The 56,099-nt window shown below is 56.3% G+C and carries 58 protein-coding genes and 1 tRNA gene (2 of these 59 cut by a window edge); 39 read left to right on the forward strand and 20 right to left on the reverse strand.

Annotated elements, in window-relative coordinates; genetic code table 11:
* The 4 genes from ACN0WX_RS13720 to ACN0WX_RS13735 form a co-directional block, all read left to right on the forward strand.
* Positions 1-479 carry the 3' portion of a TspO/MBR family protein gene (locus tag ACN0WX_RS13720; protein ID WP_417622975.1) on the forward strand. It extends 70 nt beyond the left edge of the window, so 479 of the gene's 549 nt are visible here — the last part of the coding sequence; its start codon lies beyond the left edge, outside the window; it ends in the stop codon at positions 477-479.
* Between the two features lie 48 nt (positions 480-527).
* Complete coding sequence (locus ACN0WX_RS13725; protein WP_417622910.1) at positions 528-887, forward strand: accessory factor UbiK family protein; 360 nt, start codon at positions 528-530, stop codon at positions 885-887.
* Positions 888-1,055: 168 nt separating this feature from the next.
* Positions 1,056-1,562 carry a YbjN domain-containing protein gene (locus tag ACN0WX_RS13730; protein WP_417622911.1) on the forward strand — a complete coding sequence of 169 codons (507 nt, stop codon included), beginning with the start codon at positions 1,056-1,058 and terminating at the stop codon, positions 1,560-1,562.
* Positions 1,562-2,374, forward strand: coding sequence for a pyrroline-5-carboxylate reductase family protein (locus ACN0WX_RS13735; RefSeq protein WP_417622912.1), 813 nt, complete (start codon positions 1,562-1,564; stop codon positions 2,372-2,374). Before ACN0WX_RS13730 ends, ACN0WX_RS13735 begins: the two co-directional genes overlap by 1 nt.
* Here ACN0WX_RS13735 and ACN0WX_RS13740 read toward each other — a convergent pair.
* Positions 2,371-2,883, reverse strand: coding sequence for a MarR family winged helix-turn-helix transcriptional regulator (locus ACN0WX_RS13740; protein WP_417622913.1), 513 nt, complete (start codon positions 2,881-2,883; stop codon positions 2,371-2,373). The two genes, ACN0WX_RS13735 and ACN0WX_RS13740, sit on opposite strands and share 4 nt — an antisense overlap.
* 102 nt (positions 2,884-2,985) lie before the next feature.
* Here ACN0WX_RS13740 and ACN0WX_RS13745 point away from each other — a divergent pair, with 102 nt between their 5' ends.
* The 5 genes from ACN0WX_RS13745 (at position 2,986) to ACN0WX_RS13765 (ending at position 9,019) form a co-directional block, all read left to right on the forward strand.
* A complete protein-coding gene (locus tag ACN0WX_RS13745; RefSeq protein ID WP_417622914.1) occupies positions 2,986-4,089 on the forward strand; it encodes a branched-chain amino acid aminotransferase in 1,104 nt (367 codons plus the stop codon).
* Between the two features lie 87 nt (positions 4,090-4,176).
* Positions 4,177-4,251, forward strand: a tRNA-Gln gene (locus ACN0WX_RS13750).
* Positions 4,252-4,631: 380 nt separating this feature from the next.
* Positions 4,632-5,327, forward strand: a complete 696-nt coding sequence (locus ACN0WX_RS13755; RefSeq protein WP_417622915.1) for a response regulator transcription factor — start codon at positions 4,632-4,634, stop codon at positions 5,325-5,327.
* 2 nt (positions 5,328-5,329) lie between these two features.
* On the forward strand, positions 5,330-6,697 hold the full coding sequence (locus ACN0WX_RS13760; RefSeq protein WP_417622916.1) for a FecR family protein: 1,368 nt from the start codon (positions 5,330-5,332) through the stop codon (positions 6,695-6,697).
* Positions 6,698-6,745: 48 nt separating this feature from the next.
* Positions 6,746-9,019 carry a CHASE2 domain-containing protein gene (locus ACN0WX_RS13765; RefSeq protein WP_417622917.1) on the forward strand — a complete coding sequence of 758 codons (2,274 nt, stop codon included), beginning with the start codon at positions 6,746-6,748 and terminating at the stop codon, positions 9,017-9,019.
* A gap of 1 nt (position 9,020) precedes the next feature.
* Here the strand turns inward: ACN0WX_RS13765 and ACN0WX_RS13770 are convergent, their stop codons facing one another.
* From ACN0WX_RS13770 to ACN0WX_RS13790, 5 genes are all read right to left on the reverse strand, one after another.
* Complete coding sequence (locus tag ACN0WX_RS13770) at positions 9,021-9,572, reverse strand: hypothetical protein (protein ID WP_417622918.1); 552 nt, start codon at positions 9,570-9,572, stop codon at positions 9,021-9,023.
* A gap of 86 nt (positions 9,573-9,658) precedes the next feature.
* Positions 9,659-9,892, reverse strand: a complete 234-nt coding sequence (locus ACN0WX_RS13775) for a hypothetical protein (RefSeq protein WP_417622978.1) — start codon at positions 9,890-9,892, stop codon at positions 9,659-9,661.
* Between the two features lie 2 nt (positions 9,893-9,894).
* Positions 9,895-11,268: a class II 3-deoxy-7-phosphoheptulonate synthase gene (locus ACN0WX_RS13780; RefSeq protein ID WP_417622919.1), complete on the reverse strand. Its 1,374-nt coding sequence runs from the start codon at positions 11,266-11,268 to the stop codon at positions 9,895-9,897.
* A gap of 119 nt (positions 11,269-11,387) precedes the next feature.
* Positions 11,388-12,719: a cell wall hydrolase gene (locus tag ACN0WX_RS13785; protein WP_417622920.1), complete on the reverse strand. Its 1,332-nt coding sequence runs from the start codon at positions 12,717-12,719 to the stop codon at positions 11,388-11,390.
* Positions 12,720-12,830: 111 nt separating this feature from the next.
* A complete protein-coding gene (locus ACN0WX_RS13790; protein WP_417622921.1) occupies positions 12,831-13,163 on the reverse strand; it encodes a hypothetical protein in 333 nt (110 codons plus the stop codon).
* Between the two features lie 38 nt (positions 13,164-13,201).
* Between ACN0WX_RS13790 and ACN0WX_RS13795 the strand changes: the two genes are divergently transcribed.
* Genes ACN0WX_RS13795 through ACN0WX_RS13805 form a run of 3 tightly spaced genes read left to right on the forward strand, consistent with a single transcriptional unit; the run spans position 13,202 to position 16,334 of the window.
* Complete coding sequence (locus tag ACN0WX_RS13795) at positions 13,202-14,407, forward strand: DUF2891 domain-containing protein (protein ID WP_417622922.1); 1,206 nt, start codon at positions 13,202-13,204, stop codon at positions 14,405-14,407.
* Positions 14,404-15,573: a sensor histidine kinase gene (locus ACN0WX_RS13800; RefSeq protein ID WP_417622923.1), complete on the forward strand. Its 1,170-nt coding sequence runs from the start codon at positions 14,404-14,406 to the stop codon at positions 15,571-15,573. The genes ACN0WX_RS13795 and ACN0WX_RS13800 overlap by 4 nt, the downstream gene beginning before the upstream one ends.
* Positions 15,573-16,334 (forward strand): LytR/AlgR family response regulator transcription factor, encoded by a 762-nt coding sequence (locus ACN0WX_RS13805; RefSeq protein WP_417622924.1) that lies wholly within the window; start codon positions 15,573-15,575, stop codon positions 16,332-16,334. Before ACN0WX_RS13800 ends, ACN0WX_RS13805 begins: the two co-directional genes overlap by 1 nt.
* Here ACN0WX_RS13805 and ACN0WX_RS13810 read toward each other — a convergent pair.
* The 4 genes from ACN0WX_RS13810 to ACN0WX_RS13825 form a co-directional block, all read right to left on the reverse strand.
* Entirely contained in the window at positions 16,292-17,332 is a 1,041-nt protein-coding gene (locus ACN0WX_RS13810) for a CaiB/BaiF CoA transferase family protein (protein WP_417622925.1), read from the reverse strand. The two genes, ACN0WX_RS13805 and ACN0WX_RS13810, sit on opposite strands and share 43 nt — an antisense overlap.
* A gap of 87 nt (positions 17,333-17,419) precedes the next feature.
* The gene (locus ACN0WX_RS13815; RefSeq protein ID WP_417622926.1) at positions 17,420-17,830 is read right to left on the reverse strand and encodes a PilZ domain-containing protein; all 411 of its coding nucleotides are present in this window, start codon (positions 17,828-17,830) and stop codon (positions 17,420-17,422) included.
* 191 nt (positions 17,831-18,021) lie between these two features.
* On the reverse strand, positions 18,022-18,489 hold the full coding sequence (dksA, locus tag ACN0WX_RS13820; RefSeq protein WP_417622927.1) for an RNA polymerase-binding protein DksA: 468 nt from the start codon (positions 18,487-18,489) through the stop codon (positions 18,022-18,024).
* A 799-nt stretch (positions 18,490-19,288) separates the two neighbouring features.
* A complete protein-coding gene (locus ACN0WX_RS13825) occupies positions 19,289-19,663 on the reverse strand; it encodes a hypothetical protein (protein WP_417622928.1) in 375 nt (124 codons plus the stop codon).
* 230 nt (positions 19,664-19,893) lie between these two features.
* Between ACN0WX_RS13825 and serS the strand changes: the two genes are divergently transcribed.
* From serS to ACN0WX_RS13845, 4 genes are all read left to right on the forward strand, one after another.
* Positions 19,894-21,174, forward strand: a complete 1,281-nt coding sequence (gene serS, locus ACN0WX_RS13830) for a serine--tRNA ligase (protein WP_417622929.1) — start codon at positions 19,894-19,896, stop codon at positions 21,172-21,174.
* Positions 21,174-21,938 (forward strand): 5'/3'-nucleotidase SurE, encoded by a 765-nt coding sequence (gene surE / locus ACN0WX_RS13835; RefSeq protein ID WP_417622930.1) that lies wholly within the window; start codon positions 21,174-21,176, stop codon positions 21,936-21,938. The genes serS and surE overlap by 1 nt, the downstream gene beginning before the upstream one ends.
* 114 nt (positions 21,939-22,052) lie before the next feature.
* Entirely contained in the window at positions 22,053-23,102 is a 1,050-nt protein-coding gene (locus ACN0WX_RS13840; RefSeq protein WP_417622931.1) for a peptidoglycan DD-metalloendopeptidase family protein, read from the forward strand.
* A 7-nt stretch (positions 23,103-23,109) separates the two neighbouring features.
* Positions 23,110-24,183 (forward strand): potassium channel family protein, encoded by a 1,074-nt coding sequence (locus ACN0WX_RS13845; protein WP_417622932.1) that lies wholly within the window; start codon positions 23,110-23,112, stop codon positions 24,181-24,183.
* Between the two features lie 39 nt (positions 24,184-24,222).
* Here ACN0WX_RS13845 and ACN0WX_RS13850 read toward each other — a convergent pair whose 3' ends face one another.
* Both ACN0WX_RS13850 and ACN0WX_RS13855 read right to left on the reverse strand, forming a co-directional pair.
* The gene (locus ACN0WX_RS13850; RefSeq protein ID WP_417622933.1) at positions 24,223-24,483 is read right to left on the reverse strand and encodes a hypothetical protein; all 261 of its coding nucleotides are present in this window, start codon (positions 24,481-24,483) and stop codon (positions 24,223-24,225) included.
* Between the two features lie 91 nt (positions 24,484-24,574).
* Entirely contained in the window at positions 24,575-25,165 is a 591-nt protein-coding gene (locus ACN0WX_RS13855) for a DUF1761 domain-containing protein (protein ID WP_417622934.1), read from the reverse strand.
* Here ACN0WX_RS13855 and rimO point away from each other — a divergent pair, their 5' ends adjacent.
* Positions 25,166-26,551 carry a 30S ribosomal protein S12 methylthiotransferase RimO gene (gene rimO / locus ACN0WX_RS13860; RefSeq protein ID WP_417622935.1) on the forward strand — a complete coding sequence of 462 codons (1,386 nt, stop codon included), beginning with the start codon at positions 25,166-25,168 and terminating at the stop codon, positions 26,549-26,551.
* Between the two features lie 60 nt (positions 26,552-26,611).
* On the opposite strand, the gene ACN0WX_RS13865 is transcribed toward rimO, so the two are convergent.
* Entirely contained in the window at positions 26,612-27,577 is a 966-nt protein-coding gene (locus ACN0WX_RS13865) for a hypothetical protein (RefSeq protein ID WP_417622936.1), read from the reverse strand.
* Positions 27,578-27,800: 223 nt separating this feature from the next.
* On the opposite strand from ACN0WX_RS13865, the gene ACN0WX_RS13870 reads away from it, so the two are divergent.
* Positions 27,801-29,126 (forward strand): serine/threonine protein kinase, encoded by a 1,326-nt coding sequence (locus ACN0WX_RS13870; protein ID WP_417622937.1) that lies wholly within the window; start codon positions 27,801-27,803, stop codon positions 29,124-29,126.
* Positions 29,123-29,833, forward strand: coding sequence for a PP2C family protein-serine/threonine phosphatase (locus tag ACN0WX_RS13875; RefSeq protein WP_417622938.1), 711 nt, complete (start codon positions 29,123-29,125; stop codon positions 29,831-29,833). Before ACN0WX_RS13870 ends, ACN0WX_RS13875 begins: the two co-directional genes overlap by 4 nt.
* Positions 29,834-29,913: 80 nt before the next feature.
* On the opposite strand, the gene ACN0WX_RS13880 is transcribed toward ACN0WX_RS13875, so the two are convergent.
* Positions 29,914-30,282, reverse strand: coding sequence for a hypothetical protein (locus ACN0WX_RS13880; protein WP_417622939.1), 369 nt, complete (start codon positions 30,280-30,282; stop codon positions 29,914-29,916).
* A 338-nt stretch (positions 30,283-30,620) separates the two neighbouring features.
* Between ACN0WX_RS13880 and ACN0WX_RS13885 the strand changes: the two genes are divergently transcribed.
* Positions 30,621-31,061, forward strand: coding sequence for an ester cyclase (locus tag ACN0WX_RS13885; protein WP_417622940.1), 441 nt, complete (start codon positions 30,621-30,623; stop codon positions 31,059-31,061).
* A gap of 39 nt (positions 31,062-31,100) precedes the next feature.
* Here the strand turns inward: ACN0WX_RS13885 and ACN0WX_RS13890 are convergent, their stop codons facing one another.
* Positions 31,101-31,727 (reverse strand): GNAT family N-acetyltransferase, encoded by a 627-nt coding sequence (locus ACN0WX_RS13890; protein WP_417622941.1) that lies wholly within the window; start codon positions 31,725-31,727, stop codon positions 31,101-31,103.
* Between the two features lie 287 nt (positions 31,728-32,014).
* On the opposite strand from ACN0WX_RS13890, the gene ACN0WX_RS13895 reads away from it, so the two are divergent.
* The 6 genes from ACN0WX_RS13895 (at position 32,015) to ACN0WX_RS13920 (ending at position 41,580) form a co-directional block, all read left to right on the forward strand.
* Positions 32,015-35,032: a TonB-dependent receptor domain-containing protein gene (locus ACN0WX_RS13895; protein ID WP_417622942.1), complete on the forward strand. Its 3,018-nt coding sequence runs from the start codon at positions 32,015-32,017 to the stop codon at positions 35,030-35,032.
* 59 nt (positions 35,033-35,091) lie between these two features.
* Positions 35,092-36,312, forward strand: coding sequence for a M14-type cytosolic carboxypeptidase (locus tag ACN0WX_RS13900; RefSeq protein ID WP_417622943.1), 1,221 nt, complete (start codon positions 35,092-35,094; stop codon positions 36,310-36,312).
* A 248-nt stretch (positions 36,313-36,560) separates the two neighbouring features.
* Entirely contained in the window at positions 36,561-38,105 is a 1,545-nt protein-coding gene (locus ACN0WX_RS13905; protein ID WP_417622944.1) for a flavin-containing monooxygenase, read from the forward strand.
* A gap of 94 nt (positions 38,106-38,199) precedes the next feature.
* Entirely contained in the window at positions 38,200-38,532 is a 333-nt protein-coding gene (locus ACN0WX_RS13910; RefSeq protein WP_417622945.1) for a PilZ domain-containing protein, read from the forward strand.
* 78 nt (positions 38,533-38,610) lie between these two features.
* Complete coding sequence (locus ACN0WX_RS13915; RefSeq protein WP_417622946.1) at positions 38,611-40,125, forward strand: flavin-containing monooxygenase; 1,515 nt, start codon at positions 38,611-38,613, stop codon at positions 40,123-40,125.
* Positions 40,126-40,164: 39 nt separating this feature from the next.
* On the forward strand, positions 40,165-41,580 hold the full coding sequence (locus tag ACN0WX_RS13920) for a leucyl aminopeptidase family protein (RefSeq protein ID WP_417622947.1): 1,416 nt from the start codon (positions 40,165-40,167) through the stop codon (positions 41,578-41,580).
* 49 nt (positions 41,581-41,629) lie between these two features.
* Here ACN0WX_RS13920 and ACN0WX_RS13925 read toward each other — a convergent pair whose 3' ends face one another.
* Positions 41,630-42,052, reverse strand: coding sequence for a TonB family protein (locus tag ACN0WX_RS13925; RefSeq protein ID WP_417622948.1), 423 nt, complete (start codon positions 42,050-42,052; stop codon positions 41,630-41,632).
* Positions 42,053-42,471: 419 nt separating this feature from the next.
* On the opposite strand from ACN0WX_RS13925, the gene ACN0WX_RS13930 reads away from it, so the two are divergent.
* Both ACN0WX_RS13930 and argC read left to right on the forward strand, forming a co-directional pair.
* Positions 42,472-43,398 carry an NlpC/P60 family protein gene (locus ACN0WX_RS13930; protein ID WP_417622949.1) on the forward strand — a complete coding sequence of 309 codons (927 nt, stop codon included), beginning with the start codon at positions 42,472-42,474 and terminating at the stop codon, positions 43,396-43,398.
* Positions 43,399-43,406: 8 nt separating this feature from the next.
* Positions 43,407-44,336, forward strand: a complete 930-nt coding sequence (gene argC / locus ACN0WX_RS13935) for an N-acetyl-gamma-glutamyl-phosphate reductase (RefSeq protein ID WP_417622950.1) — start codon at positions 43,407-43,409, stop codon at positions 44,334-44,336.
* 6 nt (positions 44,337-44,342) lie between these two features.
* Here argC and lepB read toward each other — a convergent pair whose 3' ends face one another.
* From lepB to pyrE, 4 genes are read right to left on the reverse strand one after another with little or no spacing between them, the layout of a single operon-like run.
* Entirely contained in the window at positions 44,343-45,209 is an 867-nt protein-coding gene (gene lepB / locus ACN0WX_RS13940; protein ID WP_417622976.1) for a signal peptidase I, read from the reverse strand.
* Between the two features lie 40 nt (positions 45,210-45,249).
* A complete protein-coding gene (gene acpS / locus ACN0WX_RS13945) occupies positions 45,250-45,651 on the reverse strand; it encodes a holo-ACP synthase (RefSeq protein ID WP_417622951.1) in 402 nt (133 codons plus the stop codon).
* A complete protein-coding gene (locus ACN0WX_RS13950; RefSeq protein WP_417622952.1) occupies positions 45,648-46,382 on the reverse strand; it encodes a pyridoxine 5'-phosphate synthase in 735 nt (244 codons plus the stop codon). The genes acpS and ACN0WX_RS13950 overlap by 4 nt, the downstream gene beginning before the upstream one ends.
* Complete coding sequence (gene pyrE / locus ACN0WX_RS13955) at positions 46,379-46,972, reverse strand: orotate phosphoribosyltransferase (protein ID WP_417622977.1); 594 nt, start codon at positions 46,970-46,972, stop codon at positions 46,379-46,381. The genes ACN0WX_RS13950 and pyrE overlap by 4 nt, the downstream gene beginning before the upstream one ends.
* A 239-nt stretch (positions 46,973-47,211) precedes the next feature.
* Here pyrE and coxB point away from each other — a divergent pair, with 239 nt between their 5' ends.
* The 11 genes in view from coxB to ACN0WX_RS14010 are tightly spaced (at most 37 nt apart) and all read left to right on the forward strand, a layout consistent with a single transcriptional unit that may run on beyond the window.
* Positions 47,212-48,246 (forward strand): cytochrome c oxidase subunit II, encoded by a 1,035-nt coding sequence (gene coxB, locus ACN0WX_RS13960; RefSeq protein ID WP_417622953.1) that lies wholly within the window; start codon positions 47,212-47,214, stop codon positions 48,244-48,246.
* Between the two features lie 11 nt (positions 48,247-48,257).
* On the forward strand, positions 48,258-49,919 hold the full coding sequence (ctaD, locus tag ACN0WX_RS13965; protein WP_417622954.1) for a cytochrome c oxidase subunit I: 1,662 nt from the start codon (positions 48,258-48,260) through the stop codon (positions 49,917-49,919).
* 32 nt (positions 49,920-49,951) lie between these two features.
* Positions 49,952-50,857: a heme o synthase gene (locus tag ACN0WX_RS13970; RefSeq protein WP_417622955.1), complete on the forward strand. Its 906-nt coding sequence runs from the start codon at positions 49,952-49,954 to the stop codon at positions 50,855-50,857.
* The gene (locus ACN0WX_RS13975; protein ID WP_417622956.1) at positions 50,854-51,015 is read left to right on the forward strand and encodes a hypothetical protein; all 162 of its coding nucleotides are present in this window, start codon (positions 50,854-50,856) and stop codon (positions 51,013-51,015) included. Before ACN0WX_RS13970 ends, ACN0WX_RS13975 begins: the two co-directional genes overlap by 4 nt.
* Entirely contained in the window at positions 51,015-51,602 is a 588-nt protein-coding gene (locus ACN0WX_RS13980) for a cytochrome c oxidase assembly protein (RefSeq protein WP_417622957.1), read from the forward strand. The genes ACN0WX_RS13975 and ACN0WX_RS13980 overlap by 1 nt, the downstream gene beginning before the upstream one ends.
* A gap of 31 nt (positions 51,603-51,633) precedes the next feature.
* Positions 51,634-52,494 carry a cytochrome c oxidase subunit 3 gene (locus ACN0WX_RS13985; RefSeq protein WP_417622958.1) on the forward strand — a complete coding sequence of 287 codons (861 nt, stop codon included), beginning with the start codon at positions 51,634-51,636 and terminating at the stop codon, positions 52,492-52,494.
* A gap of 9 nt (positions 52,495-52,503) precedes the next feature.
* Positions 52,504-52,896, forward strand: coding sequence for a DUF983 domain-containing protein (locus ACN0WX_RS13990; protein WP_417622959.1), 393 nt, complete (start codon positions 52,504-52,506; stop codon positions 52,894-52,896).
* Positions 52,893-53,498 (forward strand): SURF1 family protein, encoded by a 606-nt coding sequence (locus tag ACN0WX_RS13995; RefSeq protein ID WP_417622960.1) that lies wholly within the window; start codon positions 52,893-52,895, stop codon positions 53,496-53,498. The genes ACN0WX_RS13990 and ACN0WX_RS13995 overlap by 4 nt, the downstream gene beginning before the upstream one ends.
* Positions 53,499-53,511: 13 nt before the next feature.
* Positions 53,512-54,915, forward strand: coding sequence for a threonine synthase (gene thrC, locus ACN0WX_RS14000; RefSeq protein ID WP_417622961.1), 1,404 nt, complete (start codon positions 53,512-53,514; stop codon positions 54,913-54,915).
* Positions 54,908-55,792, forward strand: a complete 885-nt coding sequence (locus ACN0WX_RS14005; RefSeq protein WP_417622962.1) for a class I SAM-dependent methyltransferase — start codon at positions 54,908-54,910, stop codon at positions 55,790-55,792. Before thrC ends, ACN0WX_RS14005 begins: the two co-directional genes overlap by 8 nt.
* A 37-nt stretch (positions 55,793-55,829) precedes the next feature.
* Positions 55,830-56,099 carry the 5' portion of a dihydroneopterin aldolase gene (locus ACN0WX_RS14010; protein WP_417622963.1) on the forward strand. The gene runs 102 nt beyond the window's last position, so only the first 270 of its 372 coding nucleotides appear in the window; its start codon is at positions 55,830-55,832; its stop codon lies beyond the right edge, outside the window.

The raw sequence follows: 56,099 nt of genomic DNA on the forward strand, positions 1-56,099 counted from the left end.
TGATCATCCTGCTGGGGTTTCTGTCGGGTCAGATCGCAGGTTCCGGGGAAGAAAATCGCTGGTTCAATGCACTGACCAAGCCAGAAGCACAGCCTCCCGGATGGATGTTCGGCGTGGCGTGGACGATTTTATATGCGATGATGGGCACGGCCTTCGCGATGGTCCTGCATGCACGGGGTGCACCTCTGCGCGGTATCGCGATCGTGCTTTTCCTGATCCAATATGTGCTCAATCTTTTCTGGTCGCCCTTGTTTTTTGGTATGCATCAGGTGTCGGCCGCATTCTGGCTGCTGATCACCATCTTGCTGTTCGCGCTGGCTACGACACTGGTTTTTGGCCGCGTGCGCAAGGCAGCGGCCTGGCTGATGGTACCCTATCTTGCATGGCTATGTTTTGCCGCAGTGCTCAATAAACAGATTGATTGGTTGAATCCCGGTGCGGAAACCCTTGTGGTTCCGGCAGCGAGAACCCAGATATAGAGCGATAATTTTCCCAGGCCGGATGGGCCAGCGACGGAGTATGATGAAATGCAAAGCCAGAATCGCTTTTTCGACGATCTTGCGAAAGTACTAAACGGTTTCGCCGGGACCGTGGCTGGCGTTGGCCGCGAAGCCGAAGCCAGCGCCAGGGAACGGGCCAAGGAATGGTTCGGTGGTATGGATTTCGTGTCCCGCGAGGAATTCGAAGCGGTCAAGGAAATGGCGGCCAAGGCGCGGGCGGAAGCCGATGCACTGAAGAAGCGTGTTGACGCGCTGGAAAAGAGCGGTGCCTCATCGGTCAGAAAACCGGCAGCGAAACGCCCGGCACCCACCAAAGCAGTGGCGCGCAAGCCGGCAGCAACCAAACCGGCGACGCGCAAGGCTTCACCGCCCAAAACCGGCGGTTGATTGCTGCCGCTGATCGGCGCCGCTTGTTGGCGCGTTCGATTGGCCAGCGCTAACCCTCCATTATCCACAGCGTTCCCACAAACAATGTGGCGACCAGCGCCTGCTCACCTTGCCCTGTTCCGGCGAGTGGGCCACTACGCTCTCAACTGCAAAGGATCTGGAACCGCGATGCTGGACGACCAATGGGACGAGCTTGATCAGGATGAGGCACCGCCGGTGGACATGCTGGCGGCTTTTTTTGAGGCGCGTGGGTGGTCGGTCGATCATGTGGGTGAAGACGAGCTGTCGGTCGAAATAAAGGGCAACTGGACGAGCTACCAGATGCGCGCCATCTGGCGGAACGAGGACCATGTTCTTCAAATCCTGCTGTTACCAGAAATCCGTGTTCCGGACGAAAAGAAGGCGGTTATCTACGAGACGCTCGGATTGATAAACGAACAGCTCTGGCTCGGTCATTTCGATCTTTGGTCGAACAATAATATTCTGCTCTTCCGCCATGCTACCCTGCTCGGTGGCAGCGGGATGCTGGGCCTTGATCAGGCCCAGACGATTGTCGATCTGGCGATTGAGGAATGGGAACGTTTTTATCCGGTCTTTCAGTTTGTCCTGTGGAGCGACAAGAGCCCACAGGATGCGATTGAGCATGCAATGGTCGATACTGTCGGCGAGGCCTGATGCGTTGGGCCGACCGTATCTGGATGATCGGTTGCGGCAATATGGGGGGAGCCGTCCTGCAGGCGTGGCTGAACAATGGCGCGCCCGCTGACAATATCACCGTTATTAAGCCCAATGAAACGCCATTGCCGGGCGGACTGCAGTCCCAGGCAGATTATCCAGATGGCCCGGCCCCGGATTTGGTCATACTCGCCATGAAGCCCTATCAGCTTGAGGATGTGGCGACGAAGCTTGCCCCGCTGGTCGGAGACAATACAAAGATCATATCCATATTGGCGGGCACTGAACTCGATATTTTGCGGCAGAATTTTCCGAAAGCCGGAAGAATGATTCGGCTTATGCCGAATATGGCCGTGACGGTTGGCAAATCTCCGATGATCTTCATTGCGGAAAATGACGATGATATATTGCGGGAGGAAATGGACGCGCTTTTTTCTCCTCTGGGCGCGCCTGAGTGGCTGGATGATGAAAGCCAGATGCATGTCGCAACGGCCCTGGCCGGTTCGGGCCCCGCTTTTCTGTTTCGCTTCATTGATGCATTGGCAGTGTCAGCGGCGGAACTTGGCATGAATCCCGATCAGGCCGCTCGACTGGCTCTGGCGATGGTCGACGGTGCGGCGACACTGGCGGCGGGCTCTGATCTTGACCCGGGCGCTTTGGCAAATCAGGTCGCCGGCCGGGGAGGCACAACCCGAAAAGGTCTCGATGTGATGGATAGAGATGGCCGGGCCAATGTCCTGCTATATGACGTGTTGAAGGCGGCCATGGAGCGCAATATCGAAATGGCCGAGGAAGCCAGGAGCAAGATTTAGCTTTGATCGTTGCGCAAGTCGAAAACCATCTTGCGATCGCTTTCCGGAACCAGACCTTCAAGAACATGCCAAAAACCGGTAACCGATTCCTGTCCGGCAGAAACATAGGCGGAAGACAGCCGTTCGCGCAGCTGACGAAATAATTCCGCTTCCAGTCCGCTACCCTTGTCGGTCAAGCGCAGCAATTTCTGGCGCCGGTCGATGACACCGGGCGATGTCAGAATGAAATCACGGTCCTGCAATTCCTTCAGTACTCGGCCGAGAGACTGTTTGGTGATCGCCAGCAATTTTAGCAATTCACCCACGGTTAAATCCGGCTGCCGCGCAATGAAATAGAGGGCCCGGTGATGCGCCCGTCCCAGCCCCTGTTTCGCCAGTTCCTGGTCAATGGCGTTGGTAAGCCGGGTATAGCCGAAATAGAGCAGTTCAATCCCGCGCCGGATTTCATCTTCGCGCAGAAAAAGCGGAGAGGCTCCCGGGGATATGGAGGTGCGAGATACGTCAGTCATGTTGACGTATCTTGACAGGCTGATTAGGGGATTGCAAGATAATTGAAACATGCTTCCAATTCTTCCAATTGGTGACGTGATTCACAGTGAAAGCGGCAGAATATGGCAGATGCAACAACCCTCCAATTCAATCTCGAACCCAGCACTGCGCCGGTGCACGCGAGCGAGAGGGAAAGGCTTCTGGAGAATCCGGGCTTCGGGACTTTGTTCACCGATCATATGGCGATGATCCGCTATACGGATACCGAGGGCTGGCACGACGCCAAAATCACCCGTCGGGAACCCATTTTGATGGATCCCGCATCTTCGGTGCTGCATTATGCCCAGGAAATATTCGAAGGTATGAAAGCCTATCGTCTGGCTGATGGTGCGATGGCTCTGTTTCGTCCCGAAGAAAACGCCAAGCGGTTTCAGGCATCGGCACGGCGGATGGCAATGCCGGAGCTGCCTCAGTCACTGTTTCTTGATTCTGTCGAGGCGCTGGTTGATATTGACCGGGAATGGTTTCCTTCGGTCGAGGGCGGCTCGCTTTATCTGCGTCCGTTCATGTTCGCCAGCGAAGTGTTCCTTGGCGTCCGCCCGGCAAAGGAATATCTCTATCTGGTGATCGCGTCCCCAGCTGGCGGCTATTTCAAGAGCGGGGCGTCGGCGATCAGTATATGGGTGTCGGAACAATATAGTCGTGCAGCGCCGGGCGGCACCGGTGCGGCCAAATGCGGCGGAAATTATGCTGCCAGCCTGGTGGCTCAGGCCGAAGCGATCGAAAAGAATTGTGACCAGGTCGTCTTTCTCGATGCCGCCGAGCATAAATGGGTCGAAGAACTGGGCGGTATGAATCTTTTCTTTGTTATGGATGATGGCCGGGTCATCACGCCGCCGTTGAGCGGAACAATCCTGCCGGGCATTACTCGTGATTCGATTATCACCCTGGCGAGAGAAGAAGGGCTGACTGTGTCAGAAGAGCCCTATGCGATGGACCAGTGGAAAGCTGATGCAGCGAGTGGCAAGCTGATCGAGACTTTTGCTTGCGGGACGGCCGCGGTTGTTACGGCGGTTGGCACCGTCCGGTCCCGTGACGGCGAATTCACCATTGGCAGCGGTGGGCCTGGCCAGTTGACAGAAAAATTGCGCCGTCGGCTGGTCGATATCCAGCGTGGGGTAGCGCCCGATGATCATGGATGGGTAAAAAAGCTGTTTGATGCCTAGATAACAACTGCCTCTTGCTCCTTGCAGGCAAACTGGATAATAGGCCCGTTCACCAGCGTGGCCCGGCAAAACAGGGCGCGAATTTATTGGGGTGTCGCCAAGTGGTAAGGCAGCGGCTTTTGATGCCGCCATGCGCAGGTTCGAATCCTGCCACCCCAACCAAATTTTTCTTAAAGTAGCCGACCGGGGCTTTATGGCCGGTGGCGCGTAGTTATCGGCGGCAAGAGTAATCCTATCAATGCTCAATTGCCGTACGCCGGTTCGTTAGTCGGCTGCATTGCCATCTTGTTAAAATATGTCGGGCCGTGGCGCTGCGGTTGAGGCGGGAGGCCACCCACAATCACCGACAATAATGCCGGTCTCAACCCGTTAACCAGTTTTGGCGGAGGCTTCAGCCGATAAGCCGAAATGTAAACGATTGTAAATCGAGATAAGTAATTCTGGTAAAGTTTATGTAAATCATAGTAAATCGTAAATCATGATATTAGGTAAAAAAGCAGTGTTTGGGTTAACAGGGCTTGAAGACTGCTAGGGGAGTTGAAATGCGAGTAGTGATTGCTGACGATGATTCGGAGATCGTCGATTTTTTGGGTAAAATAGTAGAAGGCTTGGGGCATGTTTATGTGGGCTACGGCGATGGTACGTCCCTCTCCAACGCCTTGTTGCGTGACACGTTTGACTTGGTAATCCTGGACTGGAATATGCCCGGCAAGACCGGCCTTCAAATCCTGGAATGGATGAAAAACGCCGTCGAAGACTGTCCGCCCGTGATAATGATGACGAGCCGCACCGCGAAACAAGACATAAGCGATGCGTTGAATGCCGGCGCCGATGATTATATCACCAAGCCTGAAGACAAGAATGTTATTGCTGCGCGGATCAATGCTCTGTTGCGCCGGAACAGTGGCGCGTCGGCAATGGAAACAACTGCGGAATATGGTGACTATCTGCTGGATCGCATCGAACAAACCGTAAAGCATGGTGACAAGGAAATCCCTCTCACCGCGAAAGAGTTTGAACTTACTGATTTGATGTTTCGAAATCGCGATCGGACGCTGTCCCGCCGGTATATTATGGAGACCGTCTGGCGCACCAATGCCCATCTTGCGACTCGGACTCTCGATATGCATGTCTCGCGGATTCGATCGAAGCTGGCGTTGAAGCCAGAAAACGGGTTTCGGATTTTTACGGTTTTCGGCTATGGCTATAGATTGGAGACGTTTGGCAACGGAGGATAATTGTGTCTGAAGACTTCAGGAATTTTGTTCCATCATGGGGCCTGCGCCTTTTGGCCTTTTTTTTGATCGTGACGCTGGCCATTGGGGCCACCGAAGCGTCAGCTCGAAAAAACCCCGATGCAGAGCAAATCACCTATGTCTTCAAGCGCGGCGACACGCTTTTCAATTTAGCGGAAAAATATCTGCGCAAAAGATCCGACTATGTCCTTGTCCAGCGTATCAATCGTATCGCTAATCCCAGAGAGATTGCGGTCGGAAAAGCCATCCGTATTCCGTTTTACTTGCTAAAATATCGTGCGAGCGAGGCTAGTTTGAGCGCATTTCGGGGAGATGTGGCAATTGCGGCTGCCGGTCGTAATCTGACACCGGCCCAGGGCATGGATATTGGTGAGGGCAGTCGAATTACGACAGCAGCGCGGAGTTTTCTGACGTTGCAATTGGAAGACGGATCACGAGTATCCCTGCCGTCCAACAGCCAAGTCAAAATTACTCGCTTGCGCCACATACTGCTGACGGACAGCGTTGATTACGAGATTGCAGTCGACAATGGACGTCTTCGGTCAAAAGTTGCGCCCTTCGATAAGGAAGCCGATCGTTACAGGGTGCGCACGCCAGTCGCAGTGTCTGCAGTTCGCGGTACGGACTATCGCACCAGAGTTGATGAGGGTTCAGGCACTGTCTTTTCTGAAACTGTGGAAGGCGAAGTGATTGTTGCTGCGGGCGAAAGTTTGGCCGGCAATAGTTATATTTCGATACCGGCAGGCACCGGCGCGGCGGCTGCGGTCACCGGCGCCCTTGATAAGGCGGAGCTCTTGAGCCCGCCGGAACTATTGGATCCAGGGAAGGTCCAGTCAGAGGCAGTGCTGCAATTTTCTATCGTACCGCGCAGCGTTGCGCTCGGTCATCGCATCATAATTGCATCTGATGCCGGTTTTGTAGATCTCGTCGCAGAAGCGCAGATGCAGGGAAGCGAACTGGAATTGCCGACAATCCCGAACGGGCGTTATTTCGCCAAAGTAACTGCGTTGGGGGCCGATGGTTTCGAGGGTATGCCCGCTACCTATTCTTTTAAACGTCAGCTTAGCACCTTGGCAGGCAGTGCCGACGCGGGCGATTTTGGCTATCGCTTCAAGTGGTTCGGTGAAGGCGAGGGAGAAAGATTCTACCGGTTGCAGATATTGAAGGGCAGCAAAACAGCCACTCCGATCCTTGATGAAACGGGACTATCACTCGACAATGTGACCCTGTCAGACCTGCCCGACGGAGAATATTACTGGCGCATCGGCGTCATCCAATTCTCCAGTGATCCAGATGATCAGGAAGCGATCGAAAAATGGACCGATTTTGAAAAATTGATTGTAGCCAATTAGCGGTAACGCACCGATCTTGATGGATTTTCTGCAGAAATATACTCGCCGATGAGACTGCGTCAGCGACTGGGGCTGGAATGGCTTGCCGTTGCTTTGCTGGCATCCTGTTTGGTTGCGGCGCTGGGCTATTGGGACAGTCTCGCCCGCTTCGATAATTTGATCTATGATACATTGTCCGGAATTGACCGTCCCGCACCGAACCCCGATATTCTGATTGTCGAGATTGAAGAAGATAGTCTTTCCGCATTCGGAAAATGGCCTTGGCCTCGGCAGCGGCACGCCGAATTATTTGAACAACTCGCCAAAAGCAATTCAAAAGCAATTGGCCTGGACGTCTTGCTCAGTGAACCCGGCGATGCTGATGGCGATGCCCAGCTAGCGCGGGCAATGAGAAAAAATTCAAATTTATTCTTGCCGCTGCATTTCATATTTCCCGGTAGCAATGGGGCAGAATATGACGTCAAGCAACCGATTGCCCCCTTCAGGGAAGCTGCAACCGGCCTGGGACACGTCAATCTGGTTTTTGATGCCGATGGCGTGGTTCGCCGGGGTCTCCTGTGTTTCGATGATACCGTATCAGGAATAGTGTGGCCGCATTTGATGGAAATGATCTATCGCTCGGTAAACGGCCATTCCTCAACCGCCTATGATCGTCTGAAAGATTGCGACCAGACCTTGCTGATTCCATATGCCCAGCGCGGCGGCCATACATCCATATCCTATACCGCTTTGGCCAGAGGGCAAGTTCCGGCGGCGTTCCTGCAGGACAAAATCATTCTGATCGGTGCGACTGCCAGCGGTCTGGGCGATAAATATCCGGTTCCACTCGGCGATGGCGGAACGCTTGCCGGGGTTGAAATCATGGCTAATCTCTATGGCGCAATCGTACGCGATGATTTTCTGCTGCCAATGCCTTTTGCGCAGCAATTGGTGCTTTCGCTTGTCCCGGTCTGGATTTTGCTTGCCGGTTTCTGGCGATGGCGTCCCAAGACCACGATCATTGTCTCGCTGACTCTGATATTCGCGATTTTGCTAAGCAGTGCGATCCTGACTAAAGCGGGGTTCTGGTTTGCACCGGGAACCGCTCTTCTGGGTGTGATTCTAGTCTATCCGATCTGGGGTTGGCGACGGCTCCAGGCAACCAGCGATTTCATGGATCGGGAATTGCAGAATTTCAGCTGGTCAAAAATAGATATTCCGATCATGCGTTCGGATCTCGGCCCCGTCGATGTCATCACGGGACAGGCTGAGCAGCTCACCCATGCGATTTCCCATGTCCGTGATCTGCGGCGGTTTATCAGCGACGCCCTCAGAAACCTTCCCGATCCAATGTTCATCACCGATCTTGATGACAAGGTGACATTCGTCAATCTATTGGCCCAGGCCGGGATGGAAGACGGTGCTCAGAATCTTGCGCTTGATGACATGCTCAACCGCTTTGTCTCCCAAAATGATCTGCAGGTGGTGAAGGACTATCTCGATTCGAAAAACGGATCGACAAAACATGATTATGTTGAATTCACTTCCCTCGACGGACAGATTTTCGCGATGCGTCGTGCACCAGTTCTGTCGGACGACGGATCGTTGAAGGGACATATCCATTATCTCGCAGATATCACGGAGGTTGCTCATGCTGCACAGCAACGGGAGGAGGTACTGCAGTTGCTATCCCATGACATGCGCGCACCCCAGGCGGCGATTCTGGCGCTGCTCGACGGCGGGGACCGGGATGATACTATTGACCGGATCGAAAGCCATGCTCGACGGACTTTGGCCCTGGCGGACAATTTCGTTGGTCTGGCGCGAATCGATTCCAGCGAGTTTTCGGGCGAGGATATATTGCTGGCAGAATTGGTTGAGGAAGCGAATGACAGTCTATGGCCCCTCTGCAAGGCAAGAGCCATTCGGTGCGAAGTCGATGATCAGTCAGAAGGTGCTTTTGTCCGAGGGGAGCCGTCGAGCCTCTATCGCTCGTTTGCCAATCTGATTGACAATGCCATAAAATACAGCCCGGAGGGCGGGGTCGTGACAATCGCAATTCGGGTGATCGATTTGGATGGTCAACCATTTGTTTCGGTCGCAATCGAAGATCAGGGTAAAGGGATTTCCGAAGAGATTCAGGGACAGTTGTTCGAGCGCTTTGCCAGCGATGACAGGCTGGCGCATTCAAAGATAAAAGGGACCGGCCTGGGGCTGAATTTCGTATCCAAGGTGATTGAACGGCACGGTGGTAACATCAGGGGCGAGAATCGCCGGGATGGAGGTGCCTGTTTTACCGTATTATTACCTCTGGCTCCCGAACTTGAAGAGCAGATGGAGTGATTTATTCAATGCCTTCGCGGGTGCGGATTGCATCCTGTGGTGCCTCGGTTGCCTCTCCCCCAAATCCAGACAATGCGGAGTCGATCAGAAAGGGCAAAGACTGGGCTATTGTGCCCTTGCAATGATATTCTGAAGCACTGCCTGTATATAGCTTGGTTCCGCTTGCCTGATCGAAAAGACTTACGGTTAGCCGGTGTTCTTGGTCCCGGCAGGATTGAAATCGTTTTTTCCGCTTGGCTGCGGCTATCGATTGCTCGGCCTCTTTGTCTTTCGCCGTGATCGCGATATCGGCTGGCCGTTCAGCGAGTGCGACGTGGACCACTATCGATGCATCGGGAGAGGGTTTGTAGCCTCTCTCGCCCAACGCCTTTGCAACCATCTCACGGGCAAGCTCAATGTCGCGGTTTATCACCGCATCTTTGGAGGAGATGGTGAAATTTTTCTGTTCAGGCGCCGCTATGACCTGATGGGTTCGGCCACGGGTTTCAATCGGTCCAGCACAACCCGAAACCATCGTAGCTCCAGCCAATATCATCGAGAGCGATCGGATCATCACGTTCTCCAGCCGATTTCATTCATGTTGTTTGGTTAGCCTGCCGGTCCAAAAAAGTCACGCTAATTGGTTCCGCGTGAACAGATCTAGCGCGTAAACGCGTAATAAATTACATAGACCCAGGAGAAAAAGCCGTGGATGATCGCCCATAGTATCGACTTGTGCGTGGTAAAGCTTATGGCAATGGCCAGAGCGCTGCCAAACCCCACGCCCTTGCTAACGATCTCTTTGCGGACATAAGTGGCTCTTCTGTGCATCGGCGATTCTCCGGGGGCGTAATCTTCCGGGCGCATGCGTTCTGGTCGTATCTTGTCGACCATGATCAGGCCGCTTCCCGTGCCCGGTCCGACAGTTCTTCATTGAGCATTTCCGCCAACAAGAATGCAAGCTCCAGCGACTGCGCTGCGTTGAGTCGCGGGTCGCAATGGGTGTGATAGCGGTCGCCGAGCCCCGCATCCGTGATCGCCACCGCTCCACCGGTGCATTCGGTAACATTCTGACCGGTCATCTCGCAGTGAATACCGCCAGCAAAAGTGCCTTCGGCCCTATGAACAGCGAAAAAGCCCCGGACTTCGGAAAGGATGCGTTCAAACGGTCGGGTCTTGTAGCCGCTATCCGCCTTGATGACATTGCCGTGCATCGGGTCGCAGGACCAGACAACCGGATGGCCTTCCTGTTTCACCGCGCGGACAAGCGGCGCCAGCCCGCTCTCGACCTTGTCATGTCCGAAACGCGAGATCAGCGTGATCCGGCCGGCTTCGCGCGCAGGGTTGAGCGTGTCGAGCATTTTCAAAAGTGCATCAGGTGTCAGTGACGGGCCGCATTTCATCCCGATCGGATTGCCAATGCCGCGCAGAAATTCGACATGGGCCGAACCTTCGAAACGAGTCCGGTCACCGATCCAGAGGAAGTGCGCGCTGGTGTCATACCAGTCGCCGGTCAGGCTGTCCTGACGCGTCAGGCTTTGCTCATAAGGCAGCAACAGCGCTTCATGACTGGTGTAGAATGATGTGGCCTTCAGTTGCGGCACGGTGTCAGGATTGATCCCGCAGGCTTCCATAAAGGCCAAGGCTTCGCTGATCCGGTCGGCCATTTCTTCAAATTTTTGGGCCCACGGGCTGCGCGCCATGAAATCATGAGTCCAGCCATGAACTTGTTTCAGGTTGGCATAGCCGCCGGTCGAAAACGCGCGCAGCAGATTGAGCGTCGCGGCGGCCTGATTATAGGCGCGAACCATCCGTTCGGGGTCAGGGTCGCGGCGGCTGCTGTCAAATTCAATGCCGTTGATGATATCCCCGCGATAGCTGGGCAGTTCGACGCCATCCTGGACCTCGACGTCGGAGGAGCGCGGCTTGGCAAACTGGCCCGCCATGCGGCCGACTTTGACAATCGGCAGCTTCGACGCATAGGTCAGCACGACAGCCATCTGAAGGATAACGCGGAAGGTGTCGCGAATATTATTGGGATGAAATTCCGCGAAGCTTTCGGCGCAATCGCCGCCCTGCAACAGGAAAGCCTTGCCTGCAGCTACTTCGGCCAGATCCGTTTTCAGGCTGCGTGCCTCGCCAGCAAAGACCAGCGGAGGATAGCTGCTGAGCAGTTCCTCAGTTTCCGCCAGTTTCGTGCTGTCTGGATATTGGGGCATGTGCAACCCTTCAAAATCCCGCCAGCTATTTGCCGTCCAATTCGTCGCCATCAGAGCGCTCCGCTTCGTTTCCAGTAAAATCGGGAGCCTTTAGGCGGGAGTCAAGAGGGATAGCAAGGAAAACCGATTGTTGGTTGCCAGCGAAACTATCAGAAAACTAGCATTTTAACCTAGCCTCCGGGATTTTTCTTCCAGCTGCCACTGTTGCGGAATTCTGGCTTGGCCAGGCTGACGTCGGGTAGCCTCTGGCCTGCATAGGCTTGATCGCCACCTTTGGCCAAAGCTTCGGCGCTATACTGGGGGGGCTTGTAGGATTGGGGCGCGCTGACATCGAGTATCGGCAAGGGCCGGTCGTTACGGCGGGAATTGTCGACGGCTAGCGTGGACCTTTTCTCCTCCTGAGCGGTCTCGGCTTTGCGTCGGCCCTCCTCATAGGCCCTTTCCAGCGCAATAGGGTCGAGCGAGGAAGCCGGACCGTTGCTCTGGGCGACACTATACCAGCGCGGCTTCGGCGCGGGGACGGGTTCGCCACCGTGATATGTCTGATTAAAGGCATCTGCCCTGCCCGCATTGCCTTTCCAGCTGTAGAAGCGATGTGCGCCGATCGTTCCGAGGAACCGCAGACTTGAAGCCCAATAGGGATAGACATAGGTGGCGTGATAATGGGTGGAAGTACCAATGGTTGTATAGCTTTTTCCGGCGAGCGCTTCGCTCGCCACTTTTTTGGCACGGTTCCAGTGATAAGCGGCAGGTTTCCGGCGCAGTGAGCCATCGCAAGTATAGGTAAACTGACAGCCTGTGCTTCGCTCGCTGCCTTGATAGATCACGCCGCATACTGTGCTTGGATAGCTAGGATGGCGGACACGGTTCAATATCACCTGGGCAACAGCCCGTTGACCGGCATCGGGCTCCATCCCGGCCTCGTAATAGACCGCCTGGGTGAGGCAATAGAGCGCCCTGCTATTGTCGATTGAGGAACCGCGAAAGGCGGTCGGCCGAATGAGATATGCGGGCGATAGCTGATTGCGATCATTCCCGATTATATCCGACGATATATCAGTTGTCCCGCTTCCGGGATTGCCGGACGAATCGATGCCGATCCCACTATAATTTTGTGGAATCGCGTAGTCGGGATCGATAAAATAGAAAGCCGAACCGGCGAAATTCTCTTCAGCACGTTCAATTGATTGTAATTGCAAATCGCCGAAATTCAATTGCTGTGCATCAAGGCTGGATTGCGGCATCGTAGCAGGAATGAGGGTAAGGCTTATCAGGAACAGGGCGGTTAATATGCGTTCCCGAACCGACAATTTCATGAAAAATCGCCACTTTTTGGGTGCCGGCGCAGGATTTGCCTCTGTCGGCAGAGGGGTCAATTTCGCGGCTGCCGACTCGCCGACGATGGTCAGAAGTTCGGCTCCCCCGGCGGCTTGCCCATAGTCGGGCATATGGCTGCTAAGGCGTGGGACATAAGGGGGCGGGACGCGCACGGTTTCTTGCATATACCTGATCTGGCCCAAACGGGCGGCTCAGGCCGGATATAGTCGATTTTGACACGGTCGGCGCTGGGCAAAAAAACATTGTTCCATCATGGGACGCGCTGTGCTGACAGGTTAATCGGTTAACGCGGTGCTTTGTTCCCGCATATTCACTGGATATTGCGCAATAAGATAGCCCGCCATACCGGAAATTATGCTGCCATATTGACCAAGGCAACCCGCAGCACGCCGGGCGATATGCGATAGATCGGCAAAATCGATCATGAACATGGTTAGCAGCCCGATGCCGACCATCAGGAATATTGTCGTATTATGCCTGAGCGGACTGCCAGACAGGAATATGGCGGGTTGTTTCGCGATACTATCTGTTCCACTGCAAATTGCCTGGCCGGAACTGCCAATGGCGGAAGAGAAAATTTGCCCTATAGCCTTTTGCCAAGGGCTCAAATCATCTCTATTAGAAAATGATCCTTGGGGGATGTTGGATGAACTATCGAAACGGACTGATCGTGCTGTTGATCGCGATCTTGGCGGGCTGTTCAGTGGCGAAGGAAGAGGACGAGCCATCTTCGCAGGAACGAGGCGTATTCGAGCGGCGAAATACCGCACCCGACCCGGCGGATAACAGTCTGACCGCGCGCAAGCCGGAACATGCCTATGCGCGGATTGCTCTCGACTGTATCAACAAGCAATATCCCAACAAGATCACCCATGTTTTAAACAGTGGGATCGACGTGGCGGAGCCGGCAAAGTTGACGCCCGTTTTCTATGGCTGTTTTGACTGGCATAGTTCAGTTCATGGTCATTGGTTGCTGACGCGTCTGTGGGGGCAGAATCTGGTTCCCGAAATGGATGAAGAGATCGCCGCAGCGCTTGCCGCGAATTTTACGGCGGAGAAAATTGCCGGTGAACTGGCCTATTTTAACGGCACTGATCGCAAGGCATTCGAACGCCCATACGGCATTGCGTGGTTCTTGCAGTTGACCACCGAATTGCGAGAAATTGCCAGTGGGACAGATGGCAAGGCTGAACAGGCAAAGGCTTGGCTCGCCAGGCTAGAGCCGCTGGAGGCAGTGATCGTAGGCAATATCAAGGACTGGCTGCCAAAACTGGCCTATCCCATCCGCTTGGGGACCCATAATCAGTCGGCTTTTGCCTTTGGACTGTTTCTCGACTGGGCTGCGCAAAGCGGAGACAGAGAAATGGCCACTATTGTGCGTGATAAGGCGATAAGCTTTCATCGTGATGACCGCGATTGTCCCATGGCTTATGAGCCCTCCGGGGAGGATTTCTTGTCTTCCTGCCTGATGGTTGCCGATCTGATGCGGCGCGTGATGGATGACCGTGAATATTCCAACTGGCTTTCCGGCTTTCTCCCCTCGATCCCGACGGATGGTCGTGACGATTGGCTGGATGTTGGTATTGTCAACGATCCGACCGACGGGAAGCTGGTGCATCTTGACGGTCTCAATCTTTCGCGAGCCTGGGCCCTTGAAGGCATTGCTTCGGCGCTGGCAACCGATGATCCGCGTCGCGCATCGCTCCTTGCTTCGGCGAATGTCCACGGGAAGTCAGGAGAGGAATCCGTTCGCACGCCCCATTATGCCGGCGGCCACTGGCTGGCCAGTTTCGCCACCTATTGGCGGACCCGCAGAGGGATTGACGCAAAAAGGAGTAATCCGGCTTCGTGAAGCCAGACTTTGCTCTTGTACCGATAGAGGCTCGAAGGCCTTCGCTGTTTGATCGATTGTTTCCCGTAAAACGGGATCTCGCGATAAAGTCTATCTTCGGCGTATGGGGTGTGTATTTCTTCTTTGCCGTCAGTCGCATCTTATATGGTACCCCAAGCAATGCCGACGCATTGATCGTCCAGCGGATTCTGATGACCAGCATCTGTATTACGCTGACTTGGTTCCTTTACCGACTGCTCGTTGCGGTGCGCGGCAGCGGTATGAGAGCAGCGATATTCATGCTGATCTTGCCGACCATGATTTTCGCCATTTACATCGCTGTTCTCGACCAGATCGTGGTCAATGATGAAGTTGCATTGTTCGATTTCACCTATCTGCTGGACCCGTCCGATTTTGCCTCGTTCGACTGGCCGTATATATGGGACGATGCATTTACCCGTTATTTCATTCTCGCTAGCTGGGGTGCCTTATATCTGGCTCTGTCCCACAGCCAGGACGTCCAACGTATGATGGTCCACAGCCGACAATTGGAACGGGTGAACCGGGAGAGCGAATTACGAGCCCTGCGTTACCAGTTAAACCCGCATTTTGTCTTTAACGCGCTCAATTCGGTGAGCAGCCTGATCATCGATCGCGAAAACAGGCAGGCCGAAAAACTGGTCGATGACTTGGCCGATTATATGCGTGCGGTGCTGACTGGCGGCGCTCAAGATATGATCGCGGTGGAACAAGAGATTGCACAACAGGTTCGCTATCTTGAGATTGAACGGATGCGTTTTCCGGATCGGTTGCGCTATTCTGTCGATATTGATCCTGCAGCAAATGGTTGGAATATACCGGCACTGATAATTCAGCCGCTGATTGAAAATGCCGTCAAATATGGTGTGTCAGGAACGGACCAGCCGGTCAATATCATCATCTCTGCGCAAACCGAGGGTGATCGACTGCGTATCAGCGTTGCCAATGACGGTCGGGTAAAAAGACCGGTAAACCGGACTGACGATCGCACCACCGGTACCGGCACCGGTCTTGCAAATATTGAAGATCGGTTGAAAGCATTTTATGGCGAAAATGCTTCGTTGCTTCTGGCCAACAACATGGATGGAATGGCTACTGCAACCATCATATTGCCCGATCCGTCCCTGATATTTCAGGACATCGGATAATGGCAATAAAGCCACCATCGGTATTAATTGTTGATGATGAGCCGCTCGCCCGTTCTCGCCTCAAGGCGCTGTGCGAACGAACCGGACTCTTTGGAGAAATGGAACTGGCCAATGGTGGCCGCCAGGCAGTGGACAAAATTGAGAAGAAGCAGCCCGATATTCTGCTGCTTGACGTGGACATGCCCGATTTCTCCGGACTGAAAGTGGCGGAACACTGTGAAGGTTTCTGCCGGATGCCGGAGATTATTTTTACAACGGCGCATAGTGCTTACGCGGTGCAGGCGTTTCGGCTGGAGGCGACTGACTATTTGCTAAAGCCGGTCAAGGAATCCCTTTTGCGAGAGGCGGTAGAGCGCGCGATTGCTAATATCGCACGCGATCGCCGCGGCGAGGATTCCGATATCACCCAGCGGCTCTGGGTGCAGGACGGGTCAGGATCATTGCAGTTGATGGTTGCCGACATTGAACGGGTTGAGGCGGAACGGGACTATATGCGTCTATATTTGCCGGGCCGCAGCTATCTGGTGCACCAGTCCATGCGCGCTATGGAAAGCCGATTGCCAGAGAGATTCTTTGTGCGCGTTCACCGATCGACCCTCGTCCGGCGTGATTGCATCGCGGAAGTACGCCGCAAGGGACGCAAACGATTTGTCATTCTGTACGACGGTAGCACGTTGCCTGTTGGTCCCCGCTATGCGGACAGGGTCAACGGCACGGGTCAAACCGGGGGTTTGGGGCGATCCGAAACGGTAACCGAATAGCGCGGTGCTGGTGCCGGTTGCATCAGTCCGCCGACATCAACAAAGGTTTGCCTTTCGACATTATGTGGATGTTCCTTTGCTTCCGTCAGCGACAGCACGGGTGCAAAGCAGATGTCCGTTCCTTCCATCAGGTCGCACCAATCGGACCGGGTTTTGGTTTTGAACAGCGCCGTCAGCTTTTCCTTTAACGCCGGCCATTGTCTTTGGTCCATTTGAGCATCGAAATCTGTATCTTCTGAGAGTCCGGCCACCTGTCTAAGCTCTGCGTAAAATTGCGGTTCAATTGAACCGATCGATACGAATTTTCCATCAGATGTCTCGTAGGTGTCGTAAAAATGTGCCCCGGTATCCAGCATGTTGACGCCCCGTTCGTCTTGCCATTGACCAATATTGTGAAAATCGTAAATCATGGCCATTAATGCTGCAGAACCGTCGGTCATCGCACAGTCGACAACCTGACCCGTGCCCCCGGTCTTGGCGTTTAGAAGAGCGGAAACCATACCGAGCGCCAGCATCATTCCGCCACCTCCAAAATCACCAACCATGTTGAGTGGCGGGGTTGGCTTGTCACCCGCTCGCCCGACAGCATGCAGGGCCCCGGATATCGAGATATAGTTTATATCATGTCCCGCAGCGTGAGCTAACGGACCATATTGCCCCCATCCGGTCATCCGGCCATAAATCAACTGGGGATTGTCTGCGAGCAAGGCATCCGGGCCGAGACCCAGCCGTTCCATTACGCCGGGGCGAAAGCCTTCGATCACCCCATCCGCATTTTTTACCAGATTTCGGGCCGTTTCAATTCCATCTGCCGACTTCAGGTCAACTTCGACCAACTTGCGAGAGCGGGAAAGAGCGAGACGCGGATCCGGAGCACCGCCCGGGCGATGGAGAACCGTAACTGTCGCTCCCTGGTCGGCAAGCATCATGCCGCAAAAGGGTCCGGGGCCGAGCCCGGCAAATTCAATGATGTTGATCCCGGCTAATGGTCCCGCCATATTCTACTCCCGTTAATCGATTGATTAACGGGTCCTATGCAGGGACGGAATTCTAATCAAGCTTAATGTTTATGTTCGACCCGGAGTTTAGCGTGGCCGCTGGCCGTGGCGCAAAGGGAAGGACTTTGCGGGCTGTTGGCGCAGATAGCGGGGCAATTCTGTTTTATTCTGTCCAACCGGCTTTCTCGCTAGCTTGGGATCAATCGGATGATCAAAAGCGACACCGAATCTGCCCTTGGCCACCCAAGCGACATGTCCGCTGACCAGCCCAATATTCCGCAGTTCCAATTGTACCTTGTCGCCTCGTTTGGCGAGTATCGGTGCTTCGGCCATGAGGCCTCCGGCTGAAAGGTTTCGGACTCGTACCTCACCGCAGTCATCACCGTCGATGAAGCGCAGCTCCGCTTTTAGAAACAGACTGTCCCGGCTAAGCTCCCGTTTCGAGTGCTCAATGGCCTGGCTGTTCATCTTCAGACTATCGTCAAATGTTTCTTTCATGAGCTTCCCGCAGTCGGTAAAATTATAGGCTTGTGTCGAAAAGCAAAGAATAAGACGTAATAGGTGCAAATTTGGTTAATATCTGGGGGTTTTTTAGGCTTCAAATTTGATCCTGCATGTCGTCGCCAGCGGGCGCCGCAATGATTAGGAATCGCGCAATACCCTTACTTGTTCCGGCGCCGCAGCATATTTCACTGATCCCGCGAAATTTTTTCGTTCCGTTCATGCGCTTCCTGCGCCTCGACGGTCATCGTCGCGATAGGCCTCGCTTTCAGGCGGTCGAGGGAAATCGGTTCACCGGTAACTTGGCAATAGCCATATTCCCCGTCGTCAATCCGACGCAGTGCCGCATCAATTTTTGATGTCAGCTTGCGTTGGCGATCGCGGGTCCGCAATTCCAGGCCCCAGTCGGTTTCGCTTGAAGCCCGGTCATTCAAGTCGGCTTCCTGAATCGGGCCGTCTTGCAAATGCGCGAGAGTCTCCTTGGATTCCTCGATGATTTCCTGTTTCCATTTTTTCAGGGCCAGCTGAAAATAAGCAAGTTGACGCTCGTTCATGAACGCCTCGTCCTCGCTCGGTTCGTAGCCGTCTGGCAGGACGGGGGCTACGCCGCTCGTACCATTTTTTGCGGATGCTTTTTTTACCGAGGATGCCAACATACTCTCCAAACATCTGCCCTACCCGAATCCGAGTAGGTGGGATCACCTATAGGGCGGGCCTATACCCAGCGCACTTATTGGAAACAAGGCGCAAAATGGCTGTTTGTTCAATAATTCAAAATTGGAAAAATTTTGACCGGCAATGGCTTGCTGCAGTGCATGTCTTCGCGGACGTGGACGAAATTGGGATTAATCCCAACCTGCGAAAAATCGACATATTTTCATTTTCGATAAAAATTCGATTCTAAACGGTTTCAATCTGGGACATTAACCCTCATTGCAAATAAACTATTAAGGTATTTTGCTGTTTTCGACGAAAAACAGTGCAAATGTAATTGTGATTAACGATTTCTTCTGTCTTTCTGTTGCATGATTTTACATCAGGAATGGTGTTCAGGAATAGAACCCGTTCTGACGGTTTGCTCCCACGGCGAAAAAGAGAAGATATCATGTCTGTACGAATGGCTTTAGCAAAATTATGCGCCTGTACTTGCGGTGGGGCACTGATCGGCGGCGGTGCCGTTCATGTCTCGGAGGCACCGACGGCACCCTATGTAAAAAAGCTCACAAAGAAGAAACCGGTTCGGGCCCGTTTGGTTAAAAAAGGCGCGCCCGCTCGTAAAGTGAAGCGGACTCGGCGTACAGTCACAAAAACGGTCACGGCTTGTCAGCCAACAGTGGTGACTGTCGCCCAGGCACCTCAGCCGGTTCCCGTGCCCCTCCCGCCTTATATCCCGCCTCCTCCGCCGAGCCTGGAAGGCGGTGGCTCGGTACCCATCGTCATTGGCGGTAGTGGCGGCTATGGCGGTGGCTTTTTCGGCGGATTTTTTGGTGGGGGATCTAGCGGCGGCAATGTGGTTATCTCATCGACCAGCAGCGGCGGATCAACGAGCACGTCATCGGGTGGCAGCAGTTCCTCGTCATCGTCATCCAGTTCATCCAGCAGTTCTAGTTCTTCATCCAGTTCGTCCAGTTCTTCGGGTTCGACTGGCGGGTATGGCTCGACTGGCAGTTCGGGTTCGTCCGGCAGTTCCGGCTCGTCTGGTAGTTCCTCGAGCACTTCGTCGGGAGCGACCGGCGGTTCTTCGAGCTTTGGTGGAAACAGCACCTCAAGCAGTTCGTCCAGCTCGAGCTCGTCAAGCAGTAGCTCAAGCTCTTCTTCGGGTGGCAGCACTGGTGGTTCGAACGGCGGAACGGATGTGCCTGCACCGCCAGTAGTCTTGCTTTTTGGAGCCGCAGCAGCAGCTCTGTTTGCCCGTCGTCGGAAGGTGAAAAAGCGGCCTGCCGCCTAAAATTGATAGGGTGGCCAGATTCCAGAAGCGGTCGGAGTAATCCGGTCGCTTTTTTCTTGCCAATGTGATTGAGACTTGCCTGTCAAGGCCGTGCTAGGCATAGGCTTCGCTTATGCACGATTTACGATATATCCGGGATAATCCCGTTGAATTTGATATGGCATTGGCGAGACGTGGCGTCGAAGCCGTGGCTCAGAATATATTGGCGCTGGACGAGCAAAGCCGTGCTCTGAAAACCCAAGTGCAGGACGGGCAGGCACGCCGCAACGAGGCGTCCAAGGCGATCGGCAAAGCCAAGGGGCAGGGCGATGAGGATGCGGCCCAAGCATTGATGGCCGAAGTGGCCGAACTGAAAAGTAAATTGCCCGCGCTCGAAGAGCAGGAACGGGAAGTCTCGGGCCAGTTACAGACTGTTCTGGCGGCGCTACCCAATCTGCCGGCTGATGATGTCCCGCTTGGGGAAAATGAAGACGACAATGTAGAGATTGAACGCTGGGGCAATCCGCGGGAGTTTGATTTTACGCCGCGCGAACATAGCGATATCGGTCCGGCACTGGGACTGGAATTTGAAACAGCGGTGGTAATGTCGGGTGCGCGCTTTGCCTTTTTACGGGGGCAAATGGCGCGCTTACAACGGTCAATCGGTCAATATATGCTTGATCAACAAACCATGGTGCACGGTTTCCAGGAGTGTGCCCCGCCGTTGCTGGTCCGAGACGAGGCCGTGTTCGGAACCGGACAGCTGCCGAAGTTTTCCGAAGACCTGTTCCAGACGACCGATGGGCGCTGGCTGATCCCGACCGCTGAAGTCAGTTTGACCAACAGTGTGCACGGTCAGATATTGGATGAAGAGCAATTGCCGATCCGATTGACCGCGCTTACCCCTTGTTTCCGCAGCGAAGCTGGCTCGGCTGGCAAGGATACCAAGGGCCTGATCCGCCAGCATCAGTTTGAGAAGGTTGAAATGGTTGCTATCACTCATCCTGATAAAAGCGATGCTGAACATGTCCGTATGACCGAAGCGGCGGAATCGATCCTCAGGGCGCTCGAACTGCCCTATCGCAAAATGCTCCTGTGCACGGGTGATATGGGAGCGACTGCCCGCAAAACATATGATCTCGAAGTCTGGCTGCCGGGACAGGATAGCTATCGTGAGATTTCGAGCGTTTCGACCTGCGGAGACTATCAGGCGCGACGGATGAACGCCCGGTTCCGGCCAGAAGGCGAGACCAAGGGAACACAATTTGTTCACACTTTGAATGGCTCGGGCTTGGCGGTCGGCCGTACTTTGGTTGCCGTGCTGGAAAATTATCAGCAGGCAGATGGATCTGTCACAATTCCGGAAGTGTTAAAGCCCTATATGGGGGGAATAGAAATACTGGAGCCAGCGTGATGCGAATCCTCCTTACCAATGATGACGGTTTCGATGCGCCGGGCATGAAAATCCTGCTCGATATCGCGCAGCATTTTTCCAACGATATCTGGATTGTTGCGCCATCCGATGAAAATTCCGGTGCCGGCCATTCGCTGACCCTCACCCGGCCGCTGCGCATCCGCAAGCGCGGTGACCAGCAATATTCGGTCGATGGCACACCGACAGACAGCGTGATGATGGCCGTCGCCAAGATCATGAAGGACGGTCCGCCGGATCTCATCCTTTCGGGTGTTAACCGCGGTGCCAACCTGGGTGAGGATGTCACCTATTCGGGAACCGTTTCGGCGGCCATGGAAGGCGCGCTGGCCGGTATTCCGTCGATCGCGCTCAGCCAGGCTTATGCGCGCGAAGATATCGGCGCGAATGTTCCGTTCGATGCTGCGGTGCAGTGGGGGGAACGGGTGTTGCGTCCGCTCATCAAGCAACGCATGGACCATCGCACACTCGTGAACATCAATTTTCCTGCACTTCCGGCTGGTGACGTCAAGGGCGTACGGGTCGTATCGCAGGGCATTCGTGATTACGGTCGGCTGCAAATCGTCAGCAACCGGGATCCGCGCGGCTTTGAATATCACTGGTTCGGTCTCGGGCCGATGGTCGAAACGCCGGCGCACAGCACCGATCTGGAGGCTATTGCCGACGGATATGTCTCGATCACACCGCTTCACCTCGATCTGACCCATTATGATTCGATTGAAGGTTTGGAAGCACTTTACCGCTGATTGCGGGCCGCGTTGTTCCGAATTTGCTATGTTTTGGTCGGTGAAGCTGCCAAGCTTGGCATTTGTTACTAATAGCATTCCCTCGGGGAGAAGAGTTGGTTAATGGGGGCATATATGCGTCATATTGCGATCCTGATGTTGCTCTCCCTCGTCACGGCCTGCATCCCGCCGGCGCGCGATGACTATATACCGCCGCCCGCTCAGCCACGATTGCAGGCCGATCCTGCCGTTTTTGGTACTGCGCCCGAGCAGGCACCCCCCTCGACATGGCAATCAAGTCCGGTCACCGCCAACGCCCAAATCGTGGAGGCGGGAACATATGTCGTGCAGCCCGGAGACACATTGCGCGGGGTCGCCAACAAGACCGGGGCGGGTTCCCAGATTATTGCTGTCACCAACGCACTGGAAGAGCCCTATGTTATCCACCCCGGACAGCGTCTCAAAATCACCGGCGGGCGTTATCATGCGGTAAGTTCTGGCGAGACCGGCATCGCGATTGCCCGCGCTTATGGGGCGCCATGGCGCGAAGTCGTGGCACTCAACGGACTGGAAGAACCCTATATATTGCGGGTTGGTCAGAAGTTGTTGTTGCCTGCAACCACGCCTGGTGACCCCGCAAGACTGAGCATTGAGCAGCGGGCAGCGGCTTTTGATCTGGATATTGACGATATTGTCACCGGTAGCCAGCCCGCAGTGGCGAATGGTGCAACGGTCAGTGAACCATCGGAATGGCGCAAAACAATTGCTCCCAATGCAACCATAGTGGCTCCCGCAAGCTTTTCCGGACGGTTTCTCTGGCCGGTAAATGGCACGATCCTCTCCGGCTTTGGCAGCAAAGGGGGCGGCAAGGTCAATGATGGCGTCAATATTGGGGTCCCCGCCGGTACACCGATCCGCGCCTCGGCCGATGGCGTGGTTGCCTATAGCGGAGATGAAATTGGTGTATTCGGGGGCCTGATCCTGATCACCCACGGATCTGGATGGGTGACCGCCTATGGCCATGCCGACAAGCTTAGCGTGACTCGCGGTCAGAAGGTAAAGGCAGGCGAAGTGATCGGACTCGCCGGGGACAGTGGTTATGTGCGGGAACCGCAGCTGCATTTCGAAATCCGCAAAAATCGTACGCCCGTCGATCCCAGCAACCATCTACCGAAGCGCGGCTGAAACGATCATGGCAGGCAAAAACAACCGCAAAATTTCCGATTATTTCACTCTGCAGCGACGTTCGAGTCTGCCTATTTGGGCTGACATTGCCTGGCGTGTGGCCTTTGTCCTGGGCCTTATCGGAATGGCTGTTTCCGTACATTATTTCGACCGCAACGGGCTGCAGGACAGCTATGACGGTGATGTCAGTTTTCTCGATGTCATCTATTTCACGATGATCTCGATCACCACCACCGGCTATGGCGATATCGCTCCGGTTACCGAACGGGCGCGGATGTTCGACGCGCTTGTTGTGACTCCTATTCGCATCTTCGTCGTGCTAATCTTCGTTGGCACGGCCTATAATTTTGTTTTCAAACGAACCTGGGACAATTGGCGCATGAAACTGATCCAAAGCAATTTGCACGACCATATCGTGATCGCCGGATTTGGCACGAGCGGCAGCGAAGCCGTGCAGGAGCTCCTGGCCCGCGGCACGAAGCCGGAAGAAATTGTCGTGATCGACACCTCGGACGATGCCCTGGCGCTGGCGGAGAAGCTCGGCTGTGCGGTGATCAATGGTGATGCCACAAGGGACAACTCGCTGATGAACGTCAAAATCTCGCGGGCGCGATCGCTGATTGTCTCGGCCGGACGCGATGACACCAGCATATTGATCGTGCTCACCGCCCGGCATCTTGCCTATCATCTGCCGATCAGCGTGTCGATCAAGGCCGCGGACAATGAGCTGCTCGCGCGGCAGGCCGGAGCGACGACGGTTATCAACCCGGTCAGTTTTGCCGGACTTCTGCTCGCCGGCAGCTGTGAAGGCGCCAAGATTTCCGACTATCTCAGCGATCTTGCATCGGCCACTGGCCGCGTCAAGCTGGTCCAGCGCGCCGTTACCGAAGATGAAGTCGGCATGGCGATGAACGAAGTGGTCGGCTCCGGTCTCGGTGTGCGCATTTACCGTGGTGACACGGTGATCGGCTTTTGGGAGACCGAAGCAGAGAAGCTCGAGGCCGGCGATGTCATCGTCGAGATCATGCCCGGCAATGGCACCGGTAATAATACCGGCAAGCAGACGAAGGCCGTCGCCTGAGCCGATCCGTTCGACAATCGATATTCCGCTATCGTCCGTTCATGCGGCGTTCCCCGCCTTCGGCTTGCGCAGCAGATAGCGATAGATGCCGAACAGGTTGATCCCCAGCAGGACGATATTCTGGATCGCCAGAGGGTTGTTGCCGTCGAGCAGCGACGCGGCCACCCAGACGATCGAAGAGCCGCTGAACAGCACAAAGCCCCATCCGGTAATCTTTGCCCCGGCGTTGAGGGCGACCATGACGGCGGCGATCATGCCGCTGATGCTGGCAGTCCATCGCAATATGTCGACCAGTTCCATCTCGTTGCTCCCGCTAGTGCATTGATTATTGATGCAGGGACAACGCACGGACAGCGGATATCGTTCAAATATTTCTGCTAGCTCCTTCCATTCACTGGCCCAGCCACGCGTGGACGACGCCCATGGCGGTGTAGAAAAGCAGCCAATAGCCGGCATCGATGAAGAACAGCGCCTTGCTCTTTTGCGAGAAGAGATAGTTGGTGCCGATGGCCGGGACGATGAAGCCGAGCGCCACGCCAAAGGCGGTCAGTATCTTCACGCCAAAGTCGAGATCGGCGGCATAGGTCGCGAACGTATGCGCCAGCGTCCACGAGGCGACCAGGCTGAAGGCAAAGGCGCCGCCGTAGATTGCGCCCATATTGCCCGCCTTGATCTGCTCCTCGGTCAGCCCGACCGCGCCCATCCATTTCTTGCCCATGATGGGCCCGTACCAGATGCCGCCGACCAGAAATCCGGCCAGCGCGGCGACCACCACTGCGATCCAGTTCACATCGAATATGTTCATGTCATCCTCCCTGTTTTGCTCCGCAAAGCCCAGGCCAGACGGACCATGCCGCACGGATTGCGGCCATTTATACGCCTCGCGCCGCGCTTCGACAAGCGCCCGCCCGGTGGCCGCCAATAGCGCGTCCTGCACATCTGGCGTGACTCCCCGGCCAAACGCGCCTAAAGGGCCCGCCATATGGCTACCCAAATCCCTTCTCCGCCCAAAGTGGGCATGGTTTCGCTCGGCTGCCCCAAGGCCCTGGTCGACAGCGAGCGCATTCTCACCCAGCTGCGCAGCGACGGCTATGACCTGTCGGCCGACTATGCCGGCGCCGATGTCGTGCTGGTCAACACCTGCGGTTTTCTCGACAGCGCCAAGGAGGAGAGCCTCGAGGCGATCGGCGAGGCGATGGCCGAGAATGGCCGGGTGATTGTCACCGGCTGCATGGGCAATGAAGCCGATGTCATCATGGAACGCTTCCCCGATGTCCTCGCGGTCACCGGCGCGCATCAATACGAGGACGTGGTCACTGCGGTCCATGCGGCGGCTCCGGCGGCGCGCGGCGCGTTCGTCGATCTGGTCCCCGAAGCGGGTCTCAAGCTGACTCCGCGCCATTACAGCTATCTCAAGATTTCCGAGGGCTGCAACCATCGCTGTTCCTTCTGCATCATCCCCAGCCTGCGCGGCGACCTTGTCTCCCGCCGTCCCGACGCGATCCTGCGCGAGGCGGAGAAGCTGGTCGCGGCGGGTACCAAAGAACTGCTCGTCATCAGCCAGGACACCTCGGCCTATGGCGTCGATATCCGCCACGAACCGCGGGTGTGGAACGGCCCGGTCGGGCAGGGGCGCGAAGTCCGCGCCCATATGACCGATCTCGCCGCCGCGCTCGGCGAGCTGCGCACCCCGGATGGCGAGCGCGTGTGGATCCGGCTCCACTATGTCTATCCCTATCCCCATGTCGACAAGGTCATCCCGCTGATGGCCGAGGGCAAGGTCACGCCCTATCTCGACATCCCGTTCCAGCACGCCGCGCCCAATGTGCTGAAGCGGATGAAGCGGCCCGCCAACGAGGCCAGGGTGCTGCAGCGCATCCATGCCTGGCGCGAAATCTGCCCCGATCTTACCATCCGCTCGACCTTTGTTGTCGGCTTCCCCGGCGAGACCGAGGAGGATTTCCAATATCTGCTCGACTGGCTCGAGGAGGCCCAGCTCGACCGGGTCGGCGCCTTCCGCTTCGAGCCCGTCGAAGGCGCTGCTGCCAATCTCCTCGACGGCGCGGTGCCCGAGGAAGTCAAGGAAGAGCGCTACCAGCGGATCATGGAAGTCACCGCCCGGATCAGCGCCGCCAAGCTGCAGGCCAAGATCGGCCGCACCTTGCCGGTGATCATCGACGAGATCGGCGAGCCCGACGAAGATGGCGACATTGGCGCGACGGCGCGGTCCGAAGCCGATGCGCCGGAGATTGACGGCAACGTGTTCCTGCGCAATGTGCCCGAAAGCCTTGCGGTTGGCGATATTGTCGACGCGCTGATCGAGGATGCCGACGAGCATGACCTGTTCGGGGTTGTTGTCGGGGCGTAATCGGTTCCGGATGACCAGTGCTGCTGTTGCGGGCCGCCGAAACTGACAAAGCTGACACTGTTATAGATATTTTTCCCGAACCATCCCCGCGCCGATCGCCTCGGCCACGGTGGCGCAGGGGTAGATGCGTTCGATCATGTCATCGTCGCTGGTTCCCGTCGGCCGGATGACCAGATCCGGCGTGTGGCGCTGCATCTGTTCCACTTCTCTCGGTGTCATCCGGTAATAGTCGGGCGGGTCGTCCTGATCGGGCCAGCTGACCGCATGAAATTCCAGCTCTGGCTCGGGTTCCGGTTCGTGCTCCGGTTCCGGGCGCGGTTCCCGCTCCGCCGCCCGGGCCAGTGCTGCCGCTTCCTGCATCGCCCGTTCCTCCTCGGTCGGGGTGGCGATCAGCGGGGCGGTGTCCTCTCCCGCGCCGATGGCCGCCAGCATATCGGCAAAGCGCGCGGCGCCGCGTTGCGCCGGGATATCCGCCGCGATCTTGTCGAGCCGGGCGAGATGGGCGAGCAGCAGCCGCGCGTCATGGCGCCGCCGCGTCGCGACCACCTCGCCATGATAGAAAATCTCTTCCTCAATCCCCTCGATGGCGCGCTCCTGCAGGGCGTCCTGCGCTTCCTCCCGCGCCAGCACCAGCGCCGCCAGCCAGGCCCGGGCAAAATCCCGGTCGCGGCGCTTCAGATCATAGGCGGTCTGCCGCGACCGCTGCACATAGTGGGCCGCCGCCCCGACATTGCCGGTGCGGGCGAGGGTTTCGAGGAATTTCACGCGGATTTCGGGGAGCCAGCCATCGTGGCGGGTTGTGGGGGAGGGGACTTCGTCATCCTGAACTCGTTTCAGGACCTCGTGCCTCTCACGCCGATCTTCCGGTGCACCCGCGAGAGGTCCTGAAATAAATTCAGGATGACGTTTCTCACTCTCGTCCGTTCGCCCTGAGTCCTGAGCTTGTCGAAGGATCGAAGGGTCATCACCCGTTACCCCATCCTGCACCACCCGCAAGCGATGAACAAATTCATCCTGAAATGTCATAGGGTTTACTCCGTGTAAGTAACCATCCCGACCGCAGCGCAGTGGTGCAGCGGGTTAGGTATGGTTTGTTAAATGGAGACAATATAACCTATATGGTGTGTTGTAGGAAAGGGAGCTTTGAAGCGAAAATGGATGTCATCCGATGGATGTTTGATTCACTACCGATCTGCACTAAACGTGAAAGAAAAGTCGGTCGCCATTGTTGCTACTTTGGAGAAATGAAATGGTGCTTACCTATAAAGAAAACTTAGGTTCTGGAGGGTTTGGGACGGTTGATTTGGTGGTTGATGAAAATGGAAACGAGTTTGCCCGAAAAACTTTTTCCATCAATCAGCCGATGGCACCTGAACTCGTTCCAAACGTTAGGAAACGATTTGTTCGTGAAGCAAGATACCAATCGGGTGTGAACCATCGAAATATTGTGCCCATAGTTGATCACAACTTAGAAGGTGACGCGCCCTTCTATCTGATGCCTGTGGCTTTATCGACGTTGGAAAAGGACCTAGCCGAAGATCCCCAACTAAATGGGGGTTTTCGATTGGCCTTAGCAGATATTATCTCGGGACTAGAGGAATTGCATTCACTCGATATGTATCACAGGGACCTGAAGCCTCAGAATGTACTGAGATTTCTAGACGCAAATGGTGATCGAGTTTACTATGCAATTAGTGATTTTGGTTTTGTTTCGATGAATGACTCAAGTTTGTCCAAGCTGACTGTCACGGGAATGGCGAAAGGTACTGATTACTATACAGCTCCTGAAATTACAAAAGACCTTAGAGAAGCATCAGCACAATCCGATATATTCTCTTTGGGGTGCATTTTGCATGATATGGTAGGGATTGATCCAAGAGTACCATGCAATGAAATAAGAGAAGAAGGCGATTTTGGAGCCCTCCTTTTAAATTGTACCCGAGCGAAGCCGAACAGAAGGTTCAAGAGCGTCGGCGCTGTGAGGGACGTGCTAGTCTCAATTGACCCTGAGGCGGGCGCTATTGAAAATGACCAAGCAGTAAGTCTTGCTGAACTTCTCGATTCGGGTGAAGATTTGACCAAGAGTCAGATCACGCAAGCGGCCAACTTTTTGGAAGACAATTTAGATAAGGCTGATGGAATTGTTTTGCTTAGAAAGATTTCGATGAATCACATCGAACAATTTCAGGCGGAAAACCTGTCTGCTTGCAAGCGTATCGGTTTATTATATGCGGAATGGGTAACGGAAGGGACATTCGATTTCGATTTTTGTGACGTTCTCGTAAACAGATTGAACGCCTTCATGGCTGATGATTCTTTGGAATTGAGAGCGGAGTGTTTGATGGCTATGCTTAAAATGGGTACCTCTCACAATCGGTGGTATGTTGAGCGGACCTTTTATGGAAAATGTAAGGAAAATATGGAGGATGGTCTGGCAAAAAGACTGGCTGTCGAATTTAGAGCAAGGGGCAAAGCAGTTTGTGCTATGATTCAGCATTTGGAGCTTTCAATTTCGGCTGATCGAAGTCTTTTTCACCCTCTAATTGCCAAGGCAATAGATGAGACTTGCGGGTGAATATAAACTTAGCATCAATTTCGGAAAGTGGGCCTAGACCCAAAAATGAAGACTCAATTTTGGCGGAGTCTTTTGAAGACGGAGTGACGGTTATCGCTGTTGCTGATGGGCTGGGTGGACACTTCGATGGATCTCTTGCTTCCAATATCGCAACCCGTTTTTTACGAGATAAAATTTTAGCAGGGCATACTGAAAGTTTGGCCGAAGTCTTTCAAAATATACACGATGAAATACTGAGTCATCAAAACGGTACAAATGAATCATTTCAAATGGCCACCACTTTAACAGCTGCTGTTATCAAGGATAACAAGATGTACGGCGCACATTGTGGAGATACGAGATGTACTTTGCTACGAGGAAATGGCGGTCGAAAACTCACAACTGAGCATACCGAAGCTCAAAGATTGTTTGAGTCAGGCAAGCTATCAAAAAACGAATTACAGAATTATCCTAGGAAAAATATCCTACATAGTGCTCTTGGCGGAAAGTCGACACCTCGAATTGATACCTTCGATTTTGATCTAGAGTCGGGGGATAGGATTTTTATTTCTTCCGACGGCTTTCATGAAATCATTCGGTTACGAGAGCTAATTCTGTTGGTGAATGGTACGAATGACGTGAATAAGATTATTTCGGATCTAAAAAGTGAATTGAATCATCGGGAAATTGAGGACAATTTTAGTTTAGTCGTTGCTGCAGTATCCTAGTACTTCTCTGCGGAGTGAGATCTAAGCTGCGGTGACAGATGCAGTTGGCCCCCTCTCCGTCACGGAAGATGGTGAAGACCTCACCCCAACCCCGTAACCCCCATCAAGCAACCCACAAACCCATAGCCCAGCACCGCATAAACCCCCGCCCGGAACCACGGATAGGGGATGCGCGCCTTGTCGGGATAGCCGATCGGGTGGACGACGGTCAGCCGCTCGCCGATTACCGGGGTCGGGAAGGGCGTGGTCAGCGGGTCGCGGACCTCGATAAAGCCGCCGCGTTCGTCGGGCACCAGCAATATCGCATTATACAGCGTCGCGCCGCCGCGCCGCCGGATCTGGTGGCGGACAATCTGCGCCGGCACGCGGCGGGTGCCGCCGCGGATGTACAGCAGATCGCTGCGCAGCATCAGCGCGAGGCCTGTTGCGGCGAGGGCTAGGCCGATCAAGAGGAAGATTGTTTCGATGACGGGGCGCTATCACAGGTTTTCGGCGGTGTTAAGTGGGTGGTTTCCCTCTCCCTTCGGGGAGAGGGTTGAGGAGACTTGGCAGCTTGCTGCCTAGTCGTAGCTGGGTGAGGGTGTACTGAACCATGGTGGCAGAGCAGCCGACCAGCGGAACGGCCTCATCCAACTGCGCCTAATCCTTCGGATAAGGCTGCGTATCCTTCTCCCTCACGGGAGAAGGGGCGCTGCTTTCGGTCGGCGGGGACATTGCATCGGGCCAAGTCTTTGACATTATCGGCGCTTGCGCTAAGCCAGCGCCAAATATTTTGGGAGAGACGATGATGACTGACAGGCTTCGCGAGCGCCGGCTGGCGCTGCTGGATGAACATTTTGCCTCGGAAGTCGAGCAGGCGTTTGACCGGACCCTGGCGACATTTGCCGACACGCCGCGCTACGAGATCATCCCGACCGGGCAGGTCCACGAAGGGGCGGAAGAAGTGCTGGCCTATCACCGCGCCCAGCGCACGGCCTTTCCCGACCAGCGCCATGAAAATGTCCGCTTCCACGTCTCCGACAGAGACAGCATCGTCGCCGAATTTGACCTGCTGGGGACCAATCTCGGCGAATTTGCCGGCAGCCCGGCGACTGGCAAGGCCTTTCGCGTGCCGACGATTGCGGTGTTTTTCTTCGACGGCGAATTGCTGGTCAACGAACGCGTCTATCTCGATACCGCGAGCATGTTGCGGCAGATTGACCGGATGGACCTGCTGCCGGGCGTCTAGCGGTTTTCAGGCGGGTTGCTGCAGCCGGACAAAGTCGGTTCAGCCGCCGTGTTTGGCTTGCCACTCCGCCTGCGAAACTTCCCAGACCAGCGAGGGACGGGTGGTGCCGTCGGCGCGCTGGCTGGTGATTTCGCCCTTGCGGGTGAAACCGAGCCCGTCGAGCAGATGGGCGGTGCGGTGATTGTCGAGCGAGGCGGTCTCGCAGATCCGGTCGAGGCCGAGGCCGTCGAACATCCAGCCGAAACTCTGCCGCGCGCCCTCGACCCCGCGCCTTTGCCCCTGGCGGTCGGGATGAAGCGCGCCGCCGAGCTCGCCCGCGGCCCAGTGCGGCCAGATGCAGATATCGCTATAGCCGGCAATCCGGCCCTGTTCATCAAGCGTGAGGAACAGCAGCCCGGTGCCCCTTTCGCGCTGCGCCTGGTGGTCGGCGATAAAGCCGCGCACCGACTCCACGGTCAGCGGGCGGGGCAAAGTATAGATGGGCGCGTGGATCTGCGGGTCGCTGAGAAATTCGTGCAGCGGCGCGGCGTCCGCTTCCGTGGCGAGGCGCGATGAGTCGCTGTCCGGGCCGAGGGATGTGGCGCCGGCGACCGCGGCCCGGATCGCGGCGGCCCGCTCGTCCGGGACCGGGTTGCGGGTGATCGGGATGGTCTTTTTTGCTGTCATTCCGCAGGGTTACTATATTTTCGGCGGGGATGCCATGGCCGGGATTGTCCCGGAAAAGGCGCCGGAATCCGGTTTTCCCACTGTATCTAATTAGTCACAATTTCGCTGGAAACGTATGGCGGTTTTCCGAATCACGATTGACGAATTGACAAAACCGGCCACTCTGGCCGCCAGTTTTCCGAAATGGCGCACAGGGGTGTTCGCGCAAATCGGCGGCTGCATATCTAAAATTTGCATATTGTTTCGTTCTGCTTGTTTTCTGTTTTTTTCATACGGGGGGTTAAGTTATGTCTGGAATCCGAAATGCCTGCGCGCTCCTGCTGGGGACGTCCGCGCTGATCAGCGCCACTAGCGTTTTCGCTCAAACCACTGATGCTCCGGCGCAAGATGACCAGATCATCGTCGTTACCGGTTCCCAGATCCAGGGTGCCAAGATCAATGACGTCCTGCCTGTCACCGTGCTCGACGAATATGCCATCGAGGCGACAGGCGCGGCTTCCGGCGAAGAGCTTTTCACCGCTATCCCGCAAGTCGGAACGACCGCCTTCAACGAACAGAATACCACCGGCGGCGTCAATGGCGCGCGCGGTGATATCGCATCGATCAATCTGCGTGATCTCGGCACCGGCAACACGCTGATGCTGATCAACGGCCGCCGGATGAACCTCCACCCCGGCTTCCAGACCGAGCTGCTGGTTCCCGTGGTATCCCCGGATACCAATGAAATCGCGCCGGGCAGCGTCAAGCGACTGGAAATATTGCGCGATGGTGCGTCCGCTGTTTACGGTGCCGATGCGGTTGCCGGGGTGATCAACACGATTTTGAAGGGCAATATGACCGGCGGCTTCCTTGAGGCCGACTGGCGCGCTTCGGATGGCACGAGCCTGTACAGCACGAGCATTTCCGGTGGCTATGGTTTTGATTTTGCCGATAGCCGCGCCAACCTGACCGTCTACGGCGGCTATTTTCATGAAAATGGCGCACCGGTCACGATCCGTGACTATGCCGCTTATGACGATCGCCGCCGTCTGCTGGAGGGCACGCCGTTTGAGGATGATGCCTCGTTCAACAACCGCTCGACCAGTTCTCCCTTTGGCCAGTTTGATATTCAGGCACCCGCTTCCCGGACGCCGATCGGGGATGACGATTTCTATCTGCAGCCCTCGACCTTTCCGGGTTGCCGGATGGATTTTGGCGGCGGTATCTGCGCCCGCAACGGCACCACGCCGACCACCGACGTACGCTATAATACCAATTTCGGTGTCGACCTGTTTTCGCGCAAGGACCGGTATAATGCTGCCGCGCTGTTCAACTATGATTTGAGCGATGCAGTCCAATTCTATCTCGAGGGCAGCTATTACCGTTCGGAAAGTCGCCGGGCCAACGAAGCTTCGGCGCTGTTGTCGGCTGTCCCCGTGGGGATTTCGCGGACCGCTTATTATAACCCCTTCGGGCCGGTCGGCAGCCCGAATCGCTTGCCCGGCACCACCATTGCTGCGGGTGGAGCGGACGTGATCATGGAACGCATGCGTTTCGTGGATGTCGGCACGCGCGACGTGTCAGTCACCAAGGACAGCTACCGCCTGGTTGCCGGCTTCAAGGGCAATCTGGGCGAGTGGGATTTTGACACCGGCTTTGTCTATTCCCAGGCGAACAGCACCGACCTGACGCGCGGCCGGATATCGCTGACCAAGTTGCAGGATGTGATCAACCGCACGACACCCGATGCCTATAATCCGTTCAACGGCGGCTGTCTGGATGACCCGAATAATGGCGACTGCACACCCAATCCGCAAAGCGTGATTGATGATATAACCATCGATGTGTTCCGCAAGGGCGAGACGACCCTGGCACTGGCTGATTTCAAAGTGTCGCGCGACGATCTCTTCACCCTGCCAGGCGGCGATGTCGGCATTGCCACCGGGATCGAATTCCGCCGCGAGACCTTTCGCGATGATCGCGATCCCCGGCTCGACGGTACGATCACCTTCACCGACAGCGTGACCGGTGATTTCAATGGCAGCGACGTCGTCGGTTCCAGCCCGTCTCCGGACACCAGTGGTCGCCGCGATGTCTATTCGGCTTTTGCCGAGGCCTTTATTCCGCTGGTTTCGGAGGATATGAATATTCCGCTGATTCGGGACCTGAATGTCCAGATCGCCGGCCGGATGGAACATTTCAAGGATATTGACGAAACCACCGTGGTTCCCCGGGCCGCGGCCTCGTGGACACCGGTGCAGGGCATATTGTTCCGCGGTGCGTGGTCAAAGGGTTTCCGCGCTCCCAACCTGGTGCAGGTCAATGATGCCGGCACCACCCGCTCCAACACCCGCGATGATTTTGTCGTCTGTCAGGCACAGGTCGAAAAAGGCATAATCGCCGATCTCGGTTCGTGCAGCGGTTCCGGCACGGTCAGCTTCCGTTCGGGCACCGACGCGCTGAATCCGGAAAAGACCCAGAGCATCAATCTGGGCGTCGTGCTGGAACCCGAATTCATCCCCGGGCTGACGCTGACCGCCGACTATTGGCACATCAAGCAAAAAGGCATTGTCGGGGTTTTCGGTGATGACAATGCGATCGCCCTGGACCTGTTGCGCCGTCTGAATGGCGGCACCAATCCCAACGTGATCCGCGAGGCACCGGATGCCGATGCGATCGCCCTGTTCACCGGGACCAGCCTGGCTCCGGCGGGCAGCATCATTCAGGTGCTCGATCCCTATTTGAACCTTGATAGCCGGGTTTCGAAAGGCTGGGATTTTGGATTTTTCTATAATGTTCCTGATTTCGGCATTGGGGATATCCGTCTCCGGCTCAACGCCGCGCGGCTCAAATCCTTTGTCCAGTCAGCCGGGCCGGAAGGCCAGGAATTGCTGGATGCCATAGCCGCAGGCACTTTGCCGGCCGATGTGGCAGTCGGCGGGCTTGGCGAGTTGCTGGAAATCGAGGGGCGCCCAAAATGGCGGCTCAGCGGTTCGATGGGCTGGAGCAGCGGTCCGGTTGATGTAACCCTGTTCGGCAAATATATCGGCAAGGTCTATGACACCAGCGTGACTCGCGATGATCCCATCATATCCGATAATCCGAACGCCAATTTCTATGTCGTGAGCGACCAGTTCACGATGAATGCGTCGGTCAGCTACACGATTGACAATGATACCGCGTTGAGCGGAACCAGGCTCAAGTTCGGTATCAACAACCTGTTCAACGAAGATCCGCCGCTGGCCGATGAAAGCTATGGCTATTTCAGCGAATTGCACAGCGCGCGTGGTCGGCAGTTTGTCGTCGAACTGCGCAAGAAATTCTGAGCACCGGCAGCGGGATGATGGCTTGCTATTGTCTCGCTGCTGATCAACAGGATTAGCACATGACTTCTGGTATCCGTTTCTTTCTGCTTGTCACAATCATCGCGCTGGGCGGTTGCGCAAAAACGGTCGAGATTGCCCCCGCTCTCCATGGACCTTTCCGTTGCGAGAACGCCAATGTGGCGCTCGACACCGATTTTGCCGCTGGCAATATCGAATCCTGCCAGGCAGTCGAGGATAGCGGTCTGGCGATTGCGATCGCGCCGGAAGATGCGCCGCCGATCAATTGCAGTGCCTGGTATGCTTTCCGCCTGACCCCCCGCAAAGCCGGTCGGCAGACCGTGGATTTGCAATATCAGCATTGCGGCCACCGCTATTGGCCCAAGATCAGCAGCGACGGAGAAAACTGGACCCGTGTCCCGGATGACGCCGTGGAGATTGGGGAGGTCGATGGTGTCAGGCAGGCCCGGATCATCCTCGATCTGGGCAAGGAACCGGTGTTCGTCGCTGGACAGGAAATCATTTCCACTGCGGATTATACGCGATGGATAGACGAGTTGTCCCAGTCTCCCCTCGTCGACGCGCGGTTACTGGGGCAATCGGCGGAAGGGCGCGATATCCCGGCATTGACGATCGCAGCGCCGAAAAGCACGGCTCGCGAAAAAATTGTATTGATCGGTCGCCAGCATCCACCGGAAGTCACTGGCGCGCTGGTGATGATGCCGTTTGTCGAAACCCTGCTTGCAGGCGATCCGCTAGCTCAGCGATTTCGGGCCCGTTTTACCACAATCGTCGTTCCGGTGCTCAATCCCGACGGCGTCGATCGCGGTTATTGGCGGCACAATATCGGCAGCACCGATCTAAACCGCGACTGGGGACCATTTGCGCAACCGGAAACGAGATTGATGGACAATCTGCTGAGCGGTATCGCTGCAGCACCGGACGAACAGTTGCGGCTGTTTGTGGATTTCCATTCCACCCAATATGATATTTTTTACACCATTCCCGACGATTTTCCGACCAGTCCGCCCCTGTTCCTGAAAAAATGGCTCGACCGGCTCCAGCAACGGATGCCGGACTATCCGGTTAACCGGGACGCCAATCACAACCTGCTGCAGGATAATTCCAAAAATTATGTTCACAAAACCTATGGCGTGCCCACGATGACATTTGAAGTCGGAGACGAAACCGACCGCCAGTTCATCATCAAACTGGCGCGAGAGGCAGCACGGACAATGATGGAGACGCTACTTGCCACGGAAGAAAATGCAGAAGCCGAATAAGGCGAATTTCGCGGTGATGCAGCATCTTAAGTAACGCCGCCGCCCAATATTTTGTCAGCCGCACCGCGCGCGAAAGCCCGCCTTGCGCAATTCTACGGTCTTTTGAGGGATATTTCTTACCGTTTGTGCAGCAAATTCTGGCACCACTTGTGCCCCAATCGGCCCCGCTCCTTAACTGCCCAGTTAAATTGCCAATTGCAACTCGTCTTCGCGGATGGCATAATGCCTGAAAAGCTGGGAGAGACGGCATGCCTATGAATAACGCGCCTGCACAAGGGCTACAGAGCAGTGACGCTGCAATCGAATCGGTCGATGTCCTGATCGTCGGGGCCGGGATATCGGGCATCGGTATGGCGGTCCATTTGCGGGACAAATGTCCGGGCAAGAGCTTTGCGATTGTCGAGCGTCGCGAGGAAATTGGTGGAACGTGGAACCTGTTTCAATATCCCGGTATCCGCAGCGACAGCGACATGCACACCCTGGGCTTCAAGTTTGAGCCATGGACCGAGCAGAAGGCGATTGCCGACGGCCCGTCGATCATGAAATATCTCCATCGGATCAAGACCAAGCATGATCTGGAAAAGCATATTCATTTCGGTCACAAGGTGCTGTCTGCCAGCTGGTCGAGCGAGGATGCGCGCTGGACGGTAACCGCAGAGAAATCCGACGGGTCGCAGGTCATCATGCACGCCAATTTCGTCTATATGGGCGCGGGCTATTATGATTATGACAATCCCTATGACGCACAGATAGAGGGGCTTGCCAATTTCAAGGGCGAAGTCGTTCACCCGCAATTCTGGCCCAAGGATCTGGACTATACTGGCAAAAAAGTGGTGGTCATCGGCAGCGGTGCAACGGCGGTAACGATCCTGCCGGTTATGGCGGAAAAGGCCAGTCATGTTACCATGTTGCAGCGGACGCCGACCTGGTATTTCGCCCGCCCGGCGAAGGACTGGCTGGCCAATTTCCTGCGCAAGATCATGCCTGAAATGTGGGCCTACAAGATCATCCGCAAGAAAAATGTATGGATGCAGGACATCAGTTACCGCACCGCGCGCGACAATCCACAGAAGGTCATCAACAAGCTCGAAAAGCCGCTCAAGAAAGAACTGGGCGACAAATATGTGAAGGAGGATTTCACGCCGCCTTACGGCCCGTGGGAGCAGCGGCTGTGCCTGGTCCCCGACAGCGACATGTTCAAGGCGATTGCCGCGGGCACGGCGGACCTGAAAACCGGCCATATTGATTCGGTGACGGAGAAGGGCATCAAGCTGAAATCCGGCGAGACACTCGATGCGGATATCATCGTCACCGCGACTGGACTGAAAATGGCGGTCGCCGGCAAGGTCGCATTCGCGGTGGATGGCAAGCCGGTTCACTGGCCCGATCATTATTATTACAAGGGCTGTATGTTCTCCGACATCCCCAATCTCGCAATCGTGTTCGGCTATCTCAACGCCAGCTGGACGCTCAAGGCGGATATCGTCTCGGAATATACCTGCCGTGTGCTCAATCATATGGACGCGACATCGACGCGGATTGCCAATCCGGTACTCGGCAAAGAGCTGGAACAGGAAGAATTGTTCGACTTTTCCTCCGGCTATATCCAGCGGGCAATCAGCGAATTGCCGCGCAACAGCACCGCGATGCCGTGGAAGCTCAACCAGGATTATCTTTTCGACAAGAAGGTTCTGCTCAATGATCCGGTCGATGACGGGGTGATCCGCTTTTACGGTCCGAATTCGCAGGAAGCGGCTGATGAAGGCGAGCCGGCTCTCGAGGCGGCCGAATAATCCTGCCAAGTCAATCCCTTGCAGGTATTATGCGATGGTTTGATTAACTGTTTGTTGACTAGAATTTGCTACTTTCTCCGGCGAGGAGTTAGTGATGGCCTATATGAATTCGCAATATCGCGCGGTGCAGTCGGCGTTGATTGACCAACGCGAGGTGTATCGTCACCCCGTTCAGATTCAGCCAGCGGCTATCCGCGAACATGGCAAAACGGCCAAGGCGGGCAAATTGATCGATGTGTCGATCTATGGCTGCAGAGTGGCCTGCGATGCACAATTTGACGAGGGTGTCCGCGTCTGGTTGCGTTTCGAAGGCAGCAGCCCGGTGTCGGCGACCGCAATGTGGTGCAAGGATGGTCATATCGGCTGCCGCTTTGACGAAACACTCGACCATGGGCTGTTCCGTTCGCTCACCCTGATCAGCGAATAGCCCGCCAAAAAAACTCCAACAAACCGCAGCCAAATCCCTTCTCTTGCCAATTGACATTTATGTCAGTAAGGGGTGGATATGGAAAATGAGATTCTTGATGTCCTGATTGTTGGTGCCGGTCTGTCCGGTATCGGCGCGGCGGTTCACCTGACCAAGCGTTGCCCCGGCAAAAGCTTTGCCATTGTCGAGGGGCGCGATCGACTAGGCGGGACCTGGGACCTGTTTCGCTATCCCGGCATCCGGTCGGACAGCGACATGTACACATTGGGCTATAATTTCAAACCCTGGACCGCGCGCAAGGCTATTGCCGATGCGCCGTCGATCCTCAATTATCTGGACGAAACCGTTGCCGAATATGATTTGGCTGACAAGATTCGTTTCAACCGCAAGGTCGTCGAAGCAAGCTGGTCCAGCGAAGAGGCTCTATGGACGGTTCGTGTGGACCATGGCGATGGCTCGAACAGCACGATCAAGTGTAATTTCCTGCATATGTGTTCGGGCTATTATAGCTATGACGAGGGCCATAACCCTGACTTTCCCGGCAAGGCGGATTTTGAGGGACGGATTGTGCACCCGCAATTCTGGCCCGATGATCTCGACTATACCGGCAAGAAAGTGGTTGTTATCGGCAGCGGCGCGACAGCGGTAACCCTGATCCCCTCGATGGCGGAAAGCGCAGCCCATGTCACCATGTTGCAGCGCTCCCCGACCTATATCGTATCGCGGCCGGGAGAGGATAAATGGGCGCTGCGGTTGCGGAAATTCCTGCCCGGCAAGCTGGCCTATCTCCTGACCCGCTGGAAAAATGTGCTGCTGGGGCTGTTCATGTTCAACCTGGCGCGCAAGAAGCCGGCGGAGTTCAAGGGCCGGTTGCTTGAGATGGTGAAGGAGGAAATGGGGCCGGATGTCGACATGGCCCACTATACCCCGACCTATAATCCATGGGATCAGCGGCTGTGTCTGGTGCCGGACAGCGATCTGTTTGAATCGATTAAATCGGGCAAGGCGTCTATCGTAACCGACCATATTGATAGCTTCACAAAGGATGGCATCAAACTGAAGTCCGGCCAAATGCTTGAGGCGGATGTCATCGTCACTGCTACGGGCCTGAAAATGATCACCGGCGGTAGCGCGGCGATTTCGGTGGATGGCCAGCCAGTGAATTTTGGCGAAAAAATCAACTATAAGGGCGTGATGTTCTCCGGCATCCCCAATTTCGGGATGACAATGGGCTATACCAATGCCAGCTGGACACTGAAGGCTGACCTGACCAGCGAATATGTCTGTCGTCTGATCAATTTCATGGACAGGAACGGTACGCCCATCGCAACCCCGACCTTGCCGGTCGGCGAGTCAATCGGAACCGAACCGATGCTTGATTTCAGCTCGGGCTATGTCCAGCGCGCGATCAAGGATTTGCCGAAACAGGGTGATCGCAAACCGTGGCGACTGAACCAGAACTATCCCAAGGATATCATTAATTTGCGGTATAAGGCTGTCGATGACGGGGTGATGGTCTTCAGCAAGGCCGGTGCTGCGGTGAAGGCTGTTCCGGTGCAACCGGTCGAAGAGCAGGCGATCGCTGCCGAATAGACTCTCGCGCTCTGGCTGATCTCCGGCTATAGCCGTCAAATGACTGATTTTAATGCATTGATCGAGGCCGACACCGGCCAAAGCGCGCGCACTATCCAGATATTGGACGTGAATAATTTTGAAGACTGGCTGAAGGGGCAACCGGACAGCATCCGGGCGATTGTCACCGCCTATCAATTTGTCGCCAATCCCGATTCCTATCTGCTGTTGCCCCCGGTTGGCGGCAAGAGCGATGACAAATCGGTTGCGAGCGACTTTTCGGTTGTCGCCGGTGTGTTGAACAGTGAAAAGCTTGATGCCTGGTCACTGGCCAAGCTGGGCGGCCGATTGCCGGAAGGAACCTATCGTTTGCAAGGGGCAAGCGCAAAGGGCGGGCTGTTCGGATGGCTTATCCCGCAACATGAATTTGACCGTTACAAAGAGCTTCCCAATAAGCAGGGGCCAAGCGTGCTGCTGGTCAAGGACGCCATTGCGCAGAAGGACGAGGCCGTGCGCCAGGCGGAAGCCACTGCGATGGTCCGCGACATGGTCAACATGCCAGCCGCCGATATGGGACCGGACAAGATTGAGGATATTGTCGACCGACTGTCGGAAAAACATGGCGGCGAACTGAAAGTGACGCGCGGTGATACGCTGGAAGAACATTTTCCGATGATCCACGGCGTCGGCAAGGCGGCGATGCGTGCCCATGCGCCGCGCCTGATCGAACTGAAATGGGGCAAGGCCGACCATCCGAAAATTGCGATTGTTGGTAAAGGGGTGACCTTTGACAGCGGCGGGCTCTCGATGAAGTCCCCGGCCGGCATGCTGCTGATGAAAAAGGATATGGGCGGCGCTGCCCATGCCATTGCGCTTGCCCGGATGGTGATGGAAGCCAATTTGCCGGTCCGGCTGCACCTGCTGGTGCCGGCGGTCGAGAATTCTGTAGACGGCCACGCCCTGCGCCCCGGTGACATATTGAAGAGCCGCAAGGGGCTGACTGTCGAGATCACCAATACCGATGCCGAGGGTCGGCTGGTTCTGGGAGATGCGCTGACCCTGGCTGGCGAAGACGAGCCGGAGTTGATCATCGATTTTGCGACATTAACCGGTGCGGCCCGGGTTGCGTTGGGCCCCGATCTGCCCGCCATGTTTTGCGATGACAAAGAAATGGCGGACGGACTTTTGGAGGCTGGCGACGAAGAAAGCGATCCGCTTTGGCATATGCCGCTTTGGTCCGGCTATGATTCCCGCTTGAACAGCCAGATTGCCGATTGCGTGAACAGCGCGCCGGGTTCGTTTGCCGGCTGCATCACCGCGGCTCTGTTCCTGAAGAAATTTGCGCCGGAATCCGTGCCCTGGGCGCATTTCGATACCTTTGCCTGGCGACCGGCGAGCAAGCCGGGACGGCCAAAAGGCGGCGAAGCGCTGGGCCTGCGGGCGAGCTGGCGCTATTTGCAGGGTCGGTACGGGTAGTAGATTGGGCAGTATAGCGGTTGGTTTGCAATTTCCGCCATCAATGGACTCACTCTTCAATTACCCAGCGAACGCTAGATGAATAGACCCCTTCTGTCGGGCGGTCATCGGCATCTAGCGCCGGATAAAATTTTGCTCGAGTCGTTATGGCGCTACAGACCCGCGTATCAAGTTCCTCATATCCACTTGGCTGCGTTATTTTGCACGCATTGACATCACCAAAGGACGAAACAGAAACACGAAATGAGGTGGTCCCTTGGATATCTCCTTGCAGCGCAATGTTAGGGTAATCCTGAGTGAGAACCCAAGTCTGTGGAGGCGTGGCCGGAATTGCGCCTCTCGGACCCCACATCACCGGTTCAGGCAATCGCTTAGCGCCTTCTGAACCAATGCCACCTGTAACCATGTCCCGCAAAAGGGTTGTCCATGCGAGAAAGCCTATAAGGACAACAAACGCAAGTAAAACGGTCATTTTGTGACGAGACTTCATTTTCGGGATATGCTCGTTAGGTTATCCGTTTTCAACAGGGAACTTGGACAACATAGATATTTAGCAGATGACCCAATCCTCACGATGAAATGAGTTCAATCAAGTTCAGACGCAGCAATTCCAAACCTCGCACTTTAGTGACCGCTCCCCACCCAATTGCAGCCACAAAAATGGCCAAACCTGATGTCTGCATTCGGGAACAGTGGTCGTTGGCATTCTCCAGCCTTTTGCCCGTGTCCCTCTCTAACAGCAGAAATTCAACCCAAGGTGCAGCCCAATACCGACACCGCTTGCTTAACCGGCCCGAGGTCGTTTAAAGGCGGCCGATTGTCACAGCTTTGCAATATCGCGCACAAGCGGCAGAGCCGGGCAGTTTATTCGCAAACGAGGTTTCTATACGCATGGATATGAAAGTTGCAGATACGGGCGCGCATGCCAAATTCGTGCTGCACGGTCCCGAGGAGAATTTCGATCCCCGGATCACCGCACATCGCGGTGATCTGGCCGATATTGCGCTGGCCGGCAAGATGTTCGCGCCGCATTATGCGGTACCGATGCCGATGCGCTGTTCTGCGCCCAAGGCGATGATCCGCAAGCATAGCAGCAAGGATCATGAAGCAATTTCCGAATTGCTGCACGGCGAGGATTTTCACGTATTGGATATCGCCGGCGACTGGGCCTGGGGTTATTGCGGCCATGACGGCTATGTCGGCTATGTTCCGGTTCATGCGCTGCAACATCAGAAAAAGACACCGGCGCCGACCCATATGATCTCGGCGCGTGCGGCGCTGATATTTGTCGAACCAGATTTCAAGTCAGGCGTGATCAAGCGGCTGCCGATGGGCGCGAGGATCGCCTGCGGCGAAGCGAGCGAATGCGGCAATTATCTGAAAACCGGCAAGGGCTATGTCCATGTCCGTCATGTCCAGCCGATTGGCACGAAAGTGGTTTTTGACGGCAGCAACGGCACCGCAGCGCTCGCCGAACAGCTGATTGGCGCGCCCTATCTCTGGGGTGGCCGGAGCGGCGACGGCCTGGATTGTTCGGGTCTGATCCAGATGATCCTGATGCTGACCGGCGTTGCGGCACCGCGCGACAGCGATCAGCAACTGGCGGCGCTCGGAGAGGAAATTGCGGAAGGCGAAGATCTGCGGCGCGGCGATCTGGTATTTTTCCCGAACCATGTTGGCCTGATGGTCGACAAGGAGCGGATCATCCATTCCACTTCACACGCGATGCAGGTGGTGATTGAGCCGCTGACCGACACGGTAGCGCGGTTTGCCGAGACATCAGACGAGCCGTTACTGGCTCGCAAACGGTTGTCCTGAGGCCGGCGATGACGAAGACTGTTTTCATTGACGGCGCGGTCGGGACCACCGGACTGGAGATTGCCGAACGGCTTTCCGGGCGGGACGAGTTCGCCATGGTCCGGTTGCCCGACGAACAGCGCAAGGATCTTGCGGCGCGGCGCGAAGCGATCAACGACAGTGACTTTGTCATCCTGTGCCTGCCTGATGATGCCGCGCGCGAAGCGGTCGCGTTGATCGATAATGATCATACGCGTGTTATCGATGCCTCGACCGCGCACCGCATTGCCGATGGCTGGGTTTATGGTTTTGCCGAATTTCGGGACGGCCAGCGGGATGCTATTGCGGCGGCGCGCTTTGTTTCCAACCCGGGCTGCTATCCAACCGGCTTCCTGGCGCTGATCGCACCGTTGATCGGGCAGGGCCTGCTACCAGCGGATTGGCCCTATGTCATGAATGCGGTGTCCGGCTATTCCGGCGGCGGCAAGGCGCTGATCGAACGGTTTGCAAGAGAACCGGAGCTTGGTTTTCGCAGCTATGGTCTCAATCTCGAGCACAAGCATCTGCCGGAAATGAAGCAGCATGCCGGTCTCGCCCATGATGTCATTTTCGCCCCGTCCGTGATCCGCGCCTTTCGCGGGATGCTGGTCGAGATGCCGCTGCATCTCGGGGCGATGGGATCGGTGCGGGCAGATCAACTGCTGGAAAGCCTGACCGCTTTCTATGCCGGATCGCCAATCGTTTCGGTCACCAACGGGGGCGAAATGTCAGAATTGCTGATCAGCGAGGATGACGCGGCCCACGACCGGCTGGAACTCTATGTGTGCGGCAATGCCGGCGGCTATCATGCCCGCCTGATCGCGCGGCTCGACAATCTCGGCAAGGGCGCGGCCGGTGCGGCGGTGCAGAATCTCAATATCATGGCCGGTCTCGACGAGACCGCAGGACTGCGGCTCTAGACAGAATTATTCTGTGGCGGATTCCGCCTTGTCGGGACGCAGGCTGGTGCCGGCCCGCCCGCTGCGGAAAGCGCCGAGCCAGCTCAGCGGATTGAGCGTGGTCGTTCCGTCCAGCGAGAAGGTGATGAATTCCGCCCGCCCGCCGATATTTTCCCACGGGATAGGGCCGCCGAGGCCAAGCGGACTGGCGACCCGGCTGTCGGCGCTGAGATCGCGGTTGTCGCCGAGCAGATAGACATGGCCTTCCGGAATAATCACCGGATCGACATCGTCAGTATATTGCGGGCCGAGATCGATAATATCATAGCTCACGCCATTGGGCAGCGTTTCGCGGACGATTGGCAGGTTGCAAACCGGGTTGCCGGCAGCATCTGTGCCGCGGGCGCCGGGGAATTCATTGGGGTTGCAGGGGGAATTGGCATCGATCGGGACCTGCAGATCGGGCTGCACTTCCTGATTCACACCGACACCGTTGAGAAATACCTGACCGCCGCGCAATTCGATTGTATCTCCGGGCAGGCCGATCACCCGCTTGATATAGTCGCTGCTCTGGTCTCTGGGTGTGAGGATCACGACATCGCCGCGTTCGGGCAGGCTGCCGAACAGCCGGCCTTCCATGCGTGGCAGGATATGGAATGTGGGCGACACCCAGGACCAGCCATAGGCATATTTGCTGACAATCAGCCGATCGCCCACCAGCAGGCCGGGCATCATTGATACCGATGGAATATAGAAGGGCTTGGCGACCAGACTGTGAAACGCAAGAACCGCCAGCAACAGCAGGCCGATGCTCTTGATCTCGCCGATCCAGTCGGTCTTTTCCTTATCCGGTTTTTGGACAGAACCGCTGTTGGCGGCATTTTCTAAAGCCATATTCTTGTCTCTGGTTTCCTGGTCCATGCGAAGCGCTTTTTTATCGGGGGTGAGCTTCAATGATCACGAAGGCTTGTGCCCATGGATGATCGTCGGTGAGTGTGAGATGAACAAAGGCTTCATATCCTGCCGGTGTCAGCGCGTCGAGCCGTTTCTTCGCGCCGCCGGTCAGGGCAAGCGTCGGCGCACCGCTCTTGGCGTTGGTCACGCCGATGTCCCGCATGAAGACGCCGGCGCGAAAGCCGGTGCCGACCGCCTTGGAATAGGCTTCCTTGGCGGCGAAGCGCTTGGCGTAGGTGCCGGCCTTTGTGAACGGGCGCCGGGCGGCCTTGGCGCGTTCCAGCTCGGTGAAGACGCGCATTTCAAACCGCTCGCCGAAGCGGTCGAGCGAATTCTGGATGCGCTCGATATTGCAGAGGTCGGAGCCCAATCCTATTATCACCGCGCATCATCCATCAGCGCGCGCATCTGCCTGATGCTGCCATCCAGCCCGCTGAATATGGCCTCGCCAACCAGGAAATGGCCGATATTCAGTTCCGCCAGTTGCGGAATCGCGGCAATCGGCACGACATTGTCGAAGGTCAGCCCGTGACCGGCATGGGGTTCGATGCCGTTTTTCGCCGCCAGAGCTGCGGCATCGGCGATCCGGCGGAGTTCGGCTTCGCGCTCGGCGCCGGTGAGCGCGGCATAATGGCCGGTATGGAATTCGACCACTGGCGCGCCGAGGCGGATGGCGGCCTCGACCTGCCGCGGGTCGGGTTCGATGAACAGGCTGACACGGATATTGGCGTTGCGCAGCTGACCGACAAAATCGGCCAGCCTGTTGTGCAGGCCCGCCGCATCCAGCCCGCCCTCGGTGGTCCGCTCCTCGCGGTTTTCCGGGACGATGCAGGCGGCGTGCGGCTTGTGGCGTAGCGCAATTTCCAGCATTTCGTCGGTTGCCGCCATTTCCAGATTGAGCGGGATGGTCAGCTTGTCCATCAGGACGGTCAGATCATCATCGCGGATATGACGCCGGTCCTCGCGCAGATGGGCGGTGATCCCGTCAGCGCCGGCTTCGGCTGCAACCAGCGCTGCGCGCACCGGTTCGGGATGGTCGCCACCGCGCGCGTTGCGGATGGTCGCGACATGGTCGATATTGACGCCCAGTCTGAGATGGTTCGGGGCGCTCACGCCGGAGATGATTCCGCGCGGCTGCCGGGCTTGGTTGCGGGAATGGCGGCCAGTTCGGGAGGCAGTTCGTCGGCGGCGTAGGATGGCACGTCGAGCGTTACCAGCGGGAAGAAGGGCACATCAAATTGCGCTGCCCCGTTGGAACGGTCGACCAGCGCGCCCGCGGCAATCACGTCGCCGCCGGCTTCGCGGATCGCCTGAATTGCTTCGCGGGAGGACAGGCCGGTGGTGACGACATCTTCCATCATCAGCACTTTCTGCCCCGGTTCCAGCCGGAAGCCGCGGCGCAGCTCGAACGTGCCCTCGGGCCGTTCCAGGAAAAGCGCGTCGAGTCCGAGCGCACGACCCATTTCATGGCCGATAATCACACCGCCCATGGCCGGGGAGACGACGATATCGATCGACCGGCGGATCGCCTGGGGGATTTTTGCCGTCAGCGCCTCGGCCATCCGCGCCGCGCGTACCGGATTCATCAGCAGCCGCGCGCATTGCAGATACTGGCTGCTGTGGCGGCCGGAGGAGAGGAGGAAATGGCCGCGCAACAGGGCGTCACAACTTTGGAATTCGGCTAAAATCTCGTCTTCTGTCAATGTTTCATCCCGGCCTGTTTTGGTTCGTTCTGCCCAGATGGACATATCGGCACCGCATTGCCAGAAAAATTAAAGGCAAAAAACTGAAAAAATATCTATTCGGTAGCTTGAGGCTTGCGACATCCATGCCTATAAGCCGCCGCAATCGGACTGATTTCAGACCGGGCTTTGTGATTCCCATTGCTTAGTCAATACTGAAAAACTACCGAAACTTGGGGTAAGATAGGGTTGAGCGATATATGACTCATTTTGTGAAAGCTTGGATTCTGGCCATCGGCCTGATTCTCACGCCGACGGCATTGTCGGCGCAGGATGCGCTGCCAGCAGCACCGGTGGTAGAACCGGCGGCAACCAGCGGTCTGGAATCTGCGGACGTACCGGCAGCAGCGGAAGCCGGAACATCTGGACTGGATCCCGAACTCTATACGCCGATGAAGCCCACGCCGGGCATTGGTATGCCCGTCAACGGTGGTATCGATTTTCAGGAGCAATTCAGCGAGACCGGCCAGCAGGCCCACTGGATCAATAACGCGATCCTGATCCCGATGATGGTTGGCGTCAGCCTGCTTGTGCTCGTCCTGTTGTTCTGGGTTGTTGTCCGCTTCCGTCGCGGCGCCAATCCGGAACCATCCAAAACCACCCATAACACGTTTATCGAAATTATCTGGACGCTGATTCCCGTGCTTATTCTGGTGGTTATCGCGGTGCCTTCGATCAGCCTGCTCGCTCAGCAATTTGAGCCGGCACCAGAAGATGCGCTGACGGTCAAGGTAACCGGTTACCAATGGTATTGGGGGTATAGCTATCCCGACAATGGCGGTTTCGAAGTCATTTCGAACATGCTGCCGAAAGAAGAGGCTGAAGCGCGCGGCGAGCCTTTTCAGCTGGCTGCCGACAACCGTCTGGTCATTCCGGTCGGCAAGCCGGTCAAGATGCTGATCACTGCGGCTGACGTGATCCACAGCTTTGCCGTTCCTTCGGCCTGGTTCAAGCTGGATGCCGTTCCCGGCCGGATCAATGAAAAGGTTCTCAAGATCGACCGTGAAGGTGTTTATTATGGCCAGTGCTCGGAGCTTTGCGGCGCGCGGCACGGGTTCATGCCAATCACCATCGAGGTGCTCTCGGAAGAGAAGTTCAACAACTGGGTTCGTGCCAATGGCGGAACGGTCAAAGGGGAGGCGGCAGAGCCTGCCGCGCCGGAAGCCGTCGAAACTGCGGCAAATGATATGATAACCGAAAATGCGCCTGCTTATGCAGCCGCTGCGACCAACTGAGGGTTAGAGCAATGACAACAATCACAGCAGATGGCCATATCGATGATCATGCGCATGATGCGGATCACAAGCCAGCCTTTTTCCAGCGCTGGTTCATGTCGACCAACCATAAGGATATCGGTACCCTTTACCTGATATTTGCAATTGTCGCGGGCATTATCGGTGGTGCGATTTCCGGCCTGATGCGGTTGGAACTCGCCGAGCCGGGCATTCAGTATCTGCAGGCCTGGGCAACGATTTCCAACGGCAGCGAAGCGTCGCTGGACCAGGCCTATCACCTTTGGAACGTGCTGATTACGGCACATGGTCTGATCATGGTCTTCTTCATGGTCATGCCGGCAATGATTGGCGGTTTCGGCAACTGGTTCGTGCCGCTGATGATCGGTGCGCCGGACATGGCCTTTCCGCGGATGAACAATGTCAGTTTCTGGCTGCTTGTTCCTGCCCTTCTGCTGCTTCTGGGGTCGTCTTTCGTTCCCGGCGGCACGGGTAACGGTGCGGGTACTGGCTGGACGGTCTATGCGCCGCTCTCGACCAGCGGGTCCATTGGTCCGGCAGTCGATATGGCGATCCTCTCGCTCCATCTGGCGGGTGCTTCTTCCATTCTCGGGGCGATCAACTTCATCACCACCATCTTCAACATGCGCGCGCCGGGTATGACCCTGCACAAAATGCCGTTGTTTGTCTGGTCGGTGCTGGTAACCGCATTTCTGCTGCTTCTGGCGCTCCCCGTGCTTGCCGCAGCGATTACAATGCTGCTGACCGACCGTAATTTCGGTACGACTTTCTATGATGCTGCGGGTGGCGGTGATCCGGTGCTGTATCAGCATCTGTTCTGGTTCTTCGGGCACCCGGAGGTCTACATCATGATCCTACCCGGTTTCGGCATGATCAGCCATATTGTCGCGACCTTCAGCCGCAAGCCGGTTTTTGGTTACCTCGGCATGGCCTATGCGATGGTTGCCATCGGTGTGGTCGGCTTTGTGGTCTGGGCGCACCATATGTTCACCACCGGGATGTCGGTTAACGTGAAAATGTATTTCACCGCGGCCACCATGGTGATCGCGGTGCCGACCGGCATCAAGATCTTCTCGTGGATCGCAACCATGTGGGGCGGCTCGATGACTTTCAAGACGCCAATGATGTGGGCGCTTGGCTTCATCTTCATGTTCACCGTCGGCGGGGTGACCGGCGTCGTGCTGGCCAATGGCGGTATTGATGACAACCTCCACGATACATATTATGTGGTTGCTCACTTCCACTATGTGCTGTCGCTGGGTGCGGTCTTCTCGATCTTTGCCGGCTTCTACTACTGGTTCCCGAAAATGTCGGGCCGGATGTACAGCGAATTGCTGGGGCAGCTCCATTTCTGGATCTTCTTCATCGGTGTAAATATCCTGTTCTTCCCGCAGCATTTCCTCGGACAGCAGGGCATGCCACGTCGCTATGCCGACTATCCGGAGCAGTTTGCCTACTGGAACCAGATCAGCTCGCTCGGCTATGCCGTGATGCTGGTTGGTGTGCTGATTTTCTTCGTGAACATCGGTTACGCCTTGCTGGCGGGCCGGAAAGTGGAAGGCAATTACTGGGGTGAAGGTGCAACGACGCTGGAATGGACCTTGTCCAGCCCGCCGCCGTTCCACCAGTTCGAAACCCTTCCCCAGATCAAGTGATCTGAGGACGAGCCGAAAGCCTGGAAAGCAAAATGACCACTGCGTCACAAACCATACAAGGCCTGGCCAGCGCAAAGGATCTCTTTGCGCTGACCAAGCCGCGCGTGATGTCGCTGGTCATATTCACCGCGCTGTGTGGTTTGCTGGCGGCACCGGGGTCGATTCATCCGGTCATCGGTTTTACCGCGATCCTCGCGATCAGTCTCGGAGCAGGGGCTTCGGCCGCGCTTAACCAATGGTATGAGTCGGATATTGACGCGATCATGAAGCGGACGCAAAACCGTCCGCTGCCGGCCGGCCGGATGGACCGTGAAACCGCGCTGCATTTCGGTATCGGATTATCGGTTTTTTCGGTGCTGCTGATGGGCGTGGCGGTGAACTGGTTCAGCGCTGCTTTTCTCGCTTTCTCGATCTTCTTCTACGCTGTGGTTTACACCATCTGGCTAAAGCGCAGCACGCCGCAGAATATCGTGATCGGCGGGGCCGCTGGTGCCTTCCCGCCCGCGATTGGCTGGGCTGCGGTGACCGGCGATGTCACGCTGATGCCGATCCTGCTGTTCGCGATCATCTTCTTCTGGACGCCGCCGCATTTCTGGGCGCTCGCGCTGTTCGTGAACAGCGACTATTCGAAAGCTGGCGTGCCGATGATGCCGGTGGTTGCTGGTCGCCAGTCGACCCGCAAACAGATTTTTGCCTATAGTCTGGTCCTTGCTGCGGTCGCTATTGCCCCCTTTGCTCTTGGTCTGGCCGGAGCAGTTTATGGCAGCGCCGCGATAGTGCTGAGCGTGATCTTCTGTGCGCTTTCCCTGCAGGTTGCCCGGAGCAAGACAACCGACCCGGCGGACATGGCAGCAGAAAAGCGCCTGTTCAAATTCTCGATCCTTTACCTTTTCGCGCTGTTTGCAGCCGTGGTTGCTGACCGGTTGATCGCCCTATGAGCGAGATTGATGACAGCAAGGCGCCGATGAGCCCCGAGGAACAGAAAGTCTATCAGGCGCGGCAAAAACACCGCGCCATCATCATGGCCGGTCTGCTGCTGTTCATGGTTGTGCTATTCTACCTGATCACCATCGTTAAAATTGGATCGGGCTCCTGATGGCGACCGCGCAAGCCTCTCTTTCGGGTAAAAATCGTCGCAGTGCCATATTGGCCGCGTTGATGGGGCTTGGCATGCTCGCTTTGGGCTTCGCTGCCGTGCCGCTTTACGAGGTTTTCTGCCGGGTCACTGGCTATGCCGGCACCACCCAGAGGGTGGACGAAGCACAGGCCGCAACCGTGCAGTCTACCGGCAAGGTAATGTCGATCCGTTTTGATTCCAACGTCAATTCCGCGCTTCCCTGGTCGTTCAAACCAGAGCAGGCGGTCGACCATGTCAGTGTTGGTGCGCGCGATATGGCAATTTTTCTGGCGACCAACAATAGCGACGAACCGGTTGTTGGTACCGCAACATTCAATGTGACGCCGCTGCTGGCAGGGCAATATTTCAACAAAATCCAGTGCTTCTGCTTCAGCGAGCAATTGCTGAAACCGGGCCAGACGATGCGGATGCCGGTGCTATATTATGTTGATCCGGCAATTCTCGACGATCCGGAAACAAAGGATATCAAGGAAATCACCCTCAGCTACACCTTTTATCGTTCCAAGGACGCGCAGGCGCTAGACGGCGGTGAAGGCGATAGCTAAGAGAAATTTGAGACAAGGTTAGGGAAATACTATGGCCGGTGCCAAAAATCATGATTATCACATATTGCCGCCAGACATCTGGCCGCTGGTTGGTTCGTTTTCCGCGTTTGTCATGGCCATCGGCGGCATACGCTGGATGCACGACATGGCTTTCGGCGGGCTTATTTTCTACGTCGGTCTTGCGGCGGTCGGCCTGACCTTTTTCGCCTGGTGGTCCAATGTCATCAAGGAGGCCCATGCGGGCGACCATACACCGGTGGTGCAGTTACACCTGCGTTACGGGATGATCCTGTTCATCGCCTCTGAAGTCATGTTCTTCGTGGGCTGGTTCTGGGCCTGGTTTGATTTCTCGCTCTTCCCGCAGCCGATTGAAATGGTTGATGGCATCACCACCAATTATATCGGTCAGGATGGCGCGGCGGCACTGCTGCAATGGCCGCCCAAGGGCATCGAAGTGCTCAACGCCTTTGAACTGCCTTTGCTCAATACGATGATCCTGCTGTGTTCCGGTACAACCGTCACCTGGGCCCATCATTCACTCATCAACGGCGACCGCAAGGGCCTGATCACCGGCCTGTGGCTGACGATCATTCTTGGTGCATTGTTCTCGGCAATTCAGGCCTATGAATATAGCGTTGCACCATTCCCGTTTGCTGGCCTCAACTATAGCTCGGCCTTCTATATGGCGACCGGCTTCCACGGCTTCCACGTATTGGTTGGTACAATCTTCCTGATCGTCTGTCTGGTACGGGCCTATAAGGGGCATTTCACCCCGCAGCAGCATTTCGGCTTTGAAGCAGCGGCCTGGTATTGGCATTTTGTCGATGTCGTCTGGTTGTTCCTGTTCATTGTCGTTTATGTCTGGGGCGGCTGGGGCGCTCCGGTCCACTAGGCCGCGGTGTTGAACGATACCGAAAATAAAAAAGGGCAGCCGGATGTTCTTCCCGCTGCCCTTTTTGGTCTCTGCCCCCATTGCGGGCAAAAGACATTATTTGCCCATCTGACCAGATTTTCCGACAAATGCCGAGCCTGCGGTCTCGACTATAGCCGCTATAATGTTGGCGATGGGCCGGCGGCTTTCCTGACCTTGATTGTCGGTGGTCTGATCCTCGCGCTGGCGCTTTTCGTCGAACTGAATTTTCAGCCCCCGCTCTGGGTGCATGTCCTGCTCTGGTTTCCGCTGACCAGCGCGGCGGTGATCGGCGCGCTGAGGGTGTCGAAGGCGTTGTTGCTGATATTGGAACATCGCAACCAGGCCCATGAAGGCAGCATAGACGATAGCAACGCGCAATGAAAAAAAGTCTGCCGATATTGGGCACGCTGCTTGTTCTTGCGGCAGTAGCAATCATGGTCGCGCTTGGCATATGGCAGCTACAGCGGGCAGAATGGAAGAATGGCCTGCTCGAAACCTATGCGGCAGCAACCGATTTGCCAGCGATTGCTTATCCCGCCTTTCCAAGCGAGAAGGATGCGCCCTATTTTCGTCAATCGAGTGTCAATTGTCTCGAAGTCATTGGTTGGCGATCCACCAGCGGGCGCAGTGCCACCGGCAAGTCAGGCTGGGCGCATATCGCCCAATGCCGGACCGCAGGCGCGGAAGGACCCGGCGCGCAAATAGTCATCGGCTGGTCCACCAGACCGGACGATCCGGAATGGAACGGCGGCATGGTGGAAGGAATCATTGCGCCTGACAGCCAGTATATCATCCGTCTGGTGGCTAGCGAACCGGTGGCCGGACTGCAAAAAAATCAGCCGCCCGCGCTGGAGGATGTTCCAAACAATCACATGTCCTACGCCGTTCAATGGTTTTTGTTTGCCGCTATCGCGCTGATCATTTATCTTCTCGCGCTGCGGGGGCGTAACAAGGGCGTTGCCCAATCGGGCAACTTGTCCTAACCCGCTCGCCATCATGGATTATATCTCGACCCGAGGCGCTGCGCCTGCATTGAATTTCGAACAAGTGACACTGGCGGGACTGGCCGGCGATGGTGGACTTTATGTACCGGAATCATGGCCTTCCTTCAGCAAGGCCGAGATTGCCGCCATGGCGGGACTTTCCTATGTGGAGGTGGCCGTCCGGGTGATGAAGCCTTTCATTGGCGACGCGCTCGATGAAGCGGAGCTGCGCGAACTGTGCGATCAGGCCTATGGTCGCTTCGCCCATGCCGCAGTGACCCCTCTGGTCCAACTGGATGGACGGCAATGGCTGCTCGAGCTGTTCCATGGCCCGACTCTGGCTTTCAAGGATGTCGCCCTGCAAATGCTTGGCCTGTTGTTCGAGAAATTTCTCGCCCGCCAGGACAAGCATCTGACGGTAGTGGGTGCGACATCGGGTGATACCGGATCGGCGGCGATTGATGCGCTGGCCGGGCGTGACAAGGTCGATATCTTCATGCTCCATCCCGATGGCCGGATATCCGATGTCCAGCGGCGGCAGATGACCACGGTGCGCGCGCCCAATGTCCACAATATCGCAATTGATGGCAGCTTCGATGATGCCCAGGCGATGGTGAAGCGGATGTTTGCCGACCAGGAGGTCACCAGCCGCTTTTCGATCTCGGCGGTTAATTCGATCAACTGGGCGAGGCTGATGGCGCAGGTGGTCTATTATTTTTACGCTGCCAGCCAACTGGGCGCACCACATCGCAAGATTGCCTTTTCGGTACCGACAGGCAATTTTGGTGATGTCTTTGCCGGCTATGTTGCTGCGCGCATGGGGCTGCCGGTCGAGCGGCTGATCGTCGCGACCAATGTAAACGACATACTTCACCGGGCACTCAGCGCCGGGGATTATTCGACCGGAAGCGTCACCCCGACCGCAGCGCCGTCGATGGATATCCAGGTGAGCAGCAATTTCGAACGGCTGCTGTTCGATCTGGAAGGCCGCGACGGAACCAAGACAGCTGACCGGATGGCGGCCTTTGAACGCAGTCACAATATGCAGCTGGAACCCGGCATGCGGGAGACGGCAGCGGCGGTGTTCACCAGTCATCGTGTTGATCCCGACGAAATGGCTATCGCCATGCGCTGGGCGCACGAGGAAGCCGGGCAGGTGATCGATCCGCACAGCGCAATCGGTCTTTCGGCGGCGCAAAATGCTGCGATCGATCCTGCGGTTCCGGTGGTGACGCTGGCTACCGCCCATCCGGCGAAATTTCCAGACGCGGTCGAACGCGCCACGGGCATCAGGCCGGCGTTGCCGCGCCGCGTGGGGGATCTGTTTGACCGGGAAGAAAAATACACGAAATTGCCGGGTGACTATGACTCGGTGAAAGCATTCATCATGTCTAACGCCACACCGTCCAATGGCTGAAACCACCACAGCACCGATCCTGATGATCAGCGAGCCGCGCAGTGACTATGCGCTGGTGGATTCCGGCCATGGCCGCAAGCTCGAGCGATATGGCAAATATCATTTCATTCGCCCCGAACCCCAGGCAATGTGGGCACCGGCCAGCGACGACTGGCAGGCCGATGGCGAATTTATACCGGCGTCCGACGAGGATGGCGGCGGGCGCTGGCATCTGGGCAAGAATGTGCCGGCGGACGGCTGGCAGCTGGACTGGGAAGAGGTTCGCTTCACCGCGCAATGCACGCCGTTCCGGCATCTCGCCTATTTCCCGGATATGGATCCGGTGTGGCGCTGGATCCGCGGAGAGCTCCGGGATGTCGAATCGCCGCAGGCGATGAATCTCTTTGGCTATACCGGTGTCGGAACGCTGGCCTTGTCTGCAGCGGGGGCCAGTCTGGTCCATGTCGATGCATCGAAGAAATCCGTAACCGCTGCGCGTGACAATGCCGCCCTCTCCGGCATGACCGATCGCCCGATCCGCTGGATCATCGACGATGCCGCCAAATTTGCGGCCCGCGAAGTGCGCCGCGAACGGCGCTATGACGCCATCCTCCTCGATCCGCCAAAATATGGGCGCGGACCGGATGGAGAAATCTGGCGGCTGGAGGAACATCTCGCCGGGCTGGTCGACGATTGCGGAAGACTGCTCGATGCCGATAGCCGCTGCCTGTTCCTCACCGTCTATGCTGTGCGCATGTCGGCGCTGGCGCTAGGATCGCTGCTCAACGAGAAGCTGGCCCATCTGGGCGGCACAATCGAGGTCGGCGAACTTGCCGTGCGGGAAGAGGCGCGCGGCTTGCTGCTGCCGACGGCGATATTCGCGCGCTGGTCGGCCTGACTTGCCATTTGGGCCGGAACATGGTCAGAGACTGCGCATGACAGATACATTGCTTTTGGAAGTCAACGATCTCGATGTTGACGTGCTCACCGGAATCTATTCCGAAGAAACGCATTTGCCGCAGCCATTGCGCATCTCGATCGCGGCGGAACTGAAGGTGCAGGAACGCTATGAAGCGGACACGCCACTCGACCATTCCAAAAACTACATGGATCTCAAGCATGCCGCGACCGACGCGCTGCCGGAGGGTGTGCATTTCAAGCTGATTGAGGCGGTGGCCGATCATATCATCGAAACGCTGTTTCTG

Origin of the sequence: Parasphingorhabdus sp., assembly GCF_048269915.1 — a bacterium.
In the GTDB taxonomy this organism is placed as follows: domain Bacteria; phylum Pseudomonadota; class Alphaproteobacteria; order Sphingomonadales; family Sphingomonadaceae; genus Parasphingorhabdus.

Excerpts from the sequence above, each read along its gene's own strand:
- ACN0WX_RS13725 (WP_417622910.1), top strand. The coding sequence starts at position 528 with ATGCAAAGCCAGAATCGCTTTTTCGACGATCTTGCGAAAGTACTAAAC.
- ACN0WX_RS13730 (WP_417622911.1), top strand. The coding sequence starts at position 1,056 with ATGCTGGACGACCAATGGGACGAGCTTGATCAGGATGAGGCACCGCCG.
- ACN0WX_RS13735 (WP_417622912.1), top strand. The coding sequence starts at position 1,562 with ATGCGTTGGGCCGACCGTATCTGGATGATCGGTTGCGGCAATATGGGG.
- ACN0WX_RS13740 (WP_417622913.1), bottom strand. The coding sequence starts at position 2,883 with ATGACTGACGTATCTCGCACCTCCATATCCCCGGGAGCCTCTCCGCTT.
- ACN0WX_RS13745 (WP_417622914.1), top strand. The coding sequence starts at position 2,986 with ATGGCAGATGCAACAACCCTCCAATTCAATCTCGAACCCAGCACTGCG.
- ACN0WX_RS13755 (WP_417622915.1), top strand. The coding sequence starts at position 4,632 with ATGCGAGTAGTGATTGCTGACGATGATTCGGAGATCGTCGATTTTTTG.
- ACN0WX_RS13765 (WP_417622917.1), top strand. The coding sequence starts at position 6,746 with ATGAGACTGCGTCAGCGACTGGGGCTGGAATGGCTTGCCGTTGCTTTG.
- ACN0WX_RS13770 (WP_417622918.1), bottom strand. The coding sequence starts at position 9,572 with ATGATCCGATCGCTCTCGATGATATTGGCTGGAGCTACGATGGTTTCG.
- ACN0WX_RS13775 (WP_417622978.1), bottom strand. The coding sequence starts at position 9,892 with ATGGTCGACAAGATACGACCAGAACGCATGCGCCCGGAAGATTACGCC.
- ACN0WX_RS13780 (WP_417622919.1), bottom strand. The coding sequence starts at position 11,268 with ATGGCGACGAATTGGACGGCAAATAGCTGGCGGGATTTTGAAGGGTTG.
- ACN0WX_RS13785 (WP_417622920.1), bottom strand. The coding sequence starts at position 12,719 with ATGCAAGAAACCGTGCGCGTCCCGCCCCCTTATGTCCCACGCCTTAGC.
- ACN0WX_RS13795 (WP_417622922.1), top strand. The coding sequence starts at position 13,202 with ATGAACTATCGAAACGGACTGATCGTGCTGTTGATCGCGATCTTGGCG.
- ACN0WX_RS13805 (WP_417622924.1), top strand. The coding sequence starts at position 15,573 with ATGGCAATAAAGCCACCATCGGTATTAATTGTTGATGATGAGCCGCTC.
- ACN0WX_RS13810 (WP_417622925.1), bottom strand. The coding sequence starts at position 17,332 with ATGGCGGGACCATTAGCCGGGATCAACATCATTGAATTTGCCGGGCTC.
- ACN0WX_RS13815 (WP_417622926.1), bottom strand. The coding sequence starts at position 17,830 with ATGAAAGAAACATTTGACGATAGTCTGAAGATGAACAGCCAGGCCATT.
- dksA (WP_417622927.1), bottom strand. The coding sequence starts at position 18,489 with ATGTTGGCATCCTCGGTAAAAAAAGCATCCGCAAAAAATGGTACGAGC.
- serS (WP_417622929.1), top strand. The coding sequence starts at position 19,894 with ATGCACGATTTACGATATATCCGGGATAATCCCGTTGAATTTGATATG.
- surE (WP_417622930.1), top strand. The coding sequence starts at position 21,174 with ATGCGAATCCTCCTTACCAATGATGACGGTTTCGATGCGCCGGGCATG.
- ACN0WX_RS13840 (WP_417622931.1), top strand. The coding sequence starts at position 22,053 with ATGCGTCATATTGCGATCCTGATGTTGCTCTCCCTCGTCACGGCCTGC.
- ACN0WX_RS13845 (WP_417622932.1), top strand. The coding sequence starts at position 23,110 with ATGGCAGGCAAAAACAACCGCAAAATTTCCGATTATTTCACTCTGCAG.
- ACN0WX_RS13850 (WP_417622933.1), bottom strand. The coding sequence starts at position 24,483 with ATGGAACTGGTCGACATATTGCGATGGACTGCCAGCATCAGCGGCATG.
- ACN0WX_RS13855 (WP_417622934.1), bottom strand. The coding sequence starts at position 25,165 with ATGGCGGGCCCTTTAGGCGCGTTTGGCCGGGGAGTCACGCCAGATGTG.
- rimO (WP_417622935.1), top strand. The coding sequence starts at position 25,166 with ATGGCTACCCAAATCCCTTCTCCGCCCAAAGTGGGCATGGTTTCGCTC.
- ACN0WX_RS13865 (WP_417622936.1), bottom strand. The coding sequence starts at position 27,577 with ATGACATTTCAGGATGAATTTGTTCATCGCTTGCGGGTGGTGCAGGAT.
- ACN0WX_RS13870 (WP_417622937.1), top strand. The coding sequence starts at position 27,801 with ATGGTGCTTACCTATAAAGAAAACTTAGGTTCTGGAGGGTTTGGGACG.
- ACN0WX_RS13885 (WP_417622940.1), top strand. The coding sequence starts at position 30,621 with ATGACTGACAGGCTTCGCGAGCGCCGGCTGGCGCTGCTGGATGAACAT.
- ACN0WX_RS13890 (WP_417622941.1), bottom strand. The coding sequence starts at position 31,727 with ATGACAGCAAAAAAGACCATCCCGATCACCCGCAACCCGGTCCCGGAC.
- ACN0WX_RS13895 (WP_417622942.1), top strand. The coding sequence starts at position 32,015 with ATGTCTGGAATCCGAAATGCCTGCGCGCTCCTGCTGGGGACGTCCGCG.
- ACN0WX_RS13900 (WP_417622943.1), top strand. The coding sequence starts at position 35,092 with ATGACTTCTGGTATCCGTTTCTTTCTGCTTGTCACAATCATCGCGCTG.
- ACN0WX_RS13905 (WP_417622944.1), top strand. The coding sequence starts at position 36,561 with ATGCCTATGAATAACGCGCCTGCACAAGGGCTACAGAGCAGTGACGCT.
- ACN0WX_RS13910 (WP_417622945.1), top strand. The coding sequence starts at position 38,200 with ATGGCCTATATGAATTCGCAATATCGCGCGGTGCAGTCGGCGTTGATT.
- ACN0WX_RS13915 (WP_417622946.1), top strand. The coding sequence starts at position 38,611 with ATGGAAAATGAGATTCTTGATGTCCTGATTGTTGGTGCCGGTCTGTCC.
- ACN0WX_RS13920 (WP_417622947.1), top strand. The coding sequence starts at position 40,165 with ATGACTGATTTTAATGCATTGATCGAGGCCGACACCGGCCAAAGCGCG.
- ACN0WX_RS13925 (WP_417622948.1), bottom strand. The coding sequence starts at position 42,052 with ATGACCGTTTTACTTGCGTTTGTTGTCCTTATAGGCTTTCTCGCATGG.
- ACN0WX_RS13930 (WP_417622949.1), top strand. The coding sequence starts at position 42,472 with ATGGATATGAAAGTTGCAGATACGGGCGCGCATGCCAAATTCGTGCTG.
- argC (WP_417622950.1), top strand. The coding sequence starts at position 43,407 with ATGACGAAGACTGTTTTCATTGACGGCGCGGTCGGGACCACCGGACTG.
- lepB (WP_417622976.1), bottom strand. The coding sequence starts at position 45,209 with ATGGCTTTAGAAAATGCCGCCAACAGCGGTTCTGTCCAAAAACCGGAT.
- coxB (WP_417622953.1), top strand. The coding sequence starts at position 47,212 with ATGACTCATTTTGTGAAAGCTTGGATTCTGGCCATCGGCCTGATTCTC.
- ctaD (WP_417622954.1), top strand. The coding sequence starts at position 48,258 with ATGACAACAATCACAGCAGATGGCCATATCGATGATCATGCGCATGAT.
- ACN0WX_RS13970 (WP_417622955.1), top strand. The coding sequence starts at position 49,952 with ATGACCACTGCGTCACAAACCATACAAGGCCTGGCCAGCGCAAAGGAT.
- ACN0WX_RS13975 (WP_417622956.1), top strand. The coding sequence starts at position 50,854 with ATGAGCGAGATTGATGACAGCAAGGCGCCGATGAGCCCCGAGGAACAG.
- ACN0WX_RS13980 (WP_417622957.1), top strand. The coding sequence starts at position 51,015 with ATGGCGACCGCGCAAGCCTCTCTTTCGGGTAAAAATCGTCGCAGTGCC.
- ACN0WX_RS13985 (WP_417622958.1), top strand. The coding sequence starts at position 51,634 with ATGGCCGGTGCCAAAAATCATGATTATCACATATTGCCGCCAGACATC.
- ACN0WX_RS13995 (WP_417622960.1), top strand. The coding sequence starts at position 52,893 with ATGAAAAAAAGTCTGCCGATATTGGGCACGCTGCTTGTTCTTGCGGCA.
- thrC (WP_417622961.1), top strand. The coding sequence starts at position 53,512 with ATGGATTATATCTCGACCCGAGGCGCTGCGCCTGCATTGAATTTCGAA.
- ACN0WX_RS14005 (WP_417622962.1), top strand. The coding sequence starts at position 54,908 with ATGGCTGAAACCACCACAGCACCGATCCTGATGATCAGCGAGCCGCGC.